Source organism: Albidovulum denitrificans, from assembly GCF_002973535.1.
Taxonomy (GTDB): domain Bacteria; phylum Pseudomonadota; class Alphaproteobacteria; order Rhodobacterales; family Rhodobacteraceae; genus Albidovulum; species Albidovulum denitrificans.
The window spans coordinates 1120524-1173010 of the sequence record NZ_PVEP01000001.1; the positions used below are offsets into that span (position 1 = coordinate 1120524).

At 65.9% G+C, this 52487-nt stretch carries 50 protein-coding genes and 1 tRNA gene (1 of these 51 only partly in view); 24 read left to right on the forward strand and 27 right to left on the reverse strand.

Going from position 1 to position 52487, the window contains the following annotated elements:
* The 3 genes from LX70_RS05510 to LX70_RS05520 all read right to left on the reverse strand — a co-directional run.
* Positions 1-1449: the 5' portion of a trimethylamine methyltransferase family protein gene (locus tag LX70_RS05510; protein WP_105513469.1), read on the reverse strand. Its footprint begins 105 nt before the window's first position; only the first 1449 of its 1554 coding nucleotides appear in the window; its start codon is at positions 1447-1449; its stop codon lies off the left edge, out of view.
* 86 nt (positions 1450-1535) lie between these two features.
* Positions 1536-2258 (reverse strand): HAD family hydrolase, encoded by a 723-nt coding sequence (locus LX70_RS05515; protein WP_105513621.1) that lies wholly within the window; start codon positions 2256-2258, stop codon positions 1536-1538.
* Between the two features lie 66 nt (positions 2259-2324).
* The gene (locus LX70_RS05520; protein WP_105513470.1) at positions 2325-2603 is read right to left on the reverse strand and encodes a DUF3572 domain-containing protein; all 279 of its coding nucleotides are present in this window, start codon (positions 2601-2603) and stop codon (positions 2325-2327) included.
* Positions 2604-2705: 102 nt separating this feature from the next.
* Between LX70_RS05520 and LX70_RS05525 the strand changes: the two genes are divergently transcribed.
* Together LX70_RS05525 and LX70_RS20665 are read left to right on the forward strand one after the other, a co-directional pair.
* Positions 2706-4091 carry a diguanylate cyclase domain-containing protein gene (locus LX70_RS05525; RefSeq protein WP_105513622.1) on the forward strand — a complete coding sequence of 462 codons (1386 nt, stop codon included), beginning with the start codon at positions 2706-2708 and terminating at the stop codon, positions 4089-4091.
* 154 nt (positions 4092-4245) lie between these two features.
* Entirely contained in the window at positions 4246-4383 is a 138-nt protein-coding gene (locus tag LX70_RS20665) for a hypothetical protein (protein WP_170076122.1), read from the forward strand.
* Between the two features lie 20 nt (positions 4384-4403).
* On the opposite strand, the gene LX70_RS05530 is transcribed toward LX70_RS20665, so the two are convergent.
* The 7 genes from LX70_RS05530 to LX70_RS05560 form a co-directional block, all read right to left on the reverse strand.
* Positions 4404-4955, reverse strand: coding sequence for a sarcosine oxidase subunit gamma (locus tag LX70_RS05530; RefSeq protein WP_245884944.1), 552 nt, complete (start codon positions 4953-4955; stop codon positions 4404-4406).
* Complete coding sequence (locus LX70_RS05535; protein WP_105513471.1) at positions 4948-7887, reverse strand: sarcosine oxidase subunit alpha family protein; 2940 nt, start codon at positions 7885-7887, stop codon at positions 4948-4950. The genes LX70_RS05530 and LX70_RS05535 overlap by 8 nt, the downstream gene beginning before the upstream one ends.
* Positions 7884-8171, reverse strand: coding sequence for a sarcosine oxidase subunit delta (locus LX70_RS05540; RefSeq protein WP_105513472.1), 288 nt, complete (start codon positions 8169-8171; stop codon positions 7884-7886). Before LX70_RS05540 ends, LX70_RS05535 begins: the two co-directional genes overlap by 4 nt.
* 191 nt (positions 8172-8362) lie before the next feature.
* Positions 8363-9613, reverse strand: coding sequence for a sarcosine oxidase subunit beta family protein (locus LX70_RS05545; protein ID WP_105513473.1), 1251 nt, complete (start codon positions 9611-9613; stop codon positions 8363-8365).
* Between the two features lie 135 nt (positions 9614-9748).
* On the reverse strand, positions 9749-11635 hold the full coding sequence (locus tag LX70_RS05550; RefSeq protein ID WP_105513474.1) for an acyl-CoA synthetase: 1887 nt from the start codon (positions 11633-11635) through the stop codon (positions 9749-9751).
* 155 nt (positions 11636-11790) lie between these two features.
* Positions 11791-12228, reverse strand: coding sequence for a peptidoglycan-binding protein LysM (gene lysM, locus LX70_RS05555; protein WP_105513624.1), 438 nt, complete (start codon positions 12226-12228; stop codon positions 11791-11793).
* Between the two features lie 118 nt (positions 12229-12346).
* The gene (locus LX70_RS05560; RefSeq protein WP_105513475.1) at positions 12347-14137 is read right to left on the reverse strand and encodes an ABC transporter transmembrane domain-containing protein; all 1791 of its coding nucleotides are present in this window, start codon (positions 14135-14137) and stop codon (positions 12347-12349) included.
* 290 nt (positions 14138-14427) lie between these two features.
* Here LX70_RS05560 and LX70_RS05565 point away from each other — a divergent pair, with 290 nt between their 5' ends.
* Together LX70_RS05565 and LX70_RS05570 are read left to right on the forward strand one after the other, a co-directional pair.
* Positions 14428-14862 (forward strand): universal stress protein, encoded by a 435-nt coding sequence (locus tag LX70_RS05565; RefSeq protein ID WP_105513476.1) that lies wholly within the window; start codon positions 14428-14430, stop codon positions 14860-14862.
* A 17-nt stretch (positions 14863-14879) separates the two neighbouring features.
* Positions 14880-16424, forward strand: coding sequence for an alanine/glycine:cation symporter family protein (locus tag LX70_RS05570; RefSeq protein ID WP_105513477.1), 1545 nt, complete (start codon positions 14880-14882; stop codon positions 16422-16424).
* A gap of 33 nt (positions 16425-16457) precedes the next feature.
* Here LX70_RS05570 and LX70_RS05575 read toward each other — a convergent pair whose 3' ends face one another.
* From LX70_RS05575 to LX70_RS20670, 3 genes are read right to left on the reverse strand one after another with little or no spacing between them, the layout of a single operon-like run.
* A complete protein-coding gene (locus LX70_RS05575; RefSeq protein ID WP_105513478.1) occupies positions 16458-16934 on the reverse strand; it encodes a DUF2948 family protein in 477 nt (158 codons plus the stop codon).
* Between the two features lie 7 nt (positions 16935-16941).
* Positions 16942-18210 (reverse strand): UDP-N-acetylglucosamine 1-carboxyvinyltransferase, encoded by a 1269-nt coding sequence (murA, locus tag LX70_RS05580; RefSeq protein ID WP_105513479.1) that lies wholly within the window; start codon positions 18208-18210, stop codon positions 16942-16944.
* A gap of 7 nt (positions 18211-18217) precedes the next feature.
* Complete coding sequence (locus LX70_RS20670) at positions 18218-18370, reverse strand: hypothetical protein (protein ID WP_170076123.1); 153 nt, start codon at positions 18368-18370, stop codon at positions 18218-18220.
* 88 nt (positions 18371-18458) lie between these two features.
* Here LX70_RS20670 and LX70_RS05585 point away from each other — a divergent pair.
* Positions 18459-18533, forward strand: a tRNA-Thr gene (locus LX70_RS05585).
* A 155-nt stretch (positions 18534-18688) separates the two neighbouring features.
* On the opposite strand, the gene LX70_RS05590 is transcribed toward LX70_RS05585, so the two are convergent.
* Together LX70_RS05590 and LX70_RS05595 are read right to left on the reverse strand one after the other, a co-directional pair.
* Positions 18689-18895: a cold-shock protein gene (locus LX70_RS05590; protein ID WP_105513480.1), complete on the reverse strand. Its 207-nt coding sequence runs from the start codon at positions 18893-18895 to the stop codon at positions 18689-18691.
* A 206-nt stretch (positions 18896-19101) separates the two neighbouring features.
* Positions 19102-20622: a bifunctional metallophosphatase/5'-nucleotidase gene (locus tag LX70_RS05595; RefSeq protein ID WP_105513481.1), complete on the reverse strand. Its 1521-nt coding sequence runs from the start codon at positions 20620-20622 to the stop codon at positions 19102-19104.
* 159 nt (positions 20623-20781) lie between these two features.
* On the opposite strand from LX70_RS05595, the gene LX70_RS05600 reads away from it, so the two are divergent.
* From LX70_RS05600 to arsC, 3 genes are read left to right on the forward strand one after another with little or no spacing between them, the layout of a single operon-like run.
* Entirely contained in the window at positions 20782-21120 is a 339-nt protein-coding gene (locus tag LX70_RS05600; RefSeq protein ID WP_105513482.1) for a DUF952 domain-containing protein, read from the forward strand.
* Complete coding sequence (locus LX70_RS05605; RefSeq protein ID WP_105513483.1) at positions 21117-22175, forward strand: quinone-dependent dihydroorotate dehydrogenase; 1059 nt, start codon at positions 21117-21119, stop codon at positions 22173-22175. Before LX70_RS05600 ends, LX70_RS05605 begins: the two co-directional genes overlap by 4 nt.
* On the forward strand, positions 22166-22513 hold the full coding sequence (gene arsC / locus LX70_RS05610; protein ID WP_105513484.1) for an arsenate reductase (glutaredoxin): 348 nt from the start codon (positions 22166-22168) through the stop codon (positions 22511-22513). The genes LX70_RS05605 and arsC overlap by 10 nt, the downstream gene beginning before the upstream one ends.
* Before the next feature lie 70 nt (positions 22514-22583).
* Here arsC and LX70_RS05615 read toward each other — a convergent pair whose 3' ends face one another.
* The 3 genes from LX70_RS05615 to LX70_RS05625 are packed head-to-tail and all read right to left on the reverse strand — an operon-like array spanning position 22584 to position 24848.
* A complete protein-coding gene (locus tag LX70_RS05615) occupies positions 22584-23894 on the reverse strand; it encodes an MATE family efflux transporter (RefSeq protein WP_105513485.1) in 1311 nt (436 codons plus the stop codon).
* Entirely contained in the window at positions 23887-24414 is a 528-nt protein-coding gene (locus tag LX70_RS05620) for a PaaI family thioesterase (protein WP_105513486.1), read from the reverse strand. The genes LX70_RS05615 and LX70_RS05620 overlap by 8 nt, the downstream gene beginning before the upstream one ends.
* On the reverse strand, positions 24411-24848 hold the full coding sequence (locus tag LX70_RS05625) for a PaaI family thioesterase (RefSeq protein ID WP_105513487.1): 438 nt from the start codon (positions 24846-24848) through the stop codon (positions 24411-24413). The genes LX70_RS05620 and LX70_RS05625 overlap by 4 nt, the downstream gene beginning before the upstream one ends.
* Before the next feature lie 118 nt (positions 24849-24966).
* On the opposite strand from LX70_RS05625, the gene LX70_RS05630 reads away from it, so the two are divergent.
* The 10 genes from LX70_RS05630 to LX70_RS05675 all read left to right on the forward strand — a co-directional run bounded on the left by LX70_RS05630 (position 24967) and on the right by LX70_RS05675 (position 34187).
* On the forward strand, positions 24967-26097 hold the full coding sequence (locus LX70_RS05630; RefSeq protein WP_105513488.1) for a putative manganese transporter: 1131 nt from the start codon (positions 24967-24969) through the stop codon (positions 26095-26097).
* 66 nt (positions 26098-26163) lie between these two features.
* Positions 26164-26535, forward strand: a complete 372-nt coding sequence (locus LX70_RS05635; protein ID WP_105513489.1) for a MerR family transcriptional regulator — start codon at positions 26164-26166, stop codon at positions 26533-26535.
* 182 nt (positions 26536-26717) lie between these two features.
* Positions 26718-27110: a MerR family transcriptional regulator gene (locus LX70_RS05640; RefSeq protein ID WP_105513490.1), complete on the forward strand. Its 393-nt coding sequence runs from the start codon at positions 26718-26720 to the stop codon at positions 27108-27110.
* 33 nt (positions 27111-27143) lie between these two features.
* Entirely contained in the window at positions 27144-28922 is a 1779-nt protein-coding gene (locus tag LX70_RS05645; RefSeq protein ID WP_105513491.1) for an acyl-CoA dehydrogenase C-terminal domain-containing protein, read from the forward strand.
* Between the two features lie 65 nt (positions 28923-28987).
* Entirely contained in the window at positions 28988-29200 is a 213-nt protein-coding gene (locus tag LX70_RS05650) for a hypothetical protein (RefSeq protein WP_105513492.1), read from the forward strand.
* 265 nt (positions 29201-29465) lie between these two features.
* Positions 29466-30092 carry a glutathione S-transferase family protein gene (locus LX70_RS05655; protein ID WP_105513493.1) on the forward strand — a complete coding sequence of 209 codons (627 nt, stop codon included), beginning with the start codon at positions 29466-29468 and terminating at the stop codon, positions 30090-30092.
* 14 nt (positions 30093-30106) lie between these two features.
* Positions 30107-30292 carry a hypothetical protein gene (locus tag LX70_RS05660; protein ID WP_105513494.1) on the forward strand — a complete coding sequence of 62 codons (186 nt, stop codon included), beginning with the start codon at positions 30107-30109 and terminating at the stop codon, positions 30290-30292.
* Between the two features lie 12 nt (positions 30293-30304).
* The gene (locus LX70_RS05665; protein WP_105513495.1) at positions 30305-31516 is read left to right on the forward strand and encodes an acetyl-CoA C-acetyltransferase; all 1212 of its coding nucleotides are present in this window, start codon (positions 30305-30307) and stop codon (positions 31514-31516) included.
* Entirely contained in the window at positions 31516-31989 is a 474-nt protein-coding gene (locus LX70_RS05670) for a cupin domain-containing protein (RefSeq protein ID WP_105513496.1), read from the forward strand. Before LX70_RS05665 ends, LX70_RS05670 begins: the two co-directional genes overlap by 1 nt.
* Positions 31986-34187: a 3-hydroxyacyl-CoA dehydrogenase NAD-binding domain-containing protein gene (locus LX70_RS05675; protein WP_105513497.1), complete on the forward strand. Its 2202-nt coding sequence runs from the start codon at positions 31986-31988 to the stop codon at positions 34185-34187. The genes LX70_RS05670 and LX70_RS05675 overlap by 4 nt, the downstream gene beginning before the upstream one ends.
* A gap of 51 nt (positions 34188-34238) precedes the next feature.
* Here the strand turns inward: LX70_RS05675 and LX70_RS05680 are convergent, their stop codons facing one another.
* Together LX70_RS05680 and LX70_RS05685 are read right to left on the reverse strand one after the other, a co-directional pair.
* Complete coding sequence (locus tag LX70_RS05680; protein ID WP_105513498.1) at positions 34239-34907, reverse strand: sulfotransferase family 2 domain-containing protein; 669 nt, start codon at positions 34905-34907, stop codon at positions 34239-34241.
* A gap of 9 nt (positions 34908-34916) precedes the next feature.
* Positions 34917-35840: a DMT family transporter gene (locus LX70_RS05685; RefSeq protein WP_245884945.1), complete on the reverse strand. Its 924-nt coding sequence runs from the start codon at positions 35838-35840 to the stop codon at positions 34917-34919.
* Between the two features lie 96 nt (positions 35841-35936).
* On the opposite strand from LX70_RS05685, the gene LX70_RS05690 reads away from it, so the two are divergent.
* Positions 35937-37562 carry an AMP-binding protein gene (locus tag LX70_RS05690; protein WP_105513500.1) on the forward strand — a complete coding sequence of 542 codons (1626 nt, stop codon included), beginning with the start codon at positions 35937-35939 and terminating at the stop codon, positions 37560-37562.
* Between the two features lie 88 nt (positions 37563-37650).
* Positions 37651-38664 carry a hypothetical protein gene (locus tag LX70_RS05695; protein ID WP_105513501.1) on the forward strand — a complete coding sequence of 338 codons (1014 nt, stop codon included), beginning with the start codon at positions 37651-37653 and terminating at the stop codon, positions 38662-38664.
* 94 nt (positions 38665-38758) lie between these two features.
* Here LX70_RS05695 and LX70_RS20675 read toward each other — a convergent pair whose 3' ends face one another.
* From LX70_RS20675 to LX70_RS05730, 6 genes are all read right to left on the reverse strand, one after another.
* Positions 38759-39700 (reverse strand): SPOR domain-containing protein, encoded by a 942-nt coding sequence (locus LX70_RS20675; RefSeq protein ID WP_170076124.1) that lies wholly within the window; start codon positions 39698-39700, stop codon positions 38759-38761.
* 65 nt (positions 39701-39765) lie between these two features.
* Complete coding sequence (gene upp, locus LX70_RS05710; RefSeq protein ID WP_105513503.1) at positions 39766-40398, reverse strand: uracil phosphoribosyltransferase; 633 nt, start codon at positions 40396-40398, stop codon at positions 39766-39768.
* The gene (locus LX70_RS05715) at positions 40391-41374 is read right to left on the reverse strand and encodes an adenosine deaminase (RefSeq protein WP_105513504.1); all 984 of its coding nucleotides are present in this window, start codon (positions 41372-41374) and stop codon (positions 40391-40393) included. Before LX70_RS05715 ends, upp begins: the two co-directional genes overlap by 8 nt.
* Entirely contained in the window at positions 41371-42579 is a 1209-nt protein-coding gene (locus tag LX70_RS05720; RefSeq protein WP_105513505.1) for a phosphopentomutase, read from the reverse strand. Before LX70_RS05720 ends, LX70_RS05715 begins: the two co-directional genes overlap by 4 nt.
* Entirely contained in the window at positions 42576-43889 is a 1314-nt protein-coding gene (locus LX70_RS05725) for a thymidine phosphorylase (RefSeq protein WP_105513506.1), read from the reverse strand. The genes LX70_RS05720 and LX70_RS05725 overlap by 4 nt, the downstream gene beginning before the upstream one ends.
* On the reverse strand, positions 43889-44290 hold the full coding sequence (locus LX70_RS05730; protein WP_105513507.1) for a cytidine deaminase: 402 nt from the start codon (positions 44288-44290) through the stop codon (positions 43889-43891). The genes LX70_RS05725 and LX70_RS05730 overlap by 1 nt, the downstream gene beginning before the upstream one ends.
* A 182-nt stretch (positions 44291-44472) precedes the next feature.
* On the opposite strand from LX70_RS05730, the gene LX70_RS05735 reads away from it, so the two are divergent.
* From LX70_RS05735 to LX70_RS05750, 4 genes are all read left to right on the forward strand, one after another.
* Positions 44473-46752: an NADP-dependent malic enzyme gene (locus LX70_RS05735; RefSeq protein ID WP_105513508.1), complete on the forward strand. Its 2280-nt coding sequence runs from the start codon at positions 44473-44475 to the stop codon at positions 46750-46752.
* 206 nt (positions 46753-46958) lie between these two features.
* A complete protein-coding gene (gene prpE / locus LX70_RS05740; RefSeq protein ID WP_105513509.1) occupies positions 46959-48851 on the forward strand; it encodes a propionate-CoA ligase PrpE in 1893 nt (630 codons plus the stop codon).
* 173 nt (positions 48852-49024) lie between these two features.
* A complete protein-coding gene (locus LX70_RS05745) occupies positions 49025-50548 on the forward strand; it encodes a response regulator (protein ID WP_105513510.1) in 1524 nt (507 codons plus the stop codon).
* Positions 50548-51936 (forward strand): sigma-54-dependent transcriptional regulator, encoded by a 1389-nt coding sequence (locus LX70_RS05750; protein ID WP_105513511.1) that lies wholly within the window; start codon positions 50548-50550, stop codon positions 51934-51936. Before LX70_RS05745 ends, LX70_RS05750 begins: the two co-directional genes overlap by 1 nt.
* Before the next feature lie 258 nt (positions 51937-52194).
* On the opposite strand, the gene LX70_RS05755 is transcribed toward LX70_RS05750, so the two are convergent.
* The coding region (locus LX70_RS05755; RefSeq protein WP_146111550.1) for an integrase core domain-containing protein at positions 52195-52487 on the reverse strand (293 nt) is incomplete at its 5' end.

The following is a 52487-nucleotide window of genomic DNA, read 5'->3' on the forward strand; positions in this document are numbered from 1 at the left end:
GATCGCCTTGGCGATCCGGTGGGCACGCTCCGCCGTCCAGACCGCGCCGTCCAGCTTCCACGCCTCGAAGTTGCGCCAGTCCGAGGCTATGGGCGCGTAGAAGGCCGAGGTATAGCGTTCCTGCGTGTGCTGGCAGCCGAAATAATGCCCCTCGGCCCCGACCTCCTGCACGGCGTCAAAGGCGATGTCCTCAGGCGTGGTGGCCCAGACCTGCGGCTCCATATAGCGCTGGAGCATCTGGAGAACCTCGCAATCCATGACGAACTTCTCGGGGCTGGCGATCAGCCCGCCCTCAAGCCAGCCCGCCGCGTGATAGACGAGGTTGGTGCCAGAGGTCATGGCGGCCCAGAGGGAATTCGACGTCTCCCACATCGCCTGCCCGTCCGGCACGTTGGCCGCGCAAACGCCGGAAGAGCGCAGCGGCAGGCCGTAGAAGCGTGCCAGTTGCCCGGTCATCTGCGTGGCGCGCATATATTCGGGCGTTCCAAAGGCGGGCGCGCCGGATTTCATGTCGACGTTTGAGGTGAAGGTCCCGATCATCGAGGGCGATCCCGGCACGACATATTGTTGCAGCGCGATGGCCGACAGCGCCTCGGCAATCGACAGCGACACGGCACCCGCCATCGTCACCGGCGCCATCGCGCCCGCCAGCGTGAAGGGCGTGACAACCACCGCCTGCCCGGCCCGCGCCATGCGCAGCAACCCGTCGATCATCGGAAAGTCGTGCTTCAGCGGCGAGACGGAGTTGATGTTGGTGAACATCCGCGGCGTGGCGCGGAACGCCTCATCGCTCAGCCCGCCCGCGATGCGCACCATCTCCATCGCGTCCTCGATCCGCTCTTTCCCCAGCGCATAGGCATGGGTGACCTTGTCGGTCAGGGTGAGCTTTTCATAAAGACAGTCCAGATGGCGGACCGAGGGGTGAATGTCGATCGGCTCGACCGGATAGCCCCCGGCGAAATGGATGCAGTTGAAATACTGCGTCAGCTTGATGAAGTCGCGAAAGCCATCCATGAAGCCCGAGACCTTGCCACGTTCAAGATCCCAGTAGTTCGGCGGCGAAGAGACATTGCCAAAGACGATATGCTTGCCGCCCATCGGCAGGGCGCGGTCGGGGTTGCGCGGGGTGATGGTGAATTCCGGCGGCGCGCGGCGCACCATCTCCATCACGAAATCCTCGTCCATGCGGACGGTTTCGCCATCGACGATGCACCCCGCCTCTTTGAAGATCGCCACCGCCTCGGGGTTCAGAAAGCGGATGCCGATCTCCGACAGGACCCGCATCGCACCCTTGTGGATGGCGTTCACACCGTCCTGGTCCAGCGGCTCGATCGGCCGGTCGGGGTTCAGGGGGATGCGCCAGGGCATCTGGTCGATGGCCCGCACCCCGGCCCGTTCGGCATGGCCCGCCCGGCCGCCCGACCGTCTGCGTCGCTGTTCGTCCGACATCCTGTTCTCCGCTGTTGCTGCGGCCAGCATTCCGCCAGCGCGGAGCAACTGCGCAGCATAAAACGACACGAACAGGTCGTTTTTTTCTAGGAGGCCGGGTGAAGCGCGCCCGGAACACGGTCAAGCCAGCCCGGCAGGTGGCCGATATCGGGCAGGACGACGTCGGCATGGGGGGCCAGTTCCTCGGCGCCCGCGATGCCGGTCAGGACCGCGACCGTCGCCATGCCCGCCGCGCGGCCGGATATCAGGTCATGGCGGCTGTCGCCGACCATCGCCACGCGGGCGGGGTTCAACCCCTCGGCCGCGCAGAAGGCCAGCAGCGGGCCGGGTTCGGGCTTTGCCCCATGGCCGCTGTCGAAGCCCGCGACAAAGTCGAAATAGCCCAGCACCCCGGCATGGGACAGGTGGCTGCGGGCGGCTTCCTCGGCGTCGTTCGTCACCAGCCCGACCTTCATCCCCCGCGCGCGAAAGCCGGTGAACAGCGGGATGAGATCGGCGGCAGGGACCGGCTCTGCCTCGGCCGCCAGCCGGTTCATCCGCGCGACAAGGGCCGCGTGATCGGTGCCTTGCGGCAGGTGCGGCATCAGGTCCGCCGCGATCTCGGGCGCGGTATGGGCGATGACCGGGCTGTCGGGGGCGAAGGCGTGGGTGGTCACGTCGAACCCCACGGCGCGGCCAAGGCGATGGAACAGGCCCGTGTCGCCGCCCGCAAGCTCACCAAGAAGTGAAGCCGACCAGGCGCCCCAGGTCGCCTTGAAATCGAAAAGCGTGCCGTCCTTGTCGAAAAGGATGCCGTCAAACGCGCGCATGATGCCCCCTGCCCTGTCCCGCGCGCGCCACACTGGCCGAGGCGTGGGGCGAAGGCAAGGCGGCTCTCAGGTCCAGTGGTGATCGTCGCCGCCGGGCAGCGCCGCGCGCACGGCAGCAAGGCTGTCATAGGCCAGCCCCGCGCTGTCGCAAAAGCCGATCACGCGGCGGTCTTCGGCCAGGATGAAGTCGATCACCGCCAGCAGGACCTCTGCCTCACCGGCGCGTTGCATCAGGTCGGCGGGGGCAAAGCCGCTGGCGGCAAGAAAGGCGTCCCGCTCTGCCTCCGCCCCGATCACCCAGCCCAGCGCCTTCAGCGCCACGGTCTCTGCATTGTCCCTGTTCATGCCCTGCCCGTCCCCCTCCCCCGTCGCCGGAAAGCTTTTCTTAACCTTTGCAAACGAAAGATGAGCGACAGGTACGAGTTAGTAAAGTGAATGGAGGATTCCGTGGGCGGGAAAATCCTTATTGCCGATGATGTTGCGACGAACCGGATCGTGTTGAAGGTCAAGCTCGCATCGGCTTTCTACGAAACGATTCAGGCGTCCAGCGGGCGCGAGACGCTGGCACTGGCGCGCTCGACCCGGCCGAACCTGATTCTGCTGGATGTGGAGATGCCGGACATCAGCGGCATCGACGTCTGCCGTCGGTTGAAGGCCGATCCGGCAACCTGCGACATCCCCGTGGTGATGGTCACCGCCTTTCGCGACATGGATCGCAAGATGGCAGCGCTTGAGGCCGGGGCGGACGAAGTGTTCTGGAAACCGCTGGATGAGGTGGTGCTGCTGGCGCGGCTGCGCAGTATCCTCAGGGCGCGCGAAACGGCCGAGGAGCTGTGGCTGCGGCAGGGAACCGCGCGGGAGCTTGGCCTCGCCGAACCCGCCGCGGCCTTCACCCGGCAATCGAAGGTGGCGCTGGTGTCGAACGACCGCGCCCGGCGCACGTCCTGCCTGGCAGAGCTTGGCGCCTATCTCTCCGATAACCTCGTCGCGATTGAGCCGGAAGGCGCGCTGTCCGACGCCGCGCCCGAGGGCGCACCCGATGTCTTCCTGATCGGCTCCGATCTGGCGGCCTCTGGCGCCGGGCTGCGGCTGATCTCCGAACTCCGCTCCCGCGCCGCGACACGGCATTCGGCAATCTGCGTGATGCTGCCTGCGGGCGCGCGCGACCTTGCCGCGATGGCCCTCGACCTTGGCGCCAGCGACCTGATCGAGGCCGGCGCCGACGCGTCCGAAGTCGCGCTGCGCCTGCGCATCCAGTGCAGCCGCAAATATCAGGCCGACCGGCTGCGCGACAGCCTGGAAAGCCGCCTGCGCCTTGCGATGGTCGATCCCCTGACCGGACTGCACAACCGCCGCTATGCAATGGCGCATCTGGGCCGCATCGCCGAACGCGCGACGCTATCGGGGCAAAGCTTCGCGGTGATGATCCTCGACCTTGACCGGTTCAAGTCGATCAACGACACCCACGGCCACGCGGCGGGCGACGCGGTGCTGATCGAGGTCGCCGCGCGTCTGGGGGAGGTTCTGCGCCCCTCTGACCTTCTGGCCCGGATCGGGGGGGAGGAATTCCTTGTCGTCCTGCCCGAAGCCGACCTTGCCCGCGCCAGCACCGTGGCCGAACGGCTGCGCCGCATCATCGGCGAAACCCCGGTTCCGCTGCCCCATGACGGTCAGGCGATCCCCGTCACCTCCTCCATCGGGCTGGCCATCGGCAATGCGCCCACAACCGCGGGCCTTGGCGTCGATGAACTTATGCACAGCGCCGACATGGCGTTGCTTTACGCCAAGCAGGACGGGCGCAATCAGGTGATCGTCGGTCAGCACGCGGCCTGAGGGATTGGCGCGCCGGCAAAACTCGCTTAAAGCGTTTCGGGTTTGCGTTGAGAAAGCAAGTATCAGAATTTGAACGAAATAAGATCGAATTCTGATTCAGTGTAAGCCCGAAATGCTATAGCCTGAGGATGTAACGAGAAAAGGGAGCGTCCCGATGCGCCTCATCATCATCCTCATGGGCCTTGCCGCCGCCACGCTTTCCGGCTGCGGGCCGCTTCTGGTCGGCGCAGGCGGCGCGGTGATCGCCGACAAGGCGGTCGAGGACCAGCAGGGCGGCGACGGCCTGTTCTAGGCGCCCCGCCGGACGCCCGTTCAGGAGGTCAGCCGCCCCCGCGCGGCAACGGCATCCAGTGCCGTCCCGATTTCATGCACCGCACTCGCGGCCATGGAGCGGAAGACCATGATGTCGAACCCCGTCTCCGATGTCCGCGCGATCAGCATCATCATGTGGTTCAACCCGCTGCGCGCCACCTGACCGATACCGAATTCCGACAGCCTGAGGTCCAGCGGCACCAGACGCGCCAGCGCGGCCTCCGCCTCCGGCCCCTTCAACTGCATCCGCGCCCAGCCGTCGCCCTGATCGCTCAGCGCCGCCAGACCGGAAAGCGGCGCGGGATCGGCGCCGATCAGAAAGGCCTGATCCCGGCCCGACCAGAGGATCGAGGCCCCCTCCGTCCCCACCGCTTCCCCCGGTTTCGGCCAGCCCAGCCCCATTTCCTTCAGCGCCGCCCCCAAGGCGCGGGTCTTCCCGGCAAAGGGCGCGACCGAGGTCACGCGCGCGGCGGGCAATTCGGACAGCACCGTGCCGCCCGCCACCCTGGGCAAGAGGCCGTCGCAGGCGGATTTCTCGATCAGGCTAGCCACGGGCGCGTCCCCCCTCGGGATCGAAGAAGACGGGATGGACGACCTCGCAGATCACATCCGTCTTCCGCAGGTGATCGACAAGCCGGACGCGGGTCCCGATCCGCGCGCGGCCGTTTATCAGGAAACCAAGCCCCAGATGGCTGTTCAGCGTCGGCGACCAGCAGACAGAGGTCACATAGCCCTGATCGTTGACGCGCACCGGCTCGGCCCCCTCGTCGAAAAGATGCGCCCCGGCGCCGATGGATTTCGACCCCGGCACCGGCTTCAACCCGACCATCTGCTCGCGCTCAGGCCCGCTCAGCCCCGGACGGGTCGAGGCGCCCTTGCCGATGCAATCCTTCTTGGCGCTCACCATGCCTTGCAACCCGATGTCGAAAGCGGTCACGCGGCCATGAATCTCGGCATGGGTGATAAAGCCCTTCTCGATCCTCAGGACGTTCAGCGCCTCCATCCCGTAGGCGCCGCCGCCAAGGTTTTCCGCCCGCGCCACCAGATCGCGGTAAAGCGCCGCGCCATAGCGGGCAGGCACGGCAATCTCATAGCCCAGTTCCCCGGAGAAGGAGATGCGGAACAGCCGCCCCGCCACCCCCATGACACGCACCGGCGCCACGCCGAGGAAGGGAACCGTGTCGCCATCGACCGGCTCCTCCAGCAGCGTGTTCAAAAGCTCCCGCGCCAGCGGGCCGGCGACCGCGAACTGCGCCCATTGCTCGGTGGCAGAGATCATGTGGACGTCCCAGGCCGGGCAATGCGCCTGCGCCACGAAATCGAGATGCCGCATGACCTGCCCTGCCGCCGCCGTGGTGGTGGTCATCAGGTAATGCCCCTCCGCCAGACAGGCGGTGGTGCCGTCATCCATCACCATCCCGTCCTCGCGCAGCATCAGCCCATAGCGCACCCGCCCCGGCTTCAGGGTCGAAAACGTGTTGGTATAGACGAGGTCAAGGAAGCGGCCCGCATCGGCGCCCTGAATGTCGATCTTGCCAAGCGTGGAGACATCGCAGACGCCAACCCGGTCGCGGACAAAGCCCACCTCGCGGTTGCAGGCGTCAAGCCAGCTTTGGTCGCCGGGGCGCGGGAAATAGGACGGGCGGTACCACAGCCCCGCCTCCACCATCGGCGCGCCGCGTTCGACGCTGGCCTGATGCGAGGTGGTAAACCGCTGCGGCGCGAACCCCGCGCCCTGCCCGCCCGCGCCAAGCGCCGCGACGGAGATCGGAACATAGGGCGGGCGAAATGTGGTGATCCCGGTTTCGGGGATGCCACGCCCGGTGGCATCGGCCAGCACCGCCAGCGCCGCGACGTTGGAGTTCTTGCCCTGATCGGGCGCCATCCCTTGCGTCGTGTAGCGCTTCATATGCTCGACCGAGCGGTAATTCTCCTGCGCCGCCAGGCGCACATCCTTGGTCGTCACGTCATTGGAGAAATCGAGCCAGGCCCGGTGCTTGCCGCCACGCACCTCCCAGAAGGCACGCAGGCGATAGGCGCCATCCTCGGCCTGCGGCAGATCGACCGCCTTGGCCTTGCGCCCAAGTTCGGAAAGTGCAGCTTTCGCGGCCTCCAGCCCCTCGGCAAGACATGCTTGGGTAGAAAATGTGCCATTCGCCGCCCCGGCCACCGCCAGCCCCGGCACCATGCCGGGCTGCGGAACGAATGCCGCGATCTCCTCGCGCCAGACCGGGCGGCCGTTCATGTGGCAGGCAAGGTGCAGCGCCGGGTTCCAGCCGCCCGAGATGGCAAGGCAATCGCAGGGAATGCGGGTGATCTGGCCCGAACGGTCGGCGATCACCACCTCACGCAGGCCCTTGCGGCCGACGGTATCGACCACCTGCGCCCCGGCATGAAGCGTCGCGCCGTCCGGGGCGGTCGCCTCCTCTCGCACGTCGATCAGGGCCGAAACCTTGACACCCGCCGCTTTCAGGTCACGCACCGTGCGATGGGCGTCGTCATTGTTGCCGAAGACCGCGACGGTCTGGCCCGGCGCCACGCCGAAACGGTTCAGATAGGCCCGCACCGCGCCCGCCATCATCACCCCCGGCCGGTCGTTGTTGGGGAAGGCGATGGGCCGTTCATGCGCGCCGGTCGCCAGGATCGCGCGCTTGGCGACGATCCGCCAGAAGCATTCCTGCGGCAGGTCCATCGGCGGCCGCGCCAGATGCAGGCCTACCCGCTCCAGCGCGCCGAAGGTGCCGCCGTCATAGGCGCCGGTGATCGAGGTCCGGGTCATCAGGCGGACATTGGGCATCGTGGCCAGTTCCGCCAGCACCCCCGCCGCCCAGTCCGCGCCGGGCTGCCCCGCCACCTCCTGCATCTCGGCCAGAAGGCGGCCACCCATGACGTGATCCTCTTCCGCAAGGATCACATCCGCCCCCGCGCGCCCCGCCGCCAGCGCCGCCATCAGGCCCGCGGGGCCAGAGCCGACCACCAGGAGGTCGCAAAAGGCATAAGCCTTTTCGTAGTGGTCTTCGTTATGCTTCCGCGACAGCGCGCCAAGCCCCGCCGCCCTGCGGATCGCGGGTTCATAGAGCGATTCCCAGAACTTACGCGGCCACATGAAGGTCTTGTAGTAAAAGCCCGCGCTAAAGAACGGAGAGAAAAGATCATTCATCGCCATCAGGTCGACATTGACCGAAGGCCAGGCGTTCTGGCCCCGCGCATCGAGGGCCGCGTGGATTTCCTGCACCGTGGCGCGGACGTTCGGCACCTGCGCCGCGCCGCGCCCGATGGTGACAAGCGCGCATGGCTCCTCCGACCCCGCCGTCATCACGCCTCTCGGGCGGTGATACTTGAAGGACCGGCCAAAGACCCGGACGCCCGAGGCAAGCAGCGCCGAGGCCAGCGTATCGCCCTGAAAGCCGGTATAGTCCTTGCCGTCAAAGCGGAAGCCCACCGGCGTGTTGCGGTCCACAAGGCCCTTGCCCGCGATCCTCATGACCTTGCCCCCTTCTTCGTGGGCGTCGCCCGGTCCGCCAAAAGCCGCGTCGCGCTGATCGCATGCGTCACGGTGTTGCGCGTCACCTCGATCCAGGCGGAACAGCCAAGCTCGTGATACCAGAGGTCCGTGATCTCCCCCGCCGGGTTGTCGCGCAGGTGCAGGTAGTCGTCCCACACCTCGGGCGCGGCGCCTTCGGCCGGGCGGTCGGCATAGACCGAGGCGCCGTAATAGGTGAACTCACGCCGGTCACGCGCGCCACAAAGGGGGCAGGTTATGCGCATTGTCTGGCTTTCCCTTCATCTGTCGCAAGAAGGGGCGCCGCCCCTCGGCCTTCGGCCTCACCCCGAGGTATTTCTGGCAAGATGAAGCGGGTACAGCATTTCATCTTGCCAACAATACCTCCGCCGTAGGCATCCAACGGCGGGGTCCGGCGCAAGGGCTTTATGGTCATGAACGGCATCACCCCGCCCCCTCAGTGCAAGTTATGCTGCGAGCCGGTGCCTTCTTCGTCCAGAAGATGCCCGGTCAGGAAGCGGTCGAGGCGGAAACGGCGGGCGACCTCGTGCGGTTCTCCGGTCGCCATCAGATGCGCCATGCACCAGCCCGAGGCAGGCGTGGCCTTGAAGCCGCCGTAGTTCCAGCCGCAATCGACGAACAACCCGCCCACGTCGGTCCTGTCGATGATGGGGGAGCCGTCGGGCGTCATGTCCACGATACCACCCCAGGAGCGCAGGATCTTCGCCTTGCCGATCATCGGCATCAGCGTCATCCCCGCCTCCATCACATGTTCCAGCATCGGCAGGTTCCCCCGCGCGGCGTAGGAGGCGTAGAAATCGAGGTCGCCGCCAAAGACCAGTCCGCCCTTGTCGGATTGCGAGATGTAGAAATGCCCCATGCCATAGGTCACGACATGGTCGATGACGGGTTTCAGCCCCTCGGTCACGAAGGCTTGCAGGACGTGGCTTTCGATCGGCAGGCGCATCCCGGCCATCGCCGCCACCTGCCCCGACCGGCCCGCCGCGACGATGCCGACCTTCTTCGCCCGGATCGGGCCGCGTGTGGTCTGGACGCCACGCACGCGGCCGTCCTGAATGTCGATACCCGTCACCTCGCAATTCTGGATCAGATCAACGCCGCGCATGTCGGCGCCACGCGCGAAGCCCCAGGCGACCGCATCATGCCGCGCCGTGCCGCCACGCCGGTGCAGAAGGCCGCCATAGATCGGAAAGCGCGTCTGCTCAAAATCCAGGTAAGGCACCATGCGCCGCACGGCCTCGCGGTCCAGCAACTCCGCATCGTCGCCCTGATTGACCATGGCATTTCCGCGCCGGGCGGCGGCGTCGCGCTGGCCGTCGGAATGGAAGAGGTTGAGGATGCCGCGCTGCGAGTGCATCACGTTGTAGTTCAGGTCAAGCTCCAGCCCCTCCCACAGCTTCAGGGAGTGGGAGTAGAATTCGGAGTTGCCCGACAGGAAGTAGTTGGCGCGCACGATGGTGGTGTTGCGCCCCACATTGCCCGACCCGAGATAGCCCTTTTCCAGCACCGCGACATTGGTGATGCCGTGGTTCTTCGCCAGGTAATAGGCGGTCGCAAGGCCATGTCCGCCGCCACCGATGATAATGACGTCGTATTCCGCCTTCGGCTCAGGCTCCCGCCAGGCCGGTTTCCAGCCCTTGTTGCCGAACAGGCCCTCCTTGAGGACGCTCAGGCCCGAATACCGCATCGGCCACCTCCGTTTCCGGTCTGGATTGAACCGGCTTGCGGCGGAGATTTCAACGTCTGACGTGACTTGCCCCGCCTCTTCGCGACATTTGGCGTCGCTAGAGGGCAAGCGGCGCGAATTTTCTGCGCCCTTGCGTCAGGCCCAGTCCCACGGGCGGGTGAATTCGCCAAGCTTCTGGGCCACCGCCGCCTCATCCACCGCGCCTGTCTTTTCCAGCCGCGCGACAAGGCCGCGTTTCTTGTCCTCGACCACCTCCTTGACGCGGACGTTCAGATCCGCGTCGGCCAGCGCCGCGTCATAGACCCGCGTGATCGCCAGCCGCCTGAGATCGGGCTTGAAGATCTTGCCGACCGCTGTCTTGGGCAGTTCTTCCATGATCTCGATATGTTTCGGCACCGCGGCGCGTTCGTGGATGCGGCCGCGCACATGGTCGAGCAGTTCCTCTACCGTCACGGTCTTGCCCGCGACCAGCTCGACATAGGCGCAGGGCAGTTCGCCCGCGAAGCTGTCGGGCTGACCGATGGCGCCCGCGAAGGCGACGGCGGGATGGCTTAGCAGCGCTTCCTCGATCTCGGCCGGGTCGATGTTGTGGCCACCCCGGATGATAAGATCCTTGGCCCGCCCGGTGATCCAGAGATAGCCGTCCGCGTCCATCCGCCCCAGATCGCCGGTGCGCAGAAAGCGTTCGGCGGCGAAAAGGTCGTGGTTCTTGTCCGCCTCGGTATAGGTGGAGCCTTCGAAGACGCCGGGATTGGCGACGCAGATTTCGCCGACCTCATCGGTGCCGCATTGGTGGAACCCCTCGGGCGTGGCCCGCAGGATGCGGATCTCGGTATAGGGCAAGGGGATACCGACCGATCCCACCTTCTTTTCCCCGTCCACCGGGTTGCAGGAGACAAGGCAGGTCGCCTCGGTCAGCCCGTAGCCCTCGGCGATCTCGACGCCGGTCGCGGCCTTGAAGCGGTTGTAAAGCTCAAGCGGCAGCGGCGCAGAACCGGAAATCGCGGTTTTCAGCGAGGAGACATCGGCATTCACCGGCCGCTGCATCAGGGCCGAAATGGCGGTCGGCACGGTGATGACGAAGGACACCTTCCAACGCTCGATCAGCTTCCAGAAATTGTCAAAGACGCCGTCGCCCCGATACCCGGCAGGCGTGGGAAAGACGACATGCGCGCCCGAGCCGAGGCAGGACATCAGGATCGGATAGGCGGCGAAGACGTGGAACAGAGGCAAGGGGCAGATCAGCACATCGGTTTCGTCAAAGAGAAGCGTCGCGCCAAGCCAGCCGTTATAGACCATGCCGGAATATTTGTGCTGCGCGACCTTGGGCATGCCGGTCGTGCCGCCGGTGTGGAAATAGGCCGCGACCCGGTCGCCGGTGCTGTCGGCGAAGGTCAGCCGGTCGGCGGGCATCTTGCGCGTCTCCTGCCCGTAGGAGAGGACGCGTGCCTTGTGATGGGCCTGCACCTTGGGCCGGATGAAGGGGACGATCCACTTTTTCGGCGGCGTCAGGTAGCGGTTCAGATCGACCTCAAGCACCGCCTTCACGCCGGGGGCATTGGCGACAGCCTTGGCGGCCTTCTGGGCGATGTCGGTCTTGGGAAACGGCTTCAGCGTGACAAGGACCTTGGCCTTCGTCTCACGCAGGATACCCGCGATCTGCTCGGCCTCAAGCAGCGGGTTGATCGGGTTGACGATGCCCGCCACCGCGCCGCCCAGAAGCGTGGTCACGGTTTCCAGCGCGTTCGGCAGCAGATAGGCGACAACATCGCCCTCGCCCACGCCAAGGCTGCGGAAAAGGTTCGCGGCGCGGGTGACCTCTTGCCGCAACTCAGCCCAGCTGAGCGTAACGGCGGGGTCATCAGGGCCGGAGAGAAGCTGAAAGCTGACCGCGGGGCGGCTGGGGAACTTTGTCGAGACGGCATCGAGAAAGCCGTAAAGCGTGACCGGCAGGTCGCGCTTGGCGTAATCCATTTCCCGTTCGACGGCATTGCGGTCATAGACCGTTGCGAAACGCGCCATGCTTCCTCCCCCTGTGCGCCCCTCGCGGCGCATCTCCCCCGTGACAAAGGATGGGGACAAAGGCGCCGCGAGGCAAGTGTGACGCGCCGTCCCGGTCCTGCCGCGACGCCGCGTCAGAGGCGAAGGACCGGCGCCGGGGCGCCGGCCTGAAGGCCTTATTTCGCCGGGATGCGCAGCACCTGGCCCGGATAGATCTTGTCCGGGTGGGTCAGCATCGGCTTGTTGGCCTCGAAAATCTCCGGGTAGCGGTTGGCATTGCCAAGCGTCTTCTTGGCGATGGCCGACAGCGTGTCGCCCTTCACGACCGTGTGGAAGACGGCATCCGCCGTGTCGCCGTCATCGCTGGTTTCCACCTCGGCGACGCCATCCACGTTGCCGACGGCGAGGATGACCTTTTCCTTCATCTCCGGGCTGATGGCCTTGCCGCCGACCTTGACCTTGTCACCCTCGACCTTGATGTCGAGGCCGGATGCGTCAAGACCGAGGTCCTTGATCTCTTTCTGCAACGCGTCCTGCTGCACCTCGGCCGCCTCGGCGGCGCCGCCGCCGAACAGCTTCTTGCCCGCGCCTTTCACAAAGCTCCAAACACCCATGTCGATCTCCACTTGGTTGCGTTCACGCGGCAAGCCGCGCCTGTGACCTCACTATCGGCACTAAGCCTTCCGGTCGCAACCGCCGACATAGGGGGAAAGTTCCGCGATCAGCCGCAAATCAGTCGGCGATGGCGCCTTCGGTGAACTGAAGCCGGGCAAGGCGCGCGTAAAGCCCGCCCTCGGCCACCAGCGCGTCATGGCTGCCGGTCGCGACGATACGGCCCTGATCGAAGACGACGATGCGGTCGGCCTTCTTCACGGTCGCCAGACGGTGGGCGACGATGATCGTGGTCCGGCCCCTGGCGAGTTCATCCACAGCCGCCTGCACCAGCCGTTCGCTTTCGGCATCCAGCGCCGATGTCGCCTCATCCAGCAGCAGGACCGGGGCGTCGCGCAGGATCGCGCGGGCGATGGCGATGCGCTGTTTCTGCCCGCCCGACAGCATCACCCCGCGTTCGCCAAGATAGCTGTCATAGCCATCGGGCAGCGCCACGATGAAGTCATGCGCGGCGGCAGCGCGGGCGGCGGCCTCCACCTCGGCATCGCCCGCATCGGGGCGTCCGTAGCGGATATTCTCCCGCGCCGAGGCGGCGAAGATCGCCGGGTCCTGCGGCACCAGCGCGATGGAGCGGCGGAAATCGGACCGCGCGAGGTCGGTCAGCGGCAGCCCGTCCAGCAGGATGCGCCCCTCTTGCGGGTCGTAAAAGCGCAGCAGAAGCTGGATCACCGTGGTCTTGCCCGCGCCCGAGGGGCCGACAAGGGCCACCGTCTCACCGGGTTTGACATGCAGGCTGATGTCGCTCAGCGCCGATTGATCGGGGCGCGAGGGGTAGCGGAAGGACACGTCTTCAAACCGGATGTCGCCCTTGGCAGGCGCGGGCAGCGCCCTGGGGCCGACCGGGTCGTTCACGGTGTCCGTCGCGCCCAGAAGCTCCACCAGCCGTTCGGTCGCCCCCGCGGCGCGCTGCAACTCCCCCCAGATTTCCGAAAGTGCGGCGACCGACCCGGCCGCCATGACGGCATAGATGACGAATTGCACCAGCTCGCCCGCGCTCATCGTGCCGCCGCGCACGTCGCGCGCGCCGATCCAGAGAACGCCAACGACCCCGCCGAAGACAAGGAAGATGACGATGATCGTCATCACCGCCCGCGTGCGGATGCGACGCTTGGCCGAGAGGTAGGACTGCTCCGTCACCTTGGCGAAATCGCCCCTCGCCTCGCCCTCATGGGTGAAGGCCTGCACGGTCTGGACCGCTCCCAGCGCCTCGGCCGCGGCGCCCGAGGACTGCGCGATCCAGTCCTGATTCTCGCGGCTCAGCACCCGCAAGCGGCGGCCCTGGGTGACGATCGGCACGATCACCGCCGGGACGATCAGGAAGACCAGAAGGGTCAGCTTCGGTGCGGTGACAAACAGCATCACCAGCCCGCCCAGCAGGATCAGCACATTGCGCAGCGCGACCGAGACGGAAGAGCCGATGACCGACAGGATCAGCGTCGTGTCGGTGGTGATGCGGCTGACAACCTCGCCGGTCAGGATCTTTTCGTAGAAGGCCGGGCTCATCCCGATGACACGGTCGAAGACGGCCTTGCGGATGTCGGCCACGACCCGCTCGCCCAGCCGGGTGACGAGGTAGTAGCGCGCGCCCGTCCCCAGCGCGAGCAGCGCCGCGATCACCAGCGCCCCGGCGAAATAACTGTCCAAAAGCGCCGCGCCCTGGCTGAACCCGTCGATCACACGGCGCACCGCCAGCGGCAGGAGGAGAGAGACCGAGGCGGTCAGCACCAGCGCGAGGCCCGCCATCACGATCATCCCGCGATAGGGCGCGAGAAACGGCCAGAGGCCGCTAAGCGCGCCGACCCTGCGCGACCTTGCGCGGTCTTCGATAACGGTAACGGGTGATCTGGCCATGGCGCGTCCTTCCGGTGCGGGCGGTTTAGGGCGCGCGGGAGGCAGGGGCAAGGGCAAGCGCGCAGGCGGTTTGTCGCGGAACAGGATGGCCAGGCGGAATCGCCTTAAACGCGATTCGAAGGATCGTCGCGGTATTCGAATAGAATTCGAAGATTATTGCATATATCGCCACTTCATCGCAGGTCATTTCGAATATTATTGCCGATCCAGACAACAAAGGGACATGCTCCCATCCGTTTCGCGCAACACTGAACCACCCCAGGACAATGGGGGTTCAAAGGGAGTGAAACATGGTAGATACCTTCATCGCCGCCTATGACGGGAGTGAGGCCGCCGGGCGCGCCGTCGACTTCGCCGTCAAAAGGGCCAAGGCCGGCAAGGCCCGGCTTCTGGTCGTCCACGTTCTGGAATGGTCGCCCTATTCTTTCCTCACGCAGGAGGAACTGGCCGAACGCCACAAGCGCCGCAACCAGGAGCTTGACCGCGCCGCCAAGGCGGTTCTCGACCCCCTGAAGGCGAAGCTGAAAGACAGCGGTATCGAGATCGAGACCGCCATCAAATACGGCCATGTCGCCGAAACGCTCTGTGACATGGCAAAGGCCGAAGGCGCGGCGCAGATCTTCATCGGGCGCACCGGCTCCTCATCCCTGATGGACCGGATTTTCGGCTCCGTCGCCGGATCGCTGGCCCAGATCGCGCCGGTGCCTTGCACCATCGTGCCATAACCAACGGGGACAGACACATGACAGCAGCATTTATCAAGCGCGCCGCAGTCGGCGCGGCCGGGGCCGTGTCCTTCGCGGGCGCCGCGGCGGCACAAACGCTCGACGAACAGATCAACGCAGGCTTTGCCAGCGCGACGGGATGGTTCGTCAACCTCATCTTCGCGCCGTTTCCCGGCACGTCCTTTCCCTGGATCGTCGCCTGGCTGGTGACTGCCGCAACGATCTTCACCATCTATTTCGGCTTTATCCAGTTCCGGGTCATCAAGCATTCGATCCAGCTGGTGAAGGGCGACTATTCGGACCCGAACGACGCGGGTGAGGTCAGCCATTTCCAGGCGCTGGCGACCGCCCTCTCTGGCACGGTCGGCCTTGGCAATATCGCCGGTGTCGCCGTGGCGGTCGGGATCGGCGGACCGGGGGCGACGTTCTGGATGATCCTTGCCGGTCTTCTCGGCATGGCGTCGAAGTTCACCGAATGCACGCTCGGCGTGAAATACCGCAACGAATATCCCGACGGCACCGTGTCCGGCGGGCCGATGTATTACATGACCAAGGGCTTTGCCGAACGCGGCATGCCGGGCGGCAAGGTGCTGGCCGTGCTGTTCGCGATCTTTTGCATCCTCGGCTCCTTCGGCGGCGGCAACATGTTCCAGGCCAACCAGGCGCATCAGCAGCTTGCGGGTATCCTTGGCGATTATCCGGGCTGGATCACCGGCGTGATCTTCGCCGCCATCGTCTTCGCGGTGATCGTCGGCGGCATCAAGTCCATCGCGCAGGTGACGGAGAAAATCGTCCCCTTCATGGGCATCCTCTATGTCGGGTCCGCGCTGCTGATCATCCTGATGAACATCGGCAATATCGGCTGGGCCTTCGGCCAGATCTTCGCGGGCGCCTTCACCAGTTCGGGGATCGCGGGTGGCGCGGTCGGGGCGCTGATCCAGGGCTTCAAGCGGGCGGCCTTCTCCAACGAGGCGGGCGTCGGTTCCGCCGCCATTGCCCATTCGGCCGTGCGCACGAAAGAGCCGATCACCGAGGGCTTCGTTTCGCTGCTTGAGCCGTTCATCGACACCGTCGTGATCTGCACGATGACGGCTCTGGTCATCATCTTCACCCAGCAGCTTGTGGTGGACGCGGAAACGGGGATGTACCTGCTGAACGACAACGGCACGATCCAGACCGTGACCGGCGCGTCAGGGGTCGGCCTGACCTCGGCCGCCTTCGCCTCGGCCTTCTCGTGGTTTCCCTATGTGTTGGGGCTGGCGGTGATCCTCTTCGCCTTCTCGACGATGATCTCCTGGTCCTATTACGGGCTGAAAGCCTGGACCTATCTCTTCGGCGAGGGGAAGGGGAAGGAACTGACCTTCAAGCTGATCTTCTGCCTCTTCGTCATCATCGGCGCAGCAGCGAGCCTTGGGCCGGTCATCGACTTCTCGGACGCCGCGATCTTCGCGATGGCGGTGGTCAACATCATCGGGCTTTACGTCCTGATGCCGATCGTGAAGCAGGAGGTGAACAGCTATCTCGCGCGGCTGAAGTCGGGTGAGATCAGGAAGTTCAAGTAGGTGAAACGGGCCGGGCGGGACACCGCCCGGTCCTTACTCCGGGTGTTTCGGCATATGCCGTGACGGCGCCGCATAGGGCCGGGTCACATCCTTCAGCGTCACGTCAAGGCATTCGACATCGGCCCGGATCGCGCCGTCGCCCGCCAGGACAAGCGTCACGGCCCCCGCGCCATCCTCGCCCGGCGTCCAGTCGACCGAGAGAAGCGACAGCACCTCATCCCCGTCGCCCCGGTCCACGCCCTGCGAGGCGACGCGCATCACCCCGTCGATCACCAGAAGCGACCGCACCCGTTCATAAGGCCGCCCGCGCGCCTCGGCGCGCGGCGCGTCCTCCCAGCGGAAACGGTTGATAAGGAAGGCCAGCCGCCGCTCCTTCGGGCGCCAGGTCATGTCCGCCGCCGTCAGGACCGCGTCCTGCGAAAGCGTGGCGATGACCTGAAGGTCCTCCCCCTCATAGGCCTTGAGGTTCAGCCCACCCTCGGCGCCGTCCTCGAATGTCGCATCCGCCATGCTGCCCTCACTCGGCCTTCACACGTTCGATCTTCGCGCCACAGGCGCCCAGCTTCTCCTCCACCCGCTCATAGCCGCGGTCGAGGTGATAGACCCGGTTCACGACCGTCTCCCCCTCGGCCGCAAGCCCCGCGAGGATCAGCGAGACCGAGGCGCGCAGGTCGGTCGCCATGACCGGCGCGCCCTTCAGACGCTCCACCCCGGTCACGGTCGCATGACCGCCATGAACCTCGATCTCCGCCCCCATGCGCATCAGTTCGGGCGCATGCATGAAGCGGTTTTCAAAGATCGTCTCTTCCAGCACGCTGGTGCCGTCGGCGGTACACATCAGGGCCATCATCTGCGCCTGAAGGTCGGTCGGGAAGCCGGGGAAGACCTCGGTCTTCACATCGACCGCATGGATGCGGCCATTGGCGCGGGCGACCTTCACCCCTTCATTGGTCTGGGTGATGCTGATGCCACCCTCCTGCAACTTCTCGCAAAAGGCCGGCAGCAGGTCCATGCTGCCGCCGATCAGCTCCACCTCGCCGCCCGCGATGGCCGGGGCGATCATGTAGGTGCCAAGCTCGATCCGGTCGGCGACGACGCGGTGCGTGGCCCCGCCCAGCCGGTCGACGCCCTGGATCTCGATCGTCGCCGTCCCCTCGCCCGCGATCTCGGCGCCCATGGCGCGCAGGCAGCGGACCAGATCGACGATTTCAGGTTCCCGCGCCGCGTTCTTCAGGACCGTGGTTCCCTTGGCGAGCGTGGCGGCCATGACGATGTTTTCCGTAGCGCCGACCGAGGCGAAGCGCTGTTCGATCACCGCGCCTTTCAGGCCGCCCTTCGCCTCGGCATGGAGATAGCCGTCCTTCAACTCGATCGCCGCGCCCATCGCCTCAAGCCCCGAGATATGCAGGTCCATCGGCCGCGCCCCGATGGCACAGCCGCCGGGCAGCGACACCACCGCCCGCCCCGCCCGCGCCAGAAGCGGCCCAAGGACGAGGTTCGAGGCGCGCATCTTGCGCACGATGTCATAATCGGCGGTCAGATTGGTCAGGTCATGGCTGGACAGCGCCAGCACCCGCCCGCCCTGCATCGACGTGACCTCGGCCCCCAGCGATTGCAAAAGCGTCGTCATCGTCTTGATGTCCGACAGCCGCGGCGCGTTGGTCAGCGTCAGCGGTTCATCCGACAGCAGCGTCGCCGGCATCAGCGCCAGACAGGCGTTTTTCGCGCCTGCAATGGGGATCTGCCCCGACAGCGGCGTCCCGCCCTTCACGATGATCGAATCCATGCCCGCCTCAGCTTTCCTCTTCGTCCACTTTCCCCGCCGCACCGCGCGCCTTGGCCTGCGCCTTGCGCCGTTGAAGGTTCGCCTTGAGCGCCGCCTTCAACCGCACCTCACGCGGGTCTTCGGCCTTTTTCGGCCGGGGATCGGACCGTTTTTCATTCATGCCGCCCTCTCTATAGCGGATGGTCGAAAGGGTCCAGATTGCGCTTGCGCGGACGCGGATTTGCGTCTAACACGCGCCCCGAACCGGCGCTGCGGTAGCTCAGTGGTAGAGCACTCCCTTGGTAAGGGAGAGGTCGAGAGTTCAATCCTCTCTCGCAGCACCATCAAACCCTCGAAAACTTGTCTATCCGCGCGAAACCGCCCAGCGGCGGCCTGCGTCGAATTGCTTTGGCGCGAAGACTTTCGCCCGCGACGCCCCCCCAAACGAAAAGGGCGAGGCAACAGCCCCGCCCTTCCCTCTAATTCCGATGCGACGCGATCAGGCGAGCGCGAGGTTCGTCGCCGATTCACGGCCGTCGCGGCCGGCTTCGATGTCGAAGGTCACGGCCTGGCCGTCCTTCAGGCTGCGCAGGCCCGCACGCTCGACCGCAGAGATGTGGACGAAGACGTCCTTGCTGCTGCCTTCCGGCGCGATGAAGCCGTAGCCCTTCGTTTCGTTGAACCATTTCACGGTGCCGTTGGCCATCCGTAGTCTCCTTGTCTTGCCGCCCGCGGAAGTGCGGCGGCCCGGCGCAGTCAGTCGCAATCGAAGAACTGGGCCGAAGACGGAGACAGCAGTCGATAGAGGTAACGTCGCGTCCCCGATAATGCCCGAATCAAGGCGAAAACACAATGGTGACAAAAAAGGGCGGGAAAAATCCCGCCCTTTTGGCGCTCAACCCTGGCGACAGATCAGTTGCCGCCAAGCCGCCGGATGCGGCCCTCGACCCCGGTCGTGACCTTGCCGGTCGCAGAGACATAAGCGATCACGTCATTCGCCATCAGGTTCCCGTTCCCGGCGTTGATCAAGACCTTGCCACCACCCAAAGCGGTATAGCCGTCCCCACCCGACAGCATGTAGTCGTTGGTCGCCACCGTATAGACCTTGTTCAGGTCAAGCGGCGCACCGCCCACCATCACCTCGGACACCCGCGATCCGGCGGGGGCGGAGGGGTCGAAGGCGAAGGTAATGCCGGAGACTTGCGGGAATCGCCCGGCGCCTTTTTCCACCTGGCTGACCCCGTTTTCCAGCGCGGCGAGGATCTGGCTGCCGGGCAGCTCGGTCTCCACCGTCACGTTGCCGAAAGGCAGTTCGGTCAGGATGTCGCGCCGGGTCAGCGTGGTCCCCGCATCATAGGTCCGGTCGCCACGGATGCCGCCGCCATTGGCAAGCGCGATATCCGCCCCGGTCGCGGCACGCTGCGCATCCGCGATCAGGTTGCCCACCGCCGACTCCTCGGCCCGCACCACATTGCGGCGACTGTCGAGCGGCACCTCGGTCACGCCGATCTCAACATTCAGGCTTTCATCCAGCTTGGTCTTGAGCTGATCGACAAGCGCCTGCGTCTCGGCGTCGGGCGTGACCGTCGCGGTGTCGATGAAGCGGAACTCCGGCGTCCAGTCGATCGTCCGCTTGCCATCCTTGTCCTGCCCGATCTCCACATTCAGGTCGAGCGGCGACAGATACTGCCCGTCGATGGAGGTTTCGACATAGGCCGTCACCCCGTCATAGGCGGTGGCATAGGAATGGTCGTCGCCCGACAGGATAACGTCGAAGGCATGGCTCGCGATCAATTGGCGGTCGTTGCTCATGTCGGTCTGGACCACGCCGACAACCAGATCGGCCCCGTCCTCGCGCGCCTGTTTCGCCGCCGCGATGCCGGTTTCGACCGTCGGCAGGAACACCAGATCCCCGGTCGAAGCGACCTGGGGCGAGGTATCCTGCGCCACCGGGATCAGCGCGACCTTCACGCCGCCCACCTCTTTCATCATCACGCCGCCCAGCCCGTCGATGGCGGACCCGTCGGCATTGGTGATGTTGATCGCAGCCCAGGGGTATTTCGACGCCTTCATCTTTTCATAGAAATTCTCCGGCCCGAAGTCGAATTCGTGGTTGCCCGGCACGGCAAGGTCGAAAGGCACGATATTGGTCAGGTCGATGGTGTTCTGGCCCTTGTCGAAGCCCGACAGAAGCGAGGGCGACAGCATGTCGCCATCGAAGACATAAAGCGTGTTCGGATTGGCCGCCCGCTCGGCGCGCGCCACCGCGTTCAGCCGGGCAAAGCCGCCGCGGCCATCCTCTTCCTCGAAGTTATAGGCGTCGCCGACCCCAAAGATCGTGATCTTGACGGAGTCGGCGGCGGCGGCATCGGCGAAGGCAAGGGCGCTGGCGCCCAGAAGCAGGGCCGCGCTGTGGCGGGCGGTGATCTTCATCGGAGAACTCCCTTCGGGGTTGGACAAGGTCAGACTGCGGCCAAGCGGGGCCGGAGTCAAAGCCTGATACCCGCCCCCGGCCCCGTCCGCTCCCCCGTGCCGGCCAGAAAGCCGTTCGTCGGCCATTGACCGCATCCCGGTCAGGGGGCATGAGAAGCCATGCTCATCTTCAAGATCTTCCGCCGCGCCGAATGGGACGCGCTTCGCACCGCCGGTCAGACGCTCGGCGCGCCCGTCGATCTGGCGGACGGTTTCATCCATTTCTCGACCGCCGAGCAGGTGGCAGAGACGGCCGCGCGGCATTTCGCGACCGAAAGCGATCTGGTGCTGGTCGCGGTCGATGCGGGCAAACTCGGCGCCGACCTGAAATGGGAACCCTCGCGCGGCGGCGCGCTGTTCCCGCATCTCTACCGCGCGCTGACGCTGGGCGATGTCGTCTGGGACAAGTCGCTGCCCCTTGGCGCCACCGGCCATATCTTCCCCGAGGGCATGTTGTGACCCCCATCGAACGGCTCGGTCTTTTCGCGCTGCACCGGCTTGACCCGGAAAAGGCCCATGGCTGGTCGATCCGCGCGCTCAGGGCCGGTCTCGTCCCCCTGCCCGGCCCCGTCACCTCGCCCCGGTTGCGGACCCGGCTTGCGGGGCTGGACCTGCCCAACCCGGTCGGCCTTGCCGCCGGGTTCGACAAGAACGCCGAGGCGGTCACGCCGCTGTCCCGCGCGGGTTTCGGCTTTGTCGAGGTCGGCGCCGCCACCCCGCGCCCGCAGCCCGGCAACCCCGCGCCGCGCCTTTTCCGTCTGACCGAGGATCGCGGCGTCATCAACCGCTTCGGCTTCAACAACGAGGGCGCGGAGGTCATCGCCGCCCGGCTGTCGCAGGCCCGCCATGACGTGCCGGTGGGGCTGAACCTTGGCGCCAACAAGGACGCCGCCGACCGCGCCGCCGATTTCGCCCGCGTGCTGGCCACCGCCGGGCCGCATGTCGATTTCGCAACCGTCAACGTCTCCTCCCCCAATACCGAAAAGCTGCGCGACCTTCAGGGCAAGGCGGCGCTTTCGGCGCTGCTCGCCGGCGTGATCGCGACCCGTGACGGGCTGGCGCGCCGGGTCCCCGTCTTCCTCAAGATCGCGCCCGATCTGGCTGACGCCGAACTGGCCGACGTGGCCGAGGTCGCGCTGTCCTCCGGCATCGACGCGGTGATCGCGACCAACACGACGCTCTCGCGCGACGGCCTGAAAAGCGCCCATCGGGGCGAGGCGGGCGGCCTGTCCGGCGCGCCCCTGTTCGAGAAATCCACCCGCACCCTCGCGCGGCTGTCGGACCTCACGGGCGGCGCACTGCCGCTGATCGGGGTTGGCGGCATCGCCTCGGCCGAGGATGCCTATGCCAAGATCCGCGCCGGTGCCTCGGCGGTGCAGCTTTATTCGGCGCTGGTCTATGGCGGGCTGTCACTGGCCGCCGATATTGCGCGGGGCCTCGACGGGCTTTTGCAACGCGACGGCTTCGCCACCGTGGCCGAGGCGGTCGGGACGGGACGAAAGGACTGGCTGTGACGACGATCTGGCACAATCCACGCTGCTCCAAATCGCGCGAGACGCTGGCGCTTCTCGAAGCGCAGGGCATCGCCCCCACGATCCGTCTCTATCTCCAGGACCCGCCATCCGAGGCGGAACTCCGCGACGCCCTCGCGCGCCTCGCCCTGCCCGCCCGCGACCTCATCCGCCGCAAGGAAGCCGCCTTTCGCGACGCGGGCCTCTCCGCCGACAGTGACGGCGCCACGCTGATCGCCGCGATGGCCGCCAACCCGGTGCTGATCGAACGGCCCCTTGTCCTTCATGGCGACCGCGCGGCGCTCGGCCGCCCGCCCGAGGCGGTGCTGGCGCTCTTCTGAGCTTCTCCGTTGTCCCAATACTCCGGGGGTGAGCCCCGGACCTGGGTCCGGGGTGAGGGGGCCGCGCCCCCTATACCGCGCCCGCCGCCCGCTCCGCGCGCGGATAAAGCGCCGCCATCGTCACCCCCCGCATCGCGTTCAAGACCATCAGCGACAGCCAAAGCCCGTGATTGCCCAAAGCGCCGGGCAGCGTCAGCAGCGCCACAAGATAGACCGCGCCGGAAATCAGCATCGCATTGCGCATCTCGCGCGACAGTGTCGCACCGATGAAGATACCGTCGAACATCCAGCTTGCGATGCCGACGACCGGCGCCAGCGCCACCCAGGGCAGGTAGTCCCGCGCCGCCTCCCGCACCGCGGGATCGGTCGCCATCATGTCGATGATCCCCGGCCCGCCAAGCCAGAAGGCAAGGCCAAGAACAACCGATCCCCCGACGCCCCACTGGCTTGCCACGACCGAGGACCGCCGCACCGCGATGACCGACCGCGCCCCCACCGCCTGCCCGACCAGCGACTCGGCGGCGAAGGCGAACCCGTCCAGCGCAAAGGCGGTGATTTCAAGGAATTGCAGCAAGACCTGGTTCGCCGCCAGCGTCACGTCGCCGAACCCGGCGGCGAGGAAGACGAAGGTGGTGAAGGAAAGTTGCAGCACGATCGAGCGCAGCATGATGTCGGAATTGACCTTCATCATCCGCACGATCCGCGCCCGGTCGAAGACCCGCGCCCAGTCGTGCCACTGCCCGCCCGAAAACGCCGCCCGGCAAAGCCAGAGGCCAAGGACCAGCCCAGACCATTCCGCAATCAGCGAGGCGGTGGCGACGCCCCCGACCCCCCAGCCCAGACCCAGCACGAACCACAGGTCAAGCGCCACGTTCAGGCCGTTCATCCACAGCTGCAGGACCAGCACCCCGCGCGTCCGCTCCACCGCGATCAGCCAGCCGGTGACGGCGTATAGCGAGATCGTCGCAGGCGCGCCCCAGATGCGGATCGACAGATAGTCCCGCGTCAGCGCCTCTACCTCGGCCGAGGCCGGGGCAAGGTGGAAGGCGAGCCAGAAGATCGGCAGTTGCAGCACGATCGCCGCCAGCCCCGCCGCCGCCCCGATCATCAGCGCGCGGGTCAGAAGCGCGCCGGTTTCGGCCACGTCGCGCGCGCCATGCGCCTGCGCGACCATGCCCGATGTCCCCATACGCAGAAAGCCGAAGATCCAGTAGAACGAAGCAAGGATCACCGCCCCCACCCCCACCGCGCCAATGGGGGCGGCCAGCCCCATCTGCCCCACGACGCCGGTATCGACCGCGCCCAGAAGCGGCACGGTCGCGTTCGACAGGACAATGGGCAGCGCGATCTTCAACACGCGCCGGTGCGTGATCTCATTCATCGGCAGGGGGCGCCGTTCTGTCGGGCATCAGGAAATGCCCGGTCGCCTGCGCGAAAAGCCGGGCGCGATTGTCCTGCCAGGCCTCGACATGAATGCTCGCATAGCGCCGGCCGGAACGGTTTACCCGCGCCCGCGCATAGGCGTCGCGCGGCAGGCCGGTGCGCAGGTAGTCGACGGTAAAGTCGATGGTCTTCGGCAGGCGCGGCAGATGCGTCGCGTCCAGCGCGCGCGGATCGACGCGGCCCGCCTCCATATCCTCCCACACCAGCGACCAGCTCAGCCCGATGATCGCCGTCACCTCAAGGAAGGCCGCCGTCACTCCGCCATGCAGCGCGGGCAGGTAGGGGTTGCCGATCAGCTTGTCGTCATAGGGCAGCACCGCCGTCAGCTCATCGCCGCGGCGGTCGAAGCGGATGCCCAGAAAGCCGATGAACGGCACCCCGCCGATCAGCGATTGCAGCGCGGCGTCGCGGCGTTCCTTGACGATCTGGACCGGCTCGGGGCGCAGGCGCGGGCTCATCCCCTGTCTCCTTTCGCGGCGTCGAAGGTGAAGGTGCCGGTGGCCGTGGCGACGGGCCGGTCCTGATCGGCGTCATGCGCGGTGGCACGCACGAAGGCGACCGATCGCGTGACATGGTAGCATTCTGCCCGCGCGGTGATCCGGTCGCCCGGACGCGCCGGGCGCATGTAGTCGATGCGAAGGTCGATGGTCGCGGTGGCCGAGGGCGCGCGCGGATGGCTCATCACCGCCGCGCCGCCGCAGGTGTCCATCAGGGCCGACACCGCGCCACCATGGATCACCCCCGATTTCGGATCTCCCACCAGCCGGGCGTCATAGGGCATGGAGATCGCGGCAACCCCGTCCCCAAGCTGCTCAAGCACCATGCCCAGCGCCCGCGAATAGGGAATCGCCTCGATGAACTGCTGCGCCGCTGTCCGCTTCTTGTCATTCATGCATCAGGCTCCGGGATCACACCCCCGCCAATTTGCCGGTTGACGGAGGCACCGCAAGACCTATATCCAAAATATAGCCTAGGGTTCAAATTATATACGAATGAAAGAAAGCTAGACCATGGCATTGACCGCCCTCGCCCCCAACGCCGTCCGACGGCCTGGCCGGATGGACCCGCGACGGCTGGCGCTCGTCGGTCTTATCGTCGCGCTGGCGCTGGCGCCGGGCGATCTGGGTGCGCTGACGCGCGGGCTGATGCAGGACGCTTTCGTGCAGGTCTCGGCCTTCGTCGCGGCGACGCTCCTGCTCTTTTACGGGTTGGAGCGGCTGTTCCGCTTCGACCTTGGCCAGGCGATGGGTCAGTCGCGCATGTTGCAGGTGCCGTTCGCCGCGCTTCTTGGCGCGACGCCCGGCTGCGGCGGCGCGGTTGTCGTCGTGGCGGCCTATGCCTCGGGCAAGGTCAGCTTTGGCGCGGTCGTGGCCACGCTGACCGCAACGATGGGGGACGCGGCCTTTCTGCTGATCGCGACACGGCCGGATGTCGCGCTGGTTCTGCTGCCGATGCAATTCGCGACCGGCATCCTGACCGGCTGGCTCGTCGATCGCTTCCTGACCGTCGACTACCGCCCCGCGCAGGGCGGTTGCGAGGTCGCGCCGCTGATCGGCGCCACCCGCCCGCGCCATTACCTCTATCTGGCCGCGCTTATCCCCGGCCTGATCGTTGGCGCCGCGCAGATCGGCGGCATCGAGGTGACGCAGGTTCTTGGCATTCCCGTCGCCGCCTTCGCGCTGACCGGCATCTTCACCGGCCTTGCCATCTGGACCGTTTCGCCGGTCAAGGCGATGACCAACCCGGCCGACGCGCCGGTGACGCGCATGGCCGAGGAAACCGCCTTCATCTCGATCTGGGTGGTGATCGCCTACCTGGCCTATGACTATGCCGCGGCCTATGGCGGGTTCGACCTCAAGGCGATGTTCCAGACCATCGCCCCGGCTCTGCCGCTGATCGCCGCCGCCATCGGGTTCATTCCCGGCTGTGGCCCGCAGGTCCTTGTCGCCACGCTTTTCGTGAACGGGGCGATTCCCTTCTCGGCGCTCGCGGCGAATGCCATCTCGAACGACGGCGACGCCCTCTTTCCCGCCATCGCCCTTGCCCCGCGCGCGGCGATCATGGCCACCGTCTTTTCGACCGTTCCCGCCCTGACCGTCGCCTATGCGCTTTACCTCTTCGCGCCCGGTTTCCTGAACTGACCCCCGCGCAAGCGAGTTGTGCGGCCCCCCGCCTGCCGCTAGGCTCTGCGCCAGGAGGACCCCCGGATGGCCGAAGAGCGCATCAGTTTCAAGGATATGTGTACCCGCTTCGACGTGACCCCGCGGACGCTGCGCTATTACGAGTATATTGAGCTTCTGTCCCCCGAAAAGGACGGCCGCGCGCGCTTTTACGGCCCGCGCGAGGTGGCCCGCATGACCCTGATCCTGCGCGGCCGCCGCTTTGGCTTCAGCCTTGAGGAAATCCGCCAGTGGCTGCTTCTCTACAATGAGAGGGGAACCAAGGAACAATACTCGGTCTGGATCTCCATGGCCGACCGGCAACTGGCCGAGCTTGGCAAGCAGCGCGAGGAGCTTGACGCCACGATCGCCGACCTGAAGGACCTGCGCGACCGCACCCAGGCGCTTCTGGACGACTGATTTGGGCGCCCCGGACGCGACAGAAAAATAGCCCTCCGCACGCTTTTCCGAAAGGACATTACGTCACCGATTTCGTGACGCGACGTCACGGTGACGTTAACGTCAACTTCGCTTGTATGGTCGGATCACTCTTCCGATCTGGGGGCCACGAAACCCTCAGACACGGATGAAAGGATATGTGTATGAGTGACGATGTTCTGACCATTCGCGAAATGTGCGACGGCTTCGACGTGACCGCCCGCGCGCTTCGCTTCTACGAAGCCAAGGAACTGCTTTTCCCGATGCGCCAGGGCCAGAAACGCCTGTATTCCCGCCGCGACCGCGCCCGGTTGAAACTGATCCTGCGCGGCAAGCGGTTCGGCTTCAGCCTGGAAGACATCCGCCAGTTGCTCGATCTCTACGATGTCGATGACACGCATGAGACGCAGCTGGCCGAGACGCTCGACGCAGCGCGCAAGCGGCTGGCCGACATGGAACAGCAACGCGATGAGCTTGACCAGGCGATCGCCGAACTGGACGAGATGATCGCGCAGAACGCCGAGACTCTGACGAAACTCAGGCTGACCGCCGCCTGAAACACGACCGACGACCTTTAGGGAGAGAGACGCATGCCGACCTACACCGCCCCGATCCGCGACATGGAATTTGTCCTGAATGAGGTTCTGGGCGTCGCCGCCAGCGACGTGCCAGGCTATGGCGAGCTTGAGCCCGGCTTCACCTCTGCGATCCTCGAAGAGGCGGGCAAGATCGCCAGCGACGTGCTGACGCCCCTGAACGCCAGCGGCGACCGCGAAGGCTGTCGGCTGGAAAACGGCGTCGTCTACACGCCGAAGGGCTTCAAGGAAGCCTTCGCGGCGATGAAGGAAGGCGGCTGGAACGGTCTTGATCTGCCCGAGGACTATGGCGGGCAGAACCTGCCCTACATCATGGGGACTGCCGTGGGCGAAATCTTCGTCTCCGCCAACATGGCCTTCAACATGTATCAGGGCCTGACCCATGGCGCGATCTCGGCCATCCTCGCCCACGGGACGGACGACCAGAAACAGACCTTCCTGCCGAAGATGGTCAGCCTCGACTGGACCGGCACGATGAACCTGACCGAACCCCATGCCGGGACCGACCTTGGCATGATCCGCACCAAGGCCGAACCGCAGAAGGACGGCAGCTACAGGATCACCGGGCAGAAGATCTTCATCTCGGCGGGCGATCACGACCTTGCGGACAACGTCATCCACCTGGTGCTGGCCAAGGCGCCCGGCGGTGGCGAGGGGACCAGGGGCATCTCGCTTTTCATCGTGCCGAAGTTCCTGGTGAAAGAGGATGGCACCCTGGGCGAACGCAACGGCGTTTCGGTCGGCAATATCGAAGAGAAGATGGGCATCCACGGCAATGCCACCTGCGTGATGAACTATGACGGCGCGACCGGCTACCTGCTGGGAGAGCTGCACAAGGGCATGCGCAACATGTTCACGATGATGAACGAGGCGCGGCTGGGCGTCGGCCTTCAGGGCTACGCGGTCGCCGAACCGGCCTACCAGAACGCCGTCACCTATGCCCGCGACCGCCTTCAGGGCCGCGCGGTGACGGGGACCGAAAACCCCTCCGGCCCCGCCGACCCGCTGATCGTGCATCCCGACATCCGCCGCAACCTGATGGACCAGAAAAGCTTCCTTGAAGGCGCGCGCGCCTTCACGCTCTGGGGGGCCTCGCTGATCGACCGCGCGCATCGCTCGGACGACAAGGACGCCGAGGGGATGATCTCGCTCCTCACCCCGGTCATCAAGGGCTTCCTCACCGACAAGGGGTTCGAGACCGCCGTCGCCGCGCAGCAGGTCTATGGCGGGCATGGCTATATCGAGGAACAGGGCATGTCCCAGTTCACCCGCGACGCCAGGATCACCATGATCTATGAGGGCGCCAACGGGGTGCAGGCGCTTGACCTCGTCGGCCGCAAGCTGGCGGCGGATGGCGGCAAGCATGTCATGGCGTTTTTCGAGATGGTGAAGGGCTTCATCAAGGAAAACGACGGCGACGACGCGCTGAAGAAAGACTTCCTCGACCCGCTCAAGGCCGCGTCGAAGGATCTTCAGGCAGCGGGCATGTTCTTCATGCAGAACGGCATGAAGAACCCCAACGCGGCGCTGGCGGGGTCCTACGACTTCATGCACCTCTTCGGTCATGTCTGCCTTGGCCTCATGTGGGCGCGCTCGGCCAAGGCCGCGCTGGCAGCGCTGGCGGGCGGAACCGGCGACAAGGCTTTCTATGAGACCAAGCTTGCCACCGGACGCTACTACATGGCCCGGCAACTGCCGATGACCACGACCCACCTCGCCCGCATCCAGTCCGGTGCCGAACCCGTGATGGCGCTTGCCGCAGAGGCGTTCTAGGCTTCCCCGACACGAACGGGTCCGCGCCCCCTTCGGCGCGGCCCCCAGAACCCGATGAGGACCGGATGCCCAAACGCCTGCGCCTGACCCGCCGCTTCCCCGCCGCGATGACCAACGACGCCTACCGCGCGTTGCAGACCCTCGCGGCCCAGGCCGGGATCACGCAGGATGAGGCGCTGACCTTCGTCTTCGAACATTTCAACAGCGTCATCGACGCCGAGACGTTCAACCACCGCCTCAGGCTTTTCAAGGCGGAGCTTGAGGACCGAAAGGCATGACGGGCGGAGAGGGCGGAATGAGTATTTGTGCAACGAAGAAGCGCAAAGTGCGCCCCGGAACCGGCGCCGGCCCTCAAACCTGGGGTGCTTCTCGCCGGAACCAGGGCGACTTCTCCGTTGGCGGTCATCGGCTCTCCAGCCTGTACCGCGCGCCGAGCCTCGCCCGATTCTGGTTAACAAATCCTTCTTCTTCGTTGCGGAAATACTCCGCAGGGGTGTGGGGGCGCGAAGCCCCCACTTCGACGGTCAGACAAGAGGCGACGACATGACGGCGAAACTCTACTGCTTCGGCGAAAGCGGCAATGCCTACAAGGCGGCGCTGACGATGGCACTTGCGGGCTATGACTGGGCGCCGCTCTGGGTCGATTTCTTCCACGGCGCCTCGCGCAGCGCCGACTTCCTCGCCATCAATGAAATGGGTGAGGCGCCGGTCTTCGTTGAGGGCGATCTGACGCTGACGCAAAGCTGCGTGATTCAGCTTCATGTCGCCGAGAAGACCGGGAAATTCCTCGACGGCGACCGGAACGAGATCCTGCGCTGGCTGTTCTGGGACGGTCAGAAGGGATCGGGCCAGCAGGGCGCGCTGCGCTTCCTGATGAACTTCGTCCCCGAGGAGAAGCGCCCGGCCGAGGCGATCAAATGGCTTTCGGGCCGGGTCATGACGGCGCTTGGCGTTCTCGACCGCCATCTTGAGGGCCGCAACTGGGTGACGGGCGACGCCCCGACGCTGGCCGACCTCGCCTGCTGCGGCTATCTCTACTACCCCGAACCCTGGGGCTTCGACCGCAAGGCCCTGCCCCATATCGACCGCTGGCTTGACCGCATCGCGGCCCTGCCGGGCTGGAAACACCCCTATGACCTGATGCCCGGCAATCCGTCCGACCGGGCCTGAGCGGAGGAACCGACATGAACTGGCTGCTGATCGCGGTCGTCTACACCGTCACCGGCGAAAACGTCCCCCATGAGGTGCGCGTGAACGAGACGCCCTTTGCCACCGAGGCGCTCTGCGAGGCGGCGCGCACGAAGATGGAAGACCAGCTCAGGACGCGGGCGATCACCGTCAAGGCGACCTGCGTGCAAGTGAGCGAATAACGGGAGAAGACCATGACCGACGCCTATATCTATGACGCCGTCCGCAGTCCGCGCGGCAAGGGCCGCAAGGATGGCAGCCTGCATGAGGTGACCTCGGTCGCGCTGTCGGCCAAGGTCCTGAACGCGGTGAAGGAGCGCAACAACCTTGCCGGTCACGCGGTCGAGGACGTGATCTGGGGCAATGTGACCCAGGTCGGCGAACAGGGCGGCTGTCTTGCGCGCTCGGCCGTGCTGCTGTCGGACCTCGACGAACATATCCCCGGCCTTGCGATCAACCGCTTCTGCGCATCGGGGATGGAGGCGGTGAATATTGCCGCCAACCAGGTAAAGGGCGGCGCCGGGATGGGCTATATCGCCGGCGGCGTGGAGATGATGGGTCGTGTCCCCATGGGCTCTGACGGGGCCGCGATCGCGGTCGACCCGTCCCTTGCCTGGAAGACCTATTTCGTGCCGCAGGGCATTTCCGCCGACATCATCGCCACCGAATACGGCTTTTCGCGCGATGAGGCCGACGCCCTTGCGGTGGAATCGCAAAAACGCGCCGCAAAGGCGTGGGAAGACAAGCGTTTCGCGAAATCCATCGTCACGATCCGCGACCAGAACGGCCTGCCGATCCTCGACCATGACGAATACATGCGCCCCGGCACCGACATGCAGACGCTGGGCGCGCTGAAGGCCAGCTTCAAGGACATGGGCGAGGTGATGCCCGGCTTCGACAAGCTCGCGCTGATGAAATACCCGCATCTGGAGCGGATCGAGCATATCCACCACGCCGGGAACTCCTCGGGCATCGTGGACGGGGCGGCGGCGGTGCTGATCGGCAACAAGGAATTCGGCGACAAATGGGGCCTGAAGCCCCGCGCCCGCATCCGCGCGACCGCGAAGATCGGCACCGATCCGACGATCATGCTGACCGGCCCGGTGCCGGTGACGGAAAAGATCCTGAAAGACAGCGGCATGTCGATTTCCGACATCGACCTTTTCGAGGTGAATGAGGCCTTCGCCGCCGTCGTCCTGCGCTTCATGCAGGCTTTCGACGTCTCGCCCGACAAGGTCAACGTCAACGGCGGCGCCATCGCCATGGGCCACCCGCTTGGCGCCACCGGCGCGATCATCATCGGCACGCTGCTAGATGAGCTGGAGCGCACCGGCAAGGGTACGGGCCTTGCCACGCTTTGCATCGCGTCGGGCATGGGTGCGGCCACGATCATCGAGAGGGTGTGATGGGCATCATCGACAAGGCCAGCGTACCGGTCAAGACCGGCTCCATCTACCCCGAACCCTATGCCAGCCAGATGGCCGGGCGATCCTCGCTGCGCCTCGGCGATGCGGGCGGGCTGACGCAGTTCGGCGCGAATGAGGTGATCCTGCAACCCGGCGCACGGTCGTCGCTCCGCCACTGGCACCACCGTGAGGATGAATTCGTCATGATCATGCAGGGCGAATGCGTGTTGGTGCAGGACGGCGGCGAAACCGTCATGCGCCCCGGCGATTGCGCGGCCTTTCCGGCGGGCGATCCGAACGGGCATTGCTTCGTCAACAGATCGGGGGCGGAGGCGCGTTTCCTCGTCGTCGGTTCCCGGATGAACCCCGAAAAGGCCACCTATTCCGATGTCGATCTGGAGATCGCGATCCAGGACGGCAAGGCCAGCTTCACCTACAAGGACGGCACCCCTTACACGGGAGAGAGAACATGACCGATTTCACCTATTCCGTGGACGCCGACGGCGTTGCGACGCTGACCTGGGACGTGCCGGGCAAGTCGATGAACGTGATGAGCCGCGAGGGCTTCGCCCAAGTGAGCGAGATGGTCGATACCGCGCTGGCCGACGACGCCGTCAAGGGCATCGTCATCACCTCGGGCAAGGAAACATTCGCGGGCGGGATGGACCTGAACGTGCTGGCGAAAATCCGCGAGGAGGCGGGGGAAAACCCGGCCCAGGCCCTGTTCGATTTCACCATGTCCGGCCACCATATCCTGCGCAAGCTGGAACGCGCCGGGATGGACCCGAAGACCCTGAAGGGCGGCAAGCCTGTGGCCTGCGCCCTGCCCGGCACCTCGGCCGGCATCGGGACGGAAATCGCGCTGGCCTGTCATCGCCGCTTCATGGCCGACAGCCCGAAGGCGAAGATCGGCCTGCCGGAAATCCTGGTCGGCCTCTTCCCCGGCGGCGGAGGCACCACGCGCTATTCCCGCATGGTGGGCGCGATGGCGGCGGCGCCGGTGCTGCTGGAAGGCAAGATGCTGGACCCGAAAAAGGCCAAGGGCGCGGGGCTGATTGATGAGGTTGTGGCGCCCGGTGAGTTGCTCGCTAAGGCGAAGGAATGGGTTCTGTCGGCCGCTGACGCCGATATCGTCAAGCCCTGGGACCAGAAGGGCTTCAAGATGCCCGGCGGCGCGCCCTATCACCCGGCCGGCTTCATGACCTTCGTTGGAGCCAATGCGATGGTGCATGGCAAGACGCAAGGCGTCTACCCGGCCGCCAAGGCGCTACTGGCGGCGGTCTATGAAGGCGCGATGGTCGATTTCGACACCGCGCTGCGGATCGAGGCGCGCTGGTTCACCAAGGTGCTGATGAACCCGTCCTCTTCCGCCATGATCCGGTCGCTGTTCCTGAACAAGGAGGCGCTGGAGAAGGGCGCGAACCGCCCTGACGTGCCGGACCAGCGGGTGAAAAAGGTTGGCGTTCTGGGTGCCGGCATGATGGGCGCGGGCATCGCCTATGTCAGCGCGAATGCCGGGATCGAGGTCGTGCTGATCGACGCCGCGCAAGAGGCCGCGGAGCGCGGCAAGGCGCATTCCGCCGACCTGCTCGACAAGGGCATGAAGCGCGGCAAGGTGACGGCCGAGAAGAAGGAAGAGGTGCTGGCCCGGATCACCGCGACGACGGATTACGCCGCGCTGACGGGCTGTGACCTGATCGTCGAGGCGGTGTTCGAGGATATGAAGGTCAAGGCCGGGGTGACCGCGAAGGCCGAGGCGGTGATCCCCGAAGGCGCGATCTTTGCCACCAACACCTCCACCCTGCCGATCAGCGATCTGGCGAAGGCCTCGAAACGGCCGGAGCAGTTCATCGGCATCCACTTCTTTTCCCCCGTCGACAAGATGATGCTGGTCGAGATCATCAAGGGGAAGGAAACAGGCCCGGTCGCGGTCGCCAAGGCGCTGGATTTCGTCCGCCAGATCAGGAAGACGCCGATCGTCGTCAACGATGCCCGCTTCTTCTACGCCAACCGCTGCATCATCCCCTATATCAACGAAGGCATCCGCATGGTGGCCGAAGGGGTGGAACCGGCGCTGATCGAACATGCGGCGACGCTTCTGGGCTTCCCGCTTGGCCCGTTGCAACTGGTCGATGAGACCTCGATCGACCTTGGCGTGAAGATCGCCAAGGCCACCAAGGCCGCGATGGGCGACGCCTATCCCGACGGCGCGGTGGACAAGATCCTGTTCGCGATGGCCGATCAGGGGCGGCTGGGCCGCAAGGCCAAGGCGGGGTTCTACGCCTATGACGAGAAAGGCGGGCGGCTGGGCCTTTGGGACGGGCTGGGGGCGGCCTGGCCCGTGGCGGCGGATCAGCCGGAGCTGACCGGGGTGCAGCACCGGCTGATGATGGCGCAGGTGCTGGAGGCCGTGCGGGCGCTTGAGGACGGCGTGCTGGAGGACATCCGCGAGGGCGATGTCGGCGCGATCCTCGGCTGGGGCTTTGCGCCCTGGTCGGGGGGTCCGTTCTCCTGGCTCGATATCATCGGGGCGGAACGGGCCGTGGCGATCTGCGACGGGCTGGAAGAGGCCCATGGCGCGCGGTTCGCGGCACCCAAACTGCTGCGTAACATGGCGAAGGCGGGCGAGACGTTCTACGGACGCTTCGGAAGCGGCGCCAGGGCCGCCTGAGGGCGAGGCAGCGGGGGGTTTCACACCCCCCGCACCCCCCGTGGAGTATTTTCACAACGAAGAAGCCGCAGGATCGAAGCTGTAGCCAAAGCGGGCGATATCCTCGGCGCAGAGGGTGGCGAGAAGCGCGGCATCGGCATCGCTGTAATAGCCCCGCCAGTCGCGGGCGCGCTCGGAACTGTTGGCGCGTGGCAGGGGACCGAGGCGGAAGCCCAGATGCGCCTCAAGGCGGGGCGCGTCGGCTGCGAAGTGTTCGAGACGCAGGAAGAGATCGCAACACTCCTTGCCCGTCCTGTCGCGCATATAGCTGCCATAGGGGGTGGCGGCAAAGCTGGCGCAGGTATCGGGCGCGTTCAGGAAGGCGCTGAAATCGAGGCGTTTGGCCAGCGCGACCGCCGGGTGGGCGAAGTCCTGTACCCTGAGCCAGTGGTAGTAGCTGACCATCCGGTCCCAGGGGTTGCGAACCAGCGTGAAGGTGAAGAACTCGGCGATCTCCGCATCGCGCGCCAGCCCGCCGATGTCGGCAAGCGTCGAGTGTTTCCAGAGCCGCCCTGCCGTCTCCACCCCCTGCACCCGCCTGCGGCGCGCGCGGCCCTTGGGCGTGTCGGCGACGATCACGTCATCCTTCATCGCGCGCCCCTCAAGCGCCAGCGTCAGCGCCGTGCCGCCGGTCTTGGGGATATGGATGAAGATATAGCGGCGGCCGCGTGAGAGGATCATGGGCCGAACTTAGCGTCGGCGGAGCACGATGATAAGCCCGGCGAGGAAGATCAGCCCCATGCCAAGTGCCGCGCGCGGGGAAACGACCTCTGCCCAGAGCAGGTAGGACCAGAGCGCGCTGGCGGGCAGGATGACATATTCGAAGATCGCGACCCGGCTCGCCGCCGCGATCTGGTAGGCGCGGATCATCAGGCCGACGCCGATCAGCGATCCTCCGGCCTGCACGAAGGTCCAGAAAAGGAAAGGTCCGGTCGGCACCGTCGCGCCACGCAGGACGAAGCCTGCCGCGCCCTCCGGCACAGGGACCGGCCAGAGCGCGAGGGCGATCATCCCGATCACGCCGAAAAGGCCGAGCGTCACGAAGAACCCCGCCAGCAGGGTTTCGGCCGTCTCGCCCGCGCACCATTCGCGGGTGGCGAGGTTGCCCAGCGCATAAAGCGCCCCCGCCGCGACCGGCAGGACCGTGGCCGCACCGATCCGTTCGCCCGAGGCGGGGCCGAGGACGAGGATCACACCCAGAAACCCGATCAGCACCGCCGCGATCCGGTAGGGGCCGACCGCGTGGCCGAAGGCGAAGCGGGAGATCAGGAGGACGAAGATCGGCGCGGTGAAAAGCCCCGCCGCCACCGTCGCCACCGGCAGGAAGGCGAGGCAGCCGAAATAGATCAGCATCGCGCAGCCATGGATCAGGCTTCGCCCCGCCACGGCGCGCAGGTTTCGCGGCGCAAGGCGCAGGCCAAGCGGCCGGGCCGCGACGCCGAGGATCGCCATCGCCATCACGCCGCGCAGCGCGTGAAACTGCCAAAGCCCCGCATCCGCCGCGATCACGCGGACGAAATTGTCGGTAAACCCGATGATGATCGCATAGCCGAGGATCGCCGCCGCGGCGGCAAGGGTGCGGTCCGCCGCCGCTGTCATCGGAATAGTCGCCATGCTACCCACGCTCCGTCTCTTGGTCCTTTCCAAGAGCCTGACAAGCCGCAATAATCGCGCCTGTTCGCGACACGTTTGCGCCGGAGGGAGGGCAGAATGGGCTGGATGAGGGACGAAACCGGACTTGAACGCAACGCGGCCAATTTCGTGCCGCTGACCCCGCTCTCCTTCCTTGCGCGCGCGGCGGCGATCTTTCCCGGCCACACGGCGATGATCTACGGCAAGACCCGGCGCAGCTACCGCGACTATCACGCGCGGGTCAGCCGCCTTGCCTCGGCTCTGGCGCGGCGCGGGGTGAAGCCGGGCGATGTGGTGGCGACCCTTCTGCCGAACATCCCGGCCCAGGCCGAGGCGAGTTTCGGCATCCCGGCGGCAGGGGCGGTGCTGAACACGATCAACACGCGGCTCGACGTCGATACGGTGGGCTATATCTTCGGCCATGGCGAGGCGAAGATCGCGCTGGTCGATACCGCGCTTCTGGGCCTCGCCGAGACCGCCATCGCGATGATGGAAGGCGATGGGCCGACCATCATCGAGGTCGTGGACGAAGAGGCGGGGTTCGAACCGTCGGGCCGGTATGTCACCTATGAGGATCTTCTGGCCGAGGGCGATCCCGATGCGCCCTGGATCCTGCCCGAGGATGAATGGGAGAGCCTCGCGCTCAACTACACCTCCGGCACGACGGGGCGGCCGAAAGGCGTGGTCTACCACCATCGCGGCGCCTATCTGCTGGCGATGGGAACGGCGGTGGCGTGGAAGCTGGGCATCCACCCGGTCTACCTGACCATCGTGCCGCTTTTCCATTGCAACGGCTGGTGCCACACCTGGGGCATGCCTGCGGTCGGTGGCACCGTCGTCTGCTGCCGCGACGTGACGGCGAAGAACATCTATGACGCCATCGCCGATCACGGCGTCACCCATTTCGGCGGCGCGCCCATCGTGCTGAACATGCTGATCCAGGCGAAGGAGGGTGATCGCCGCGCCTTCGATCATGTGGTGGAGGTCTTTACCGCCGGCGCCCCGCCCGCCGCCGCCACGCTGGCCGCGATCGAACCGCTGGGCTTCAACGTGACGCAGGTCTACGGGCTGACAGAGACCTATGGCCATGTGACCGAATGCATCTGGAACGCGGAATGGGACACGCTCCCGCAGGAAGACCGCGCGGTCATCAAGGCGCGAACCGGCGTGCTGATGCCCTTCATGGAGGACATCGCCGTCCATGACGATCACGGCCATCCGGTGCCGTGGGACGGCCACTCGACGGGGGAGATCGCGATTCGCGGCAATGCGGTGATGAAGGGCTACCTCAAGAACCCCGAGGCGACGGCAGAGGCGTTCCGGGGCGGCTATTTCCGGTCGGGCGACGTCGCCTTCCAGCATGCCGACGGCTACATCAAGATCACCGACCGGGCGAAGGACATCATCATCTCGGGCGGCGAGAATATCTCTTCCGTCGAGGTGGAGGGCGCGCTGATGCACCATCCGGCGGTGTCGCTTTGCGCCGTGGTCGCCCGGCCCGACGACAAATGGGGCGAGGTGCCTTGCGCCTTCGTGGAATTGAAAGAAGGCCAGATGGCGACGGAAGAGGAACTTATCGCCTTCACCCGGACCCGGCTGGCCGGGTTCAAGACGCCGAAGAAGATCGTCTTTCGCGACCTGCCCAAGACCTCGACCGGGAAAAGCCAGAAATTCGAACTGCGTCTGATCGCGAAGGACGTGTGACGCTGTGCGCGCCCCGGCGGGAATTGTCCTGCCCCGCCGCTTCGGCTAGGGTCGGGCCAAGTGGGGAACAGGGCAGTCGCGGCCGAAGATGACGGCACTTACCGAATTCCAGAGACTGGAATGTACCGGCCTCTGGCGCGAGGCGCCCGAGGCGCAGAAGCGCGAGGTCATCGTGTCCTTCGGGGATGCGACCCTTGTGCTGTCCGAGGCGCGCAGCCAACGCGCGCTGACCCATTGGTCGCTGCCCGCGATCCTTCGCCTGAACCCCGGCGAGGTGCCTGCGCGCTATGCCCCCGCCGCCGATGCCGACGAAGAGTTGGAGATCGAGGACGCGACGATGGTCGCGGCCATCGACAAGGTCCACACCCTCATTTCCGCCCGCAAGCCGCATCCGGGTCGGTTGCGCGGCTGGCTGATGTGGTCGGCTCTGGCGGCGGTTCTGGCGGTCGGGGTCCTCTGGCTGCCACGCGCCATCATCGACCACACGGCCGAGGCCCTGCCCTTCGCGACGCGGCAAGCCCTCGGCCGCCTCGCGCTTGAGGATCTGGAGCGGCTGACCGGCGCGCCCTGCGGCAATGTCGAAGGCACCGCCGCGCTGACGCGCCTGCGCGACCGGATGACTGGCACCGGGGGCGAAACCTATGTCCTGCCCGCGCCGCTGAAACGGCCCCGGATGCTGCCGGGCGGGGTCCTTGTCCTGCCGAATGCGCTGATCGACGGGCAGGACCGGCCCGAGGTGGCGGCGGCCGCGATCCTCGCCGCGCAACTGGCGGCAGAGGACACAGGCCCCACCCGCGCCGTTCTGCGCCATGCGGGGTTGCGCGCGACGATCGGCCTTATCACCACCGGGTCGCTGTCGGCGGACGCGGTGAAGGGCTATGGCGATGTGATCCTTGCAGGCAGTGACTGGCTTCCCCGGCCCGAGAGGTTGCTTCAGCGTTTCGCCGAGGCCGGGATTTCCAGCACCCCCTTCGCCTATGCCATCGACCCGACGGGGGAAACGACGCTGCCCCTGATCGAGGCCGATCCCCATGCGAAAGACGCAAGGCCGGTCATGACCGACACCGACTGGGTCGCGCTTCAGGGGATCTGCGACGGGTAACGCCTATGGCATTTCGGGTTTACACTGACTCAGAATTCGAACTTATTTCGTTCGAATTCCGATACTTACTTTCTCAACGCAAACCCGAAACGCTTTAGCCGCGCGTCGGATAGGCGTCCGGGTAGCCGTTCCGCCGGAGCAGCGTCACGGCATCCCTCACCTCGGCCGCGCTGGCGAAGGGGCCTGCAAGGATGACCTTCAGCCGCCCGCCGACACCGACCGAAACCGGCAGCCCCAGCCCGTTCAACGTCGCGATGGCGCGTTCGGCATTGGCCGGATCGCCGAAGGCCCCGATCTGGACAAAGGCCCCGCCCGTGGCCCCGGCCGGTTCCGTCGCCATCGCGGCCCGGCCCGCCTCGGTCAGGTTACCCTTGGCATAGGTCACGCGGTAGCCGCCCTGATTGGCGGTCTCGGCGCGGCGGATCTCGGCCGCCGTCGGGGCGCGGTCCGTCACCGTCAGGCCCGGCACGCCAAGGCCGTTGAGGTAAGGCACCGCCGCACCCGTCGCGCTGTCGTCACATTGCGTCACCCGGCGCCCGTCGCTGAGCAAGTAGCGCTGTGCCGTGTCGATCCGGTCGGCGCAGTAGGTGTTCGCCTTGGCGACGGTACTCTGCCGGACAAGGGCGGTGGTTGTGCTGTCGGGCGCGCGCTTGGCCTTGCGGGCGGTCTTGCGTACGGGCTTTGCCCGCGCGGGCTTCACCGTGGCAGGCGCGGCCGCAGGCGCCGGGGCGGCCTCGACCGGCGCGGCAACCGGGTCCGGCGCGGGGTCGGCGGCGACCGGCGCAGCGGCGGCTGCCGTCACGCTCGGCTCATAGCCACAGACCGGGGTGCGGTCGCGCCCCAGACGCGGGACCCAGCTTGTCTGCCCGCCAAGACCCGCGCGCAGAAAGACGCACCCGGCGCTGTCGACATACTGGTTGCCACCGAAATCTGCCGGGGGCAGTTCCCTTGGCCCCTGGTTCCCCTGCGCCACGACGACACCGCCGGCCAGAACCGCCATCACTGCCGCCACCGCGACCCCTGCAAATACACGCATCATCCGCCCCTGAATCTGTCGCGGAAGGATGCCAAACCGGGCGGCCCGCGTAAAGGGGATACGGCCTATTTTGTGCCAAACATGCGGTCGCCCGCATCCCCTAGCCCCGGCACAATATATCCATGTTCGTTCAGACGCTCATCCACAGCCGCTGTGACGATCGGCACGTCGGGATGGGCCTCTTTCATCCGCGCCACCCCTTCCGGCGCGGCCAGAAGGCACATGAAGCGGATGTTCCGCGCGCCCGATTTCTTCAGCAGGTCCACCGCCGCGGCCGAGGAATTCCCGGTGGCCAGCATTGGATCGAGCGCGATCACCAGCCGGTCCTCAAGCCCCGCCGGAACCTTGTAGTAATACTGCACCGGCTGAAGCGTCGCCTCGTCGCGGTAAAGCCCCACGAACCCGACACGGGCGGCCGGGATCAGTTCCAGCACCCCGTCCAGAAGCCCATTCCCCGCCCGCAGGATCGAGATGAGCGCAAGCTTCTTGCCGTCGATCACCGGCGCGTCCATCTCGCAGAGCGGGGTCTGGATACGCCTGGTCGTCATCTCCATCTCGCGCGTGATTTCATAGGCGAGAAGCTGGCTGATTTCGCGCAGCAGGCGGCGGAAGGAATTGGTCGACGCGTCCTTGTCGCGCATCAGGGTCAGCTTGTGCTGCACCAGCGGGTGGGTGACGACGGTCAGGTGTTCAAGCATGCGCTTTCTCCAGTCTCTTCAGTATCTTGTCGCGCGTTTCTTCCATGCAGAATGCAGCGCGGATCGAGGTGTCGGCGATCTGGCGAAAGACGCCGTCATCCCAGCCGAACGCCTCGGCCAGCGCATCGTATTCGCGCGCCATGGTCGTGTGGAAGAAGGGTGGATCGTCGGTGGAGACCGTCACCTTCACGCCGCGTTCCATAAGCTTTTCAATTGGATGCGCACGAAAGTTCGGGTAAAGCTTCAAGGCAACATTGGACCCCGGACAGACCTCAAGCACGATACCCGCCTCGGCCAGTTCATCGACCAGTGCGGGGTCCTCGATGGCGCGGACGCCGTGGCCGATCCGCTCCACCCGCAGATCGCGGACGGCATCGCGCACACTGTCGGGGCCGCCCCATTCGCCCGCATGGCAGGTCAGCCGCAACCCGGCCTCACGCGCGCAATCGAAGGACCAGGCGAAATCCTTGGGCCGACCGACCTTCTCATCCCCGGCAAGGCCGAAGCCGACCAGCCAGTCGCCCGCCGTCTCGGCGGCGCAGAGCGCAGTCTCACGCGCCTTCTCGGGTCCGAAATGGCGGATCGGCGTGACGATGCCACGCAGCGTGATACCGTCCTGCCGTTCTGCCTCCTCCGCCGCCTCGCGAATCGCATGGAGGTATTCGCGCCAGGCGCCCACGTCCCGCCCGCCGCAGAAATCGGGGCTGAGGAAGCATTCCGAATAGATCACCCCCGAAGCCGCGCTTTCGGCCAGAACCGCGCGGGTCAGGCGGGCGTAGTCGGCGGGCGTGGTAAGGACCGAGGTCGCGGCCTCATAGACCTTCAGGAAGTGCCAGAAGTCGGTATAGGCGTAGTTGCCCCGGTCGTCGAAGATGCCGGAAATGTCGATCTTCTTCTCGGTCGCCAGACCGCGCACGAAGGCGGGCGGCGCCGCCCCTTCCAGATGCAGGTGCAGTTCGATCTTCGGCAGGGTCACAGAACGCTCCTTCCCGGCCCTTGCGACGGAACGCCCAGATGCGCGGCAACCGTGGCCGCGACATCGGTGAAGGCGATCTGGCCAAGGCCGCCCGCCCCCGCGCCCGCCATTACGACCGGGACGCGCTCGCGGGTGTGGTCGGTGCCAACCCATGTCGGATCGTTGCCGTGATCGGCGGTGAAGATCGCCAGATCGCCGGGCCGCAGCGCCGCAAGGAAGCCCGCCACCTGCCCGTCGAACCATTCCAGCGCACGGGCATAGCCCGAGACGTCGCGGCGGTGGCCGTAGAGCGTGTCGAATTCCACGAAGTTCGCAAAGGTCAAGGACCCACCCTCAGCCCCCTCAACCGCCGCCATCAGATGTTCGAAAAGGACAGAATCCGTCCCCTTCCTCACATCGTCTATCCCGCGCATGGAGAAGATGTCGCCGATCTTGCCGATGGCATGGACCTTGCGCCCGGCGGCGTGGACCCAGTCGCAGAGCGTCGGCGACGGCGGCGCGATCGCGTAGTCATGACGGTTGGCGGTGCGGCGGAAATTTCCCGGCCCGCCGGTGAAGGGCCGCGCAATCACGCGGCCGACCTTCATCGCATGCAGCCGGGGCGCGATGTCCTGGCAGAGCTGCAACAGCCGGTCGAGGCCAAAGCTTTCCTCATGGCAGGCGATCTGAAACACGCTGTCAGCCGAAGTGTAGCAGATCGGCCAGCCGGTGCGCATGTGTTCGGCGCAGTGTTCCTCGATGATCGGAACGCCTGAGGCATGGCAATTGCCCAGCGTGCCGCCCGCGCCGCAAAGCCGCGCCACCTCATCCATCAGGTCCTGCGGGAAGGCGGGGACGGTGTCGGGGAAATAGTGCCAGTCCCACGGCACCGGGACACCCGCCAGTTCCCAATGCCCGGACGGCGTGTCCTTGCCGCGCGACACCTCTGTCGCCGCGCCCCAGCGCCCGGCGGGGTCGGCGGTGAGCCCCGGCATATCGGCGCCCGAGGCCAGCCGCACCGCCGCGCCCAGCCCCAGCGCATCGAGGTTGGGCATCCTCAAGGGGCCGCTCCGCCCCTCCTCGGCCCGGCCCCCGGCGCAGGCGGCGGCAATATGGCCCAGCGTAGAGGCGCCGGTATCGGGTACATCGCCGTTGAAGAACGTATCGGCATCGGGCGCGCCGCCCGCGCCGACGCTGTCCATCACGATCAGGAAGGCGCGGGTCATGCGACGATCCTGTCATGGATCAGGGGCGGTTCTTCGGGGTCGTCCTCACCGATCCGGTAGGCGGCGATCACGGCGGCCAGCGCCGCCTCGGCATCCCCGTCGCTGGCGGCGTGGATGCGGGCGATGGTTTCGCCTGCCGCCAGCGGCTCACCAATCGGCATCATGTCCGACAGGCCGACCGAGGGGTTGATCCTGTCGCCGCCCCGCAGCCGCCCGCCGCCCAGATGGACGACGGCATGGCCCAGCGCCTCGGCGTCGATTTCGGTCACGAACCCGGCGCGCGGCGCGGGAACGTCACGCACGACCCGCGCGGCGGGCAGCCGGTCGGGATAGCGGTCGACGAAATCGCCCGGTCCACCCAGCGCCGCGACCATGCGACCAAAGACCTCGGCCGCGCGGCCCGATGTCAGCGCCTCATCCACCTGATCGGCGCCGTCCTCTTCATCGCTCGCCAGCCCGCCCAGGACCAGCGCCTCGGCCCCCAACGCAACGGTCACGTCCCAAAGCGCCTGATTGACGGCGTTGCCGGTCATCGTCTCCATCGCCTCAAGCACCTCAAGCGCGTTCCCGGCAGAGGAGGCGAGCGGCTGGTTCATGTCGGTGATGAGCGCCGCCGCCCGGCACCCCGCCCCTTCCGCCGTCGCGACCAGCGATTTCGCCAGCGCCTCGGCCCGGTCCATTGTCTTCATGAAGGCGCCGGTGCCGACCTTGACGTCCAAGACAAGGCCCTGAAGCCCGGCGGCGAGTTTCTTCGACAGGATGGAGGCAGTGATAAGGTCAATGGATTCGACCGTCCCGGTGACGTCGCGGATCGCATAAAGGCGGCGGTCGGCGGGGGCGATGTCCCCGGTCGCGCCGATGATCGCACAGCCGGTATCGGCGACAAGGCGATGCAGGTCGTCGGTCGAAATATCGGTGCGATAGCCCGGTATCGCCTCAAGCTTGTCCAGCGTGCCGCCGGTATGGCCAAGCCCGCGGCCCGAGATCATCGGCACATAGGCCCCGCAAGCCGCCAGCGCCGGGGCGAGCAGGAGCGACGTGCAATCGCCGATCCCCCCGGTCGAATGCTTGTCGAGAACCGGCCCCGGCAAGGCCCAGTCCAGCACCTGCCCGCTATCGCGCATCGCCAGTGTCAGGCCCACCCTTTCGGCCTCGGACAGCCCGTTGAGGAAAACCGCCATCGCGAAAGCGCCCGCCTGCGCATCGGTCACCCCGTCCGAGGCAAGTCCATCGGCGAACCATTCCGCCGACGCCCCCGGCAGGCCCTTGCGGTCGCGCAGCGCGGCAATGATGGTCCGGGCGTCCGGCATCACGACCTGTCCATGTGGCCCGCGCCGAAACTGCCCGGAAGCAGATCGCCGATGGAGGTTTCCAGCGTCGCGCCCTCGACCGTGGCCAGCGTCACCTTGACGTCGTGGCGCCCGAACTCCGCCAGTTTCTGCCGACAGCCGCCGCAGGGCGGCACCGGGTGCGGGCAATCGGCGATGACGGCGACCTCACGCAACTCCGTCTCGCCCGCCGCGACCATGGCGGCGATGGCGCCCGCCTCGGCACAGGTGCCTTCGGGATAGGCGGCGTTTTCGACGTTGCAGCCCTGATAGATCCGCCCCGACGCCCCGCGTACCGCCGCGCCGACCTTGAAATGCGAATAGGGCGCATAGGCGTTGTCGCGCACCGCCGTGGCGGCCTTCAGCAATGTCTCATACCCCATCTCGCCCTCTTTTCATTGCGGACCGGTCCCCTCGCCCGCGACTTTAGGTCCGCCCCGCGCGATTCAGAAGCGGAATCCAACCACGCGGCCCCTTGACCCTGCGGCGAAGGCCCGTCGCGGAAGGTCCCTTCCGTGTCCCCGGAAGATAGTTTAGCGTTAAATGAAACAGCGGAGGACAGGACGTGGACGAGACCAGACAGGAAAACGCGCGTCAGGCCGCCCTTGACTATCACGAGCATCCCAAGCCCGGAAAGCTTGAGATCCGCGCCACCAAGCCGCTTGCCAACGGCCGCGACCTGGCCCGCGCCTATTCCCCCGGCGTGGCCGAGGCCTGTCTTGAGATCAAGGCCGATCCCGCCACCGTCAGCCGCTACACCGCGCGCGGCAATCTCGTCGCCGTCGTCACCAATGGCACCGCCGTGCTGGGCCTTGGCAATATCGGTGCGATGGCGTCAAAGCCGGTGATGGAGGGCAAGGCGGTCCTGTTCAAGAAATTCGCCAATATCGACTGCTTCGACATCGAGGTGAACGAACCCGACCCGGAAAAGCTGGCCGACATCGTCTGCGCGCTGGAACCGACCTTCGGCGCGATCAACCTTGAGGACATCAAGGCGCCCGACTGCTTCATCGTCGAACGGCTTTGCCGCGAGCGGATGAATATCCCGGTCTTTCACGACGACCAGCATGGCACCGCCATCGTGGTCGGCGCGGCGGCGACCAATGCGCTGCACGTCGCGGGCAAGGATTTCGACAAGATCAAAGTCGTCTCTACCGGCGGCGGCGCGGCGGGGATCGCCTGCCTCGACATGTTGCTGAAGCTGGGCGTGCGGCGCGAGAATGTCTGGCTTTGCGACATTGAGGGCCTCGTCTACCACGGCCGCGAAAGCCAGATGACGCCGCAGAAGGCCGCCTATGCGCAAGGCACCGCCCCCGCGACGCTGGAGGAGGTGATCGAGGGCGCGGACATGTTCCTTGGCCTGTCCGGTCCCGGTGTCCTGACGCCCGCGATGGTCGCGAAGATGACCGCCCAGCCCATCGTCTTCGCGCTGGCCAACCCCACGCCCGAGATCCTGCCCGATGAGGTGCGTTCCGTCGCGCCCGATGCCATCATCGCCACGGGCCGCAGCGATTTCCCGAACCAGGTCAACAACGTCCTTTGCTTTCCCTTCATCTTCCGCGGCGCGCTGGATGTCGGCGCGACGACGATCAACGATGAGATGGAACTGGCCTGCATCGACGGCATCGCGGCCCTTGCCCGCGCCACCACGAGCGCCGAGGCGGCGGCGGCCTATCGCGGCGAAAAGCTGACCTTTGGCCCCGATTACCTGATCCCGAAGCCCTTCGATCCGCGCCTGATCGGCACCGTCGCCTCCTCGGTCGCGCGGGCGGCGATGGAAACCGGCGTCGCGACGCGGCCGATCGAGGATCTGGACAGCTACCGGCGCAAGCTTGACGGCTCGGTCTTCAAATCCGCCCTTATCATGCGGCCGGTCTTCGAGGCCGCGCGCAGCGCCAACCGCCGCATCGTCTTTTCCGAAGGCGAGGATGAGCGGGTCCTGCGCGCCGCCAACGCGATGCTGGAGGAGATGACCGACAGCCCGATCCTGATCGGCCGCCCCGAGGTGATCGAGCGGCGCTGCGAACGCGCGGGCCTGCCGATCCGGCCCGGTCGGGATTTTGAGATCGTGAACCCCGAAAACGACCCGCGTTACCGCGACTACTGGGGCAGCTATCACGACCTGATGGCGCGCCGGGGCGTCACGCCCGACCTTGCCCGCGCGATCATGCGCACCAACACCACCGCCATCGCCGCCATCGCCGTTCACCGGGGCGATGCCGACAGCATGATCTGCGGCACCTTCGGGCAGTTCGGCTGGCACCTGAACTATATCAGCCAGGTCCTGGCCCGCGACGGGCTGACGGCGCATGGCGCGCTGAGCCTGATGATCCAGGAAGACGGCCCGATCTTCATCGCCGACACCCATGTGAACGCCGTCCCCACGCCCGAACAGATCGCGACGACGATCATCGGCGCCGCCCGCCATGCCCGCCGTTTCGGGGTGACGCCGAAGGTGGCGCTGTGTTCGCATTCGAACTTCGGCAGCCTCCAGTCGGATTCGGGCGTGCGGATGCGCGCCGCGATCGCGCTTCTGGACCAGCGCGGAGTCGATTTCACCTATGAGGGCGAGATGTCGGCCGATGCCGCGCTGGACCCGGAACTGCGCGAACGCATCCTGCCCGGCAGCCGGATCGAGGGCGCGGCGAATATCCTCGTCTTCGCCTATACGGATGCCGCCAACACCGCGCGCAACATGCTCAAGCACAAGGCGGGCGGGCTTGAGGTCGGGCCGATCCTGATGGGGATGGGCAACAAGGCCCATATCGTGACCCCGTCGATCACCGCGCGGGGGCTTTTGAACATGTCCGCCATCGCCGGGACGCCGGTCACGCATTACGGTTGAGCAGGCGCCGGGCCGGGCCGGTTTGCAAACACGGCCCGGCATCGCCTGCGATTTTTACCCGAAAAACGACATTTGCAAATCATTGCGCCCCGCCGCCCCGCGGTTCTGCAAATTCTTCCGCCCCCGCCCCGGATGTGAACGGTAACGCGCTTGCCCGGTGCGTTTTCGCTCCGTAACAGTTGCATAGCAGTTCGGAGGAGAATGCCATGTCGTATGAGGATGTCTACAGTAGCTGGAAGACCCACCCGGATGCGTTCTGGATGAAGGCGGCCGAGGCCATCGACTGGGTCGAACCGCCGAGCAAGGCGCTCTTCTCCGAGAATGCACCGCTTTACGAATGGTTCTCTGACGGCATGGTCAACACCTGCTGGAATGCCGTCGACCGCCATGTGGAGGCCGGACGCGGAGAGCAGCTGGCCATCATCCATGACAGCCCGATCACCCATTCCACCAAGGGCATCACCTATCGCGAGCTGCGCGACCGCGTGGCAAGCCTTGCCGGGGCGCTGAAGGCCAAGGGCGTCGGCAAGGGCGACCGCGTCATCATCTACATGCCGATGGTGCCAGAAGCGCTTGAGGCGATGCTGGCCTGTTCCCGCCTCGGCGCGATCCATTCGGTCGTCTTCGGCGGCTTCGCGGCGCATGAGCTGGCCGTGCGGATCGACGACGCCACACCGAAGGCGATCATCGCGGCGTCCTGCGGGCTCGAACCCGGCCGGGTCGTGCATTACAAGCCGCTTCTCGATGCCGCCATCGACCAGGCGAAGCACAAACCCGATTTCTGCGTCATCCTGCAACGCGAGCAGGAGGTGGCGAAACTGGTCGAAGGGCGCGACTTCGGCTGGCATGCGTTCCAGTATGGCGTTGAGCCTGCCGATTGCGTTCCGGTCGAGGGCAACCACCCGGTCTATATCCTCTATACCTCAGGCACGACCGGCGCGCCGAAAGGCGTGGTGCGACCGACCGCCGGCCACCTCGTCGCGCTGAACTGGACGATGAAGAACCTTTACAACGTCGGGGCGGGCGACGTGTTCTGGGCCGCCTCGGACGTGGGCTGGGTCGTCGGGCATTCCTATATCTGCTACGGGCCGCTGATCGCGGGCTGCACGACGATCGTGTTCGAGGGCAAGCCGGTCGGCACGCCCGACGCGGGCACCTTCTGGCGCGTGATCCAGAACCACAAGGTGAAGTCGTTCTTCACCGCGCCCACGGCGCTGCGCGCGATCAAGCGCGAGGACCCGAACGGGGAGCTGATCAAGGAATACAACCTGCGCCACCTTCAGGCCCTGTTCCTTGCGGGTGAGCGTGCGGACCCCGACACGATCAAATGGGCGCAGCGCCACCTGCGCGTGCCGGTGATCGACCACTGGTGGCAGACCGAAACCGGCTGGGCCATCGCCGGGAACCCGCTCGGGATCGAGGAACTGCCGGTCAAGATCGGCTCCCCCTCTGTCCCGATGCCGGGCTATGACGTGAAGGTGCTGGACGAAGGCGGCCATCCGGTGAAATCGGGCGATCTTGGCGCCATCGCGGTCAAGCTGCCGCTGCCGCCGGGAACGCTGCCGGGCCTGTGGAACGCGGAAGAGCGGTTTCGCAAAAGCTACCTCACCCAGTTCCCCGGCTATTACGAAACCGGCGACGCGGGCTATATCGACGAGGACGGCTATCTCTACATCATGGCGCGCACCGACGATGTCATCAACGTCGCGGGCCATCGCCTGTCCACAGGTGCTATGGAAGAGGTTCTGGCGGGCCATGACGACGTCGCCGAATGCGCGGTCATCGGCGTGGCCGACCAGTTGAAGGGCCAGATGCCGCTGGGCTTTCTCTGCCTGAACAAGGGGACCAACCGTCCCTCGGAAGAGATCGTCAAGGAATGCGTCAAGCTGGTGCGCAACCAGATCGGCCCCGTCGCGGCCTTCAAGCTGGCCTGCGTCGTCGACCGGCTGCCCAAGACCCGGTCGGGCAAGATCCTGCGCGCGACCATGGTCAAGATCGCCGATGGCGAGACCTACAAGATGCCCGCAACCATCGACGATCCGGCCATCCTGGATGAGATTGCAACAGCATTGAAGGGGCTGGGCTATCCGTCACAGTGACTTTGCGCCACAAATCGCGAAACAATCGGGTCCGGCCGCGTGATTTATCATGCGCGCCGGACCTGTCGTTTCAGACAAGTTGGAGGAATGCGTTTCGTCGCATAGAAAGCAAACATCATGCAACCTCCACTTGTGTTCAGATTTCGACCGAGGGCAGTTCCAGGTAAAGATTGATGCAACTCGGCCGAACGCAGAATAACGGCGACGACGGATCGACCGACGCGGGGAACATGAACCTTCTGGGTCATGACGTCCGCGCCGCCGTCTCCGACATCATCGGCGGGCTGCGCCTGATCGATCAGGCGGGGATGGACCCGGCCACGCGGCTGCAACTGGAACGGGTCCGCACGTCAAGCGAAACGCTCGCCCGCCTTCTGGAAGAGGCGATGATCATTCTCTTCGGGGAAGACGCGACCTTTCCAAGGACAACGTCGAATGTCCAGCTTGACCGCTTCTTTTACGACATCGAGATGCGCTGGTCCGGGCGGGCCACGGCCAAGGGGCTGACGCTGGCCTGTCACCGGGACGCGAACCTGCCGCAGGTCCTGACTGTCGACCGGATATCGCTGGACCGGATCCTGTCGAACATCCTGTCGAACGCGATCAAGTATACCGATCAAGGTACGGTCCGCATGGAGGTGGGCCTTGGCGCGACCGGCGGCCTTCGCATCGACGTCACCGATCAGGGACCGGGCTTTTCCACCGGCGCGCTTGACCGGCTGTTTCAGTATCAGGGCCGCCCCGAAGGCACCGGCAAACCCGGCCAGGGCCTTGGCATGCATATCTCCAAATACCTCTCCGGCTCTCTCGGCGGCACCATCGGGGTGGAGAATCTTGACGGCGGCGGGGCGCGGGTGACGCTGGAACTGCCGCCCTCGGTCTTCTCAAGCGCGGCGCGCGACGACCATCCCGACCTGCCGGACCTGAGCCGGACCAAGGTCCTTCTGGCCGAGGATAGTGAGACCAACCAGCTTGTGCTGGGCCAGATGCTGCGCCAGCTTGGCGCCGAATTCGAAACCGCGTCGGACGGGGTGCAGGCGCTCAACTGGCTTGAGCGTGAGGAATTCGACCTGGCCCTGATCGACATCGAGATGCCGCGCCTTGGCGGCATCGACGTGATCCGCACCGTGCGCGCCGATAACCGCGTCTATTCCCGGATGCCCATCGTCGCCATCACCGCCTATGTCCTCAGGGCGAACCGCGACGCGATCTATGCCGCGGGCGCCGATGCGATCCTCGCCAAGCCCATCGTCAGCCTTGAAACCTTCGGCCAGGCGATCGCGAATGTCCTGCGCCGCAGCGCGCTGACCGACGCAGAGGCCGCCATTCAGGTCGAGGAAGGGCTGGCGGAGTTCAACCGCGACTGCTTCGACCGGCTGATCGAGGTGGCGGGACCGGACGCCTCGCGCGAGTTGCTGATCCGGCTTGCCGCCGACCTGCGCAATTGCGAACGCAATCTGGTCGCGGGCCTTGCCGAACACGACATGACCAAGATCCGCGCCGAAACCCATGTCCTGATCGCGCTGGCGGGCGCCGTGGGGGCCGAAAGGCTGTCGGGTCTGGCGCAGAACCTGAACGCCATCGCGCATCGGCAAAGCGAGGGCGACATCGCCACGCTGGGCGACGAATGCCTGGGACAACTTGACCGGCTGATCCACTTCATCACCAAGGAAAAAGCCAGCCGGGGGGAGGCCTGATGGCAAGCGCCCCGCTTCTTCTGGTGGAAGACACGCCCTCGCTTCAACTGGTCTATGAATCGGTCCTGAAGGCGGCGGGGTATGAGGTGACGACGGCCGGCACCGCCGCCGCAGGGCTGGCGATGTTTCGCACGCAAAAGCCCGCGGTCGTGCTTTTGGACCTGATGCTGCCGGATCGCGACGGGCTTGATCTGTTGCAGGACATGCTGGCGGTCAAGCCCGACGCGCATGTGATCGTCATCACCGCCAATGGCTCGATCAACAAGGCGGTGGCGGCGATGCGGGCGGGGGCGCATGAATTCCTCGTCAAGCCCATCGACGAACAGCGTTTTCTGAACGCGGTCCAGAACGCGGTCACCGACGCGCATACCGATACCGCCGACACGCCGGAGACGCGGCCGGAAACCCCTCCGCCGGGGGAGTTCATCGGCGCCTCGGTCGTGATGGGGCAGGTCTATGACAAGATCCGTTCGGTCGCGCGGTCGATGGCGACGGTCTTCATCACCGGTGAAAGCGGCACCGGGAAAGAGCTTTGCGCGCAGGCGGTCCATGATCTGTCAAACCGCCGCAACGGCCCCTTCGTGCCGCTGAACTGCGGCGCGATCCCGTCCGAGCTTCTGGAATCCGAGGTCTTCGGCCATGTGAAAGGCTCCTTCACCGGCGCGATTTCGGACAAGCCGGGCGCCGCCGCCTCGGCCGATGGCGGAACGCTGTTTCTGGATGAGATTTGTGAGCTTGACCTGAACCTTCAGACCAAGCTTTTGCGCTTCCTTCAGACCTCCACCATCCAGCCCGTCGGCGCGACGCGGCCCCGCAAGGTCAATGTGCGCATCGTCTGCGCCACCAACCGCGATCCGCTTCAGGCGGTCCGGCGCGGCCAGTTCCGCGAGGACCTTTATTATCGCCTTCACGTCGTCCCGATCCACATGCCGCCGCTGCGCGAACGGGGCGAGGATGTGAACGTCATCGCGACCGAGGCGCTGCTGCGCTTCGCCCGCGAAGAGGGCCGCGCCTTCACCACGCTGGGTGAGGATGTGCGGGCGCTGTTTCGCGACCTCGACTGGCCCGGCAACGTGCGCCAGCTTCTCAACGCGATCCGCCATGTGGTCGTGCTGAACGACGGGACCACGGTGACGCGCGCCATGCTGCCCGCCGAACTGCTTGAAACCCAGACTGCCGAAGCGGTGGCCCCCGCGCCCGGCAGCCCCGAACCGATGACGCTTGACGGCCTTGTCGGCCGCCCGCTGGCAGAGGTCGAACGGATGCTGATCGAGGCGACGATCGCGCTGCATGGCGGGTCGATCCCCAAGGCAGCGCGGGTTCTCGACGTCTCCCCCTCGACCCTGTACCGCAAGATCGAAAGCTGGCGCGGGGCAGGGAAGGCCTGATCTATAGCATTTCGGGTTGACGCTGAATCAGAATTTGAACTTATTTCGTTCGAATTCTGATACTTCGTTCACCCTGAAAAAAGTAAGCCCATCATGACCTGCAATAAGATCATTCTGGTAGCTGAAAGCACGTGCGGTAAGCATTTATCCATCCGCAACAATGATGAATTTCATGTCATCGGAAAATGATATAAGAAATACGGACTTGTTCCGTTCTTTTAAATATATCTCTTGACCTGCTCCCCTTAGAGTCCGCGTTTATAAGTTAGCTCTGTTCAGGGTTTGGTCCTCTTCTGACCGTTTGTGATACTCCCGCGGGGTGAGCCCGTCGAGACTCGAGTGCGGGCGGTGATGGTTGTAGTCGTCGCGCCATGCCGCAATCAAATGGCGGGCATGGCGCAGGTTGGGGAACAGGTGCTCGTTTAGGCACTCGTCCCGCAGGCGGCCGTTGAAGCTTTCCACGAAGCCGTTCTGCATGGGCTTACCCGGTGCGATGTAATGCCATTCCACTTGGCGATCCTCCTGCCATTTCAGCATCGCGTTCGAGGTCA

What these genes read in the sequence shown, in the direction of transcription:
- LX70_RS05515 (WP_105513621.1), bottom strand. Translation starts at nt 2,258, where the DNA reads ATGCGCGCGTTTGACGGCATCCTTTTCGACAAGGACGGCACGCTTTTC.
- LX70_RS05520 (WP_105513470.1), bottom strand. Translation starts at nt 2,603, where the DNA reads ATGAACAGGGACAATGCAGAGACCGTGGCGCTGAAGGCGCTGGGCTGG.
- LX70_RS20665 (WP_170076122.1), top strand. Translation starts at nt 4,246, where the DNA reads ATGCGCCTCATCATCATCCTCATGGGCCTTGCCGCCGCCACGCTTTCC.
- LX70_RS05535 (WP_105513471.1), bottom strand. Translation starts at nt 7,887, where the DNA reads ATGAGGATCGCGGGCAAGGGCCTTGTGGACCGCAACACGCCGGTGGGC.
- LX70_RS05540 (WP_105513472.1), bottom strand. Translation starts at nt 8,171, where the DNA reads ATGCGCATAACCTGCCCCCTTTGTGGCGCGCGTGACCGGCGTGAGTTC.
- LX70_RS05545 (WP_105513473.1), bottom strand. Translation starts at nt 9,613, where the DNA reads ATGCGGTATTCGGGCCTGAGCGTCCTCAAGGAGGGCCTGTTCGGCAAC.
- LX70_RS05550 (WP_105513474.1), bottom strand. Translation starts at nt 11,635, where the DNA reads ATGGCGCGTTTCGCAACGGTCTATGACCGCAATGCCGTCGAACGGGAA.
- lysM (WP_105513624.1), bottom strand. Translation starts at nt 12,228, where the DNA reads ATGGGTGTTTGGAGCTTTGTGAAAGGCGCGGGCAAGAAGCTGTTCGGC.
- LX70_RS05560 (WP_105513475.1), bottom strand. Translation starts at nt 14,137, where the DNA reads ATGGCCAGATCACCCGTTACCGTTATCGAAGACCGCGCAAGGTCGCGC.
- LX70_RS05565 (WP_105513476.1), top strand. Translation starts at nt 14,428, where the DNA reads ATGGTAGATACCTTCATCGCCGCCTATGACGGGAGTGAGGCCGCCGGG.
- LX70_RS05570 (WP_105513477.1), top strand. Translation starts at nt 14,880, where the DNA reads ATGACAGCAGCATTTATCAAGCGCGCCGCAGTCGGCGCGGCCGGGGCC.
- LX70_RS05575 (WP_105513478.1), bottom strand. Translation starts at nt 16,934, where the DNA reads ATGGCGGATGCGACATTCGAGGACGGCGCCGAGGGTGGGCTGAACCTC.
- murA (WP_105513479.1), bottom strand. Translation starts at nt 18,210, where the DNA reads ATGGATTCGATCATCGTGAAGGGCGGGACGCCGCTGTCGGGGCAGATC.
- LX70_RS20670 (WP_170076123.1), bottom strand. Translation starts at nt 18,370, where the DNA reads ATGAATGAAAAACGGTCCGATCCCCGGCCGAAAAAGGCCGAAGACCCG.
- LX70_RS05590 (WP_105513480.1), bottom strand. Translation starts at nt 18,895, where the DNA reads ATGGCCAACGGCACCGTGAAATGGTTCAACGAAACGAAGGGCTACGGC.
- LX70_RS05595 (WP_105513481.1), bottom strand. Translation starts at nt 20,622, where the DNA reads ATGAAGATCACCGCCCGCCACAGCGCGGCCCTGCTTCTGGGCGCCAGC.
- LX70_RS05600 (WP_105513482.1), top strand. Translation starts at nt 20,782, where the DNA reads ATGCTCATCTTCAAGATCTTCCGCCGCGCCGAATGGGACGCGCTTCGC.
- LX70_RS05615 (WP_105513485.1), bottom strand. Translation starts at nt 23,894, where the DNA reads ATGAATGAGATCACGCACCGGCGCGTGTTGAAGATCGCGCTGCCCATT.
- LX70_RS05620 (WP_105513486.1), bottom strand. Translation starts at nt 24,414, where the DNA reads ATGAGCCCGCGCCTGCGCCCCGAGCCGGTCCAGATCGTCAAGGAACGC.
- LX70_RS05625 (WP_105513487.1), bottom strand. Translation starts at nt 24,848, where the DNA reads ATGAATGACAAGAAGCGGACAGCGGCGCAGCAGTTCATCGAGGCGATT.
- LX70_RS05630 (WP_105513488.1), top strand. Translation starts at nt 24,967, where the DNA reads ATGGCATTGACCGCCCTCGCCCCCAACGCCGTCCGACGGCCTGGCCGG.
- LX70_RS05635 (WP_105513489.1), top strand. Translation starts at nt 26,164, where the DNA reads ATGGCCGAAGAGCGCATCAGTTTCAAGGATATGTGTACCCGCTTCGAC.
- LX70_RS05640 (WP_105513490.1), top strand. Translation starts at nt 26,718, where the DNA reads ATGAGTGACGATGTTCTGACCATTCGCGAAATGTGCGACGGCTTCGAC.
- LX70_RS05645 (WP_105513491.1), top strand. Translation starts at nt 27,144, where the DNA reads ATGCCGACCTACACCGCCCCGATCCGCGACATGGAATTTGTCCTGAAT.
- LX70_RS05650 (WP_105513492.1), top strand. Translation starts at nt 28,988, where the DNA reads ATGCCCAAACGCCTGCGCCTGACCCGCCGCTTCCCCGCCGCGATGACC.
- LX70_RS05655 (WP_105513493.1), top strand. Translation starts at nt 29,466, where the DNA reads ATGACGGCGAAACTCTACTGCTTCGGCGAAAGCGGCAATGCCTACAAG.
- LX70_RS05660 (WP_105513494.1), top strand. Translation starts at nt 30,107, where the DNA reads ATGAACTGGCTGCTGATCGCGGTCGTCTACACCGTCACCGGCGAAAAC.
- LX70_RS05665 (WP_105513495.1), top strand. Translation starts at nt 30,305, where the DNA reads ATGACCGACGCCTATATCTATGACGCCGTCCGCAGTCCGCGCGGCAAG.
- LX70_RS05670 (WP_105513496.1), top strand. Translation starts at nt 31,516, where the DNA reads ATGGGCATCATCGACAAGGCCAGCGTACCGGTCAAGACCGGCTCCATC.
- LX70_RS05675 (WP_105513497.1), top strand. Translation starts at nt 31,986, where the DNA reads ATGACCGATTTCACCTATTCCGTGGACGCCGACGGCGTTGCGACGCTG.
- LX70_RS05680 (WP_105513498.1), bottom strand. Translation starts at nt 34,907, where the DNA reads ATGATCCTCTCACGCGGCCGCCGCTATATCTTCATCCATATCCCCAAG.
- LX70_RS05685 (WP_245884945.1), bottom strand. Translation starts at nt 35,840, where the DNA reads ATGGCGACTATTCCGATGACAGCGGCGGCGGACCGCACCCTTGCCGCC.
- LX70_RS05690 (WP_105513500.1), top strand. Translation starts at nt 35,937, where the DNA reads ATGGGCTGGATGAGGGACGAAACCGGACTTGAACGCAACGCGGCCAAT.
- LX70_RS05695 (WP_105513501.1), top strand. Translation starts at nt 37,651, where the DNA reads ATGACGGCACTTACCGAATTCCAGAGACTGGAATGTACCGGCCTCTGG.
- LX70_RS20675 (WP_170076124.1), bottom strand. Translation starts at nt 39,700, where the DNA reads ATGCGTGTATTTGCAGGGGTCGCGGTGGCGGCAGTGATGGCGGTTCTG.
- upp (WP_105513503.1), bottom strand. Translation starts at nt 40,398, where the DNA reads ATGCTTGAACACCTGACCGTCGTCACCCACCCGCTGGTGCAGCACAAG.
- LX70_RS05720 (WP_105513505.1), bottom strand. Translation starts at nt 42,579, where the DNA reads ATGACCCGCGCCTTCCTGATCGTGATGGACAGCGTCGGCGCGGGCGGC.
- LX70_RS05725 (WP_105513506.1), bottom strand. Translation starts at nt 43,889, where the DNA reads ATGCCGGACGCCCGGACCATCATTGCCGCGCTGCGCGACCGCAAGGGC.
- LX70_RS05730 (WP_105513507.1), bottom strand. Translation starts at nt 44,290, where the DNA reads ATGGGGTATGAGACATTGCTGAAGGCCGCCACGGCGGTGCGCGACAAC.
- prpE (WP_105513509.1), top strand. Translation starts at nt 46,959, where the DNA reads ATGTCGTATGAGGATGTCTACAGTAGCTGGAAGACCCACCCGGATGCG.
- LX70_RS05745 (WP_105513510.1), top strand. Translation starts at nt 49,025, where the DNA reads ATGCAACTCGGCCGAACGCAGAATAACGGCGACGACGGATCGACCGAC.
- LX70_RS05750 (WP_105513511.1), top strand. Translation starts at nt 50,548, where the DNA reads ATGGCAAGCGCCCCGCTTCTTCTGGTGGAAGACACGCCCTCGCTTCAA.